Origin of the sequence: Actinoplanes lutulentus, from assembly GCF_003259845.1 — a bacterium.
Classification (GTDB): Bacteria; Actinomycetota; Actinomycetes; order Mycobacteriales; family Micromonosporaceae; genus Actinoplanes; species Actinoplanes lutulentus.
Map to the genome: position 1 here is coordinate 1 of NZ_QLMJ01000031.1, position 55,193 is coordinate 55,193.

Consider the following 55,193-nt stretch of genomic DNA (forward strand, 5'->3'; position numbering starts at 1 on the left):
AAGCCGACAGATCGGCTCGAAGACCCGAAGTCAGTAGCTCAGTGGGTCAGACCCCGGGCGGGAGGTGCTCACCACCAATCCTCTCTGTAGCTCAGCCATGTCATCGGGCTCTCATAACGTGCCGGGGCTACGGCCGCGGGGCACGAGCCGTAGTTCAGCCACGTTATCGCTGGCCCATGACATGGCTGAGCTACGGCTCGCCCCTCGGCAACGCGACGTCGCATTTCCCTGACGGCACCGCCTGCACTGACGGCACTGACCAGCAGGATCGCCGCTGTTTCGCGGGCTATTCGGCGGCGAGAGCTAGTCGGATCGCTTCGGCTACCTGGGGGATGCGGGACTCGGGTAGGCCGGCCAGGTTGATCCGGCCGCTCGGCAGGCCATAGATGCCGTGGTCCACGCGCAGCCTCTCCATCGCGTCGGCCGTCAGTGGCAGGCTGAGGAACATCCCGCGCTGCTCCGCCAGATCCGGCATGTCTAAATGGGAAGCCAGTCCCGTTCGCAAGCGCCCGAGCCGCCGGCGCATCGCCTCCAGCTCGGAACGCCAGCACGCGGTCAGCTCCGGGTCGCCGAGGATCTCTTCGACGATCATCGCGCCGTGAGCCGGCGGCTGGGAGTAACTGGTCCGAGCGAAACCCTCCAACAGGCCGCGAACGCCGGGCACTTCGCCACGGACACCCTCCAGCTCGCTACGGACACCCGGCAGATCCCCGACGACCAGGGCCGCGCCGACCCGCTCGCTATACAAGCCCCACGCCTTCGAACCGCTCACCGCGACCACCCCGAACCCCACCGCCCGCAGTAGCCGGCGCATCCCGGCGAGATCAGCGTCCAGGCCGTCGCCGAGGCCGAAATAAGCCTGGTCGATGAACGGCACCACACCACGCCGGACCAGCGCCGCGCTCAACTCGTCCCACTGCCGGATCGGCATGCTGAACCCGCTCGGGTTGTGACAGCACCCCTGGATCACCAGCGCGTCACCGGGCCGTGCGGTCTCCACCGCGGCCAGCATGTCCCGGACCGGATGCGTCGCGACCCGCAGACCCGCTGCCGCCAGGATGCCGGCGTGGTTCACATACGAGGGCGTGCCGAGATGCACTGTCCGATCCGGCCCAGTCGTGGCGAGCAGTTCGGCGATCAGGCGGAGGGCTCCGGTACCGGCCACGCTCTGCACCGCGACGGTGCGGGAGGTCAGGGCGGGGTCGCCGAGCATCAGGTCGGTCAGCAGCGCCGCGAACCGACGGTTGCCGGACGGTCCCGCGTACTCCTTGGATGTTGATCGTTGCGCTAAGCGCAACTCCGCCGCACGGACCGCGCGCATCACCGGGCTCGCGCCGCTGTCGTCGCGGTAGACGCCGACGATCAGGTCGAGGCGCTCAGGCCGCGCGTCATCGGCGCAGGCCGCCGTGAGCTGCCACAACGGGTCGGCGGTCAGCAACATGATGGGGTTTTCCTTCCAACAGCGGGAACAGGACGACGCCGGTCACGATCAGCGCCAGGCTGACGAGTGTCGATGTCGTGATCGGCTCGCCCAGCAGTGGCACGGCGGTGATCGTGGTCAGCGCCGGAGCGAGTGCGCCGAGGCAGGCGGCCATCCGCGGTCCGAGATTCCGGATCGCGATCGAGTAGCAGAGCGCGGCGATCACACCGACGCCGATGCCCTGCACGGCGACGTAAAGGAGCACGTCGTCGCCGTTGGAGGTGAGATGCGACGGCACGAGTCCGAATCCGATCAGCGCGGCAGTGACCAGCGCGGACGGCACGCAGAGCACCAGCGCGGCACCAGCCGGATCGAGCCGGGTCGATCGCAGTGCGAGCGTGTAGACGCTCCAGATCAGCCCGGCGACCAGCAGCACGACGATCCCGCCGCCGGTGCGCCACGACACCGAAGCCGCGACGCCGATCAATATCACGCCGAGCGCGGCGGCTTGCGCCCGCCGGATCCGCAGACCCAGACTTCGGTACGCGAGAACGGCCACAAAAATCGGCACGACGCCCGGGATGACGAGCCCGACCAGGGCCGCGCTGGTCAGCGAACCGCCCAGTGCGGAGACCGCGAAGTACGGCAGTCCCGCCCCGACGCAGAGCGCCGCGACGACGGCCGGCCGCTCGCGGGACAACGACCGTAGGGTTCGCGGGATCCACGGCGACAACAGGATGACGGGCGTGGTGAAGCGGATCAGCGCCACGTCCATCGTCGTGAGGCCGGACGCGCCGATGCCGCGGATGCTGAGCGCGAACCCGGCCCAGACCACCACCGTCGCCGCCATGGCAGCCAATCCCAACGGCCTTCTCATGGCTGGAACGCTATGCGGATCGCGAGGGCAGGCGATTGCTAATTCGTGCGTGAAAGACCTTGATCTTGGCAGAATCTGCTACATGAAGAGCCTCGACGCGATCGACCGGCAGATCCTGCTCGCTCTGCAGAGCGACGGCCGCCTCAGCAACCAGGAACTCGCCGACCGGGTAGGCCTGTCCCCGTCGCCCTGCCTGCGCCGGGTACGCCTGCTCGAAGAGGCCGGAGTGATCGCCGGATATCGGGCCGTGCTCGATCAGGAGGCGGTCGGCCTGGCGATCACGGCGTTCGTCCGGATCACCCTGGAGTCGCACGGCGCCGAGGTGGTCGAGCGCGTCGAGGCGGAGATCCGCGGCATCCCGGAGATCGTCGAGGCGTACCTGCTCGCCGGCGACCAGGACTACCTGCTGAAGATCACGGTGGCGTCGTTCGCGTCGTACGAGGACTTCGTCCGCACCCGTCTGCGCACCATTCCCGGCCTGGCCTCGATCCAGACGACCTTCGCCTTCGGCGTCACCAAGACGGTCTCGCCGTTGCCTGTCGGCTCCTATTAGGATCTTTCGGGTGACGTTCGAGAGGTTCGACACCGGGGTCGCGCATCCGGCCCGGCGATACAACTACTGGCTCGGTGGCAAGGACAACTTCGCCGCTGATCGCGAGTCGGGGGACCTGCTCGCCACGTCGTACCCCGCTGCCCGGATCGCCGCGCGGGCCAACCGCGCGTTCTTGCGCCGCGCCGTCGGTTATCTCGCCGCCGACGCCGGCATCCGGCAGTTCCTCGACGTCGGCACCGGGCTGCCGACCGCTGACAACACGCACGAGGTGGCGCAGCGGATCGCCCCGGAGAGCCGGATCGTCTACGCCGACAACGACCCGATGGTGATGGCGCACGCGCGGGCGCTGCTGACCAGTTCGGCCGAGGGCGAGACGCGGTACATCGAGGAGGACCTGCGCGAGCCGGAGAAGATCCTGGCCGGGCTGGAGATCCTCGACCTGTCGAAACCGGTCGGCCTGATCCTGGTCGCGGTCGTGCACTTCCTGCCGTCGCAGGAGCAGTCCGTAGCGGTCGTGCGTACGCTGCTCGACGCACTGCCCTCCGGCAGCCACCTGGTGATGTCGCTCGCGACCACCGACCTGCTCACGCCGGAGCTGAAGGCGAGCTGGGACGAGTCGCTGCGCACCGGCCGGTCGGACGTCCACCCGCGCACCCGGGCCGAGCTGCTGCAGTTCGTCGAGGGTCTGGAGCTGGTCGAGCCGGGCATCGCGGCGATCAGCGAGTGGCGCCCCGACCCGGACGACGAGGAGCAGCCGACCCCGGTGGAGGCGTCGCTATTCGGCCTCGTGGCCCGCAAGCCCTAACGGCGGGCGGTCTTCTCGCGGTACATCGCGGCGTCGGCCTCGCGTAACAACCGGTCGGGGTCGGCGGAGGTGTCGCCGGAGACGGCCACACCGATGCTGACGCCTACCGTGACCGGCTTGTCGTCGATGAGGTACGGCTCGGAGAGGGCTGTCTGGATCGCCTTGCGGACGGTTTCGTGGCCGTCCTCGGCGCTGACGCCGCCGACCAGGACCACGAACTCGTCGCCGCCGAGGCGGGCCACCGTGTCGGTGCGGCGCAGCAGCTTGGTCAGGCGCTTCGCCACCTTGATCAGGAGCTGGTCGCCGGCGGCGTGGCCGAGGGTGTCGTTGACCGCCTTGAAACCGTCCAGGTCGAGCAGCAGCACGGCGAAGCGGTACTCCGGGTCGCGGGTGGCGCGCAGGCCCGCCTGGGTGAGGCGGTCCTCCAGGAGCAGGCGGTTCGGCAGGCCGGTGAGGTGGTCGCGCAGGGCCGCGGTACGCAGCCGTTCCTCCTGCTCACGCAGCGCCGCCATGGTGACCTGGTAGTCGAGGGCCTTGCCGAGCAGCGAGCCGGAGTGGTTCATCATCTCCCGGCCGGGCGGAGTGGTCGACTGGATGCGCCCGACGGCGGCGAGCATGCCCCAGTCGCGGGCGCGGCTGCGGACCGGTGCGACCATCACGACGTCGCCGGCCTCGCCGTCGGCCGCGCCGAACAGCTCCGGCGGCGGGAACTGGGCGACCGGGACCTCGGCGTCCGGCGCGCCGACCGAGGTGCGGTACTCGCCGACCAGCTGCAACAGCGAAGAATCCCCAGGGGACCACAAGCCGAGGCATCCGGCGACGGCCGGGGTCAGGCTGAGCCACTCCACCGAACGTGGATCCTCGGCGTCAGCGCCGAGCAGCGCGATGCCGAGCTCGTACTGGATGTTCAGGGTGCTCTGCAGGTATTGCACCTCGCTGAACAGGCCGCGGGTGTGTGACTCGGCGATGGGGAAGCCCTGGCTCGGGCAGCCGCACGACTCGCGGGGGACGAAGACGGTGGGCACCCGTTCGACTTGTCCCGAAATAAAGTGGCTTAACCGGTCATAAGCCGCCGACCCCACCGCGTCGAGTGGCTGCCGGACCGTCGACAACGCCGGCTTCAGATAAGCCGCGTCCGCGATGTCGTCGAACCCCACCACCGCGATCATCCGCCCGGCCGACGACAGGCGGCTGATCAGGCCGATCGCGTTCCGGTCGGTGCCCACCACGATCGCGGTCACCGGCATGCCGGCCCGGATCAGGTCCTCCGCGACCGTCTCGCCGCCGCTCTCGTGGTTGTCGGCGCTTTCGAACAGGACCGGGTCGAGGCCGTGTTCGAGCATCGCCTCCCGATACCCCTCGTGGCGTTCCCTCAGGTCGTAATGGGCGAGGTAGCCGGCGAAGCCGATGCGGGAGTGTCCGTGTTCGATCAGGTGCGCCACGGCGTCGCGTACCCCTGATCTGTTGTCCGCGAGGACCGCGGAGCCGCAGCCGTCCTGCGCGACCTGGACCACCGGGAGCCCGGCTTGCCGGGCTTTCTCGGCGTAGGAATCGGCGACCGCTCCGGGCAGCAGGGCGAGGCCGGCCAGGTGATCCCAGGCGAGCGGGCGATCAAAATCGGGCAAGCCGCTGCGGTCCGCGCTGTGCGATCCGGGGTCCAGGGTCTGCACCGCCATCACCCGATCGCCGCCCGCGACCGCCGCCGCATTGATGCCGGCGATGATCGCGCCGTAGTAGTCACCGCCGACGAAGGGGGAGAGAATTCCGAAGGTGCGGCCTGTCACCCCGTCATGATCTCTCGAATCCGGCCCGATCAGGCCCGTTCTACGCCCCGAGATCAGGCAGCAGCTTGTCCAGGCGCACCGGCAGGTCCCGTACCCGGATGCCGGTCGCGTGCCAGATCGCGTTGACGATCGCGGCCGGGGAGCCGACGATGCCGATCTCGCCGATGCCCTTGCTGCCCATCGGGTTGATCTGGTCGTCGTGCTCGTCGAGCCACTCGGCGTCGATCTCCTCGACGTCGGCGTGCGCCGGGATGTGATATCCGGCCAGGTCGTTGTTCACCCACTGGCCGAACGCCGGGTCGAGGACACCCTCCTCGTGCAGGGCCATGCCCATCCCCATGATCATGCCGCCGAGGAACTGGCTGCGGGCGGTGCGCGGGTTCAGGATGCGTCCGGCGGCGTACATGCCGTACAGCCGGGAGACCCGGACCTCGCCGGTGACGGTGTCCACGCGTACCTCGGCGAAGTGCGCGCCGAAGGCGTGCCGTCCGGCGGTGCCCTGCTTTCCCACGAGCTCGGTGGTGTCGAAGACGGCCTCCGGGGAGGAGGACGCGACGAGGGCGCGGCAGGCGCCGGTCACCGCCCAGCCCCAGGACGCGCTGCCGGAGGAGCCGCCGGCGACCGAGGCGACCGGCAGGGTGCTGTCGCCGATCTTGATGTCGATCGCGGACGCCGGCACGCCGAGGGCGTCCGCCGCGATCTGGGCGAGGATGGTCCGGGCTCCGGTGCCGAGATCGGCGGCACCGATCGCCACCTCGAAGCGGTCCGGTGCCAGGCGCCGGACCCGGGCCGTCGACGGCTGCACCATCGTCGGGTACGTCGCCCCGGCCACCCCCGTACCGATCAGCCAGTCGCCCTCGCGGCGCCGGCCCGGCCGGTGATCGCGGCCGGACCAGCCGAAACGTTGCGCGCCGCGGCGCAGGCACTCGACGTAGTGCCGGCTGGTGAACGGCTCGCCGCTCTCCGGCTCGACGGCGGGCTCGTTGCGGATGCGCAGTTCGATCGGGTCCATGCCGAGCCTCTCGGCGAGTTCGTCGACGGCGCATTCCAGGGCCACCATGCCGGGCGCCTCGCCGGGGGCGCGCATCCAGCGCGGTGTCGGCATGTCGAGGCGGGCCAGTTGGTGGCCGGTGCGGCGGTTCGGTGCGGCGTACATGTGCCGGGTCACGACGGCGGTCTGCTCGGCGTACTCGAACAGGCGGCTGCTCTGCGAGGTCGCCTGGTGGTCGATTGCGGTCAGGGTGCCGTCGCGGTCGGCACCGAGGCGAATCCGCTGGATGGTCGGGGTGCGGTGGCCGACGATGCTGAACATCTGCTGGCGGGGCAGCACCACCTTGACCGGGCGTCCGGTCACCCGCGCGCCGAGAGCGGCGAGGACGGCGTTCGGGCGGGCGGTTCCCTTGGAGCCGAAGCCGCCGCCGATGTGTTCGGCCACGACGTGCACGTTCGCCGCCCCGAAGATCTCGCCGAGGGTCGCGGCGACGCCGGACGGATGCTGGTTGGAGTCGAAAACGGTCAGACTGTCGCCGTCCCAGCGGGCGATCGTGGCGTGCGGCTCCATCGGGTTGTTGTGCAGCGCCGGGGTCGAATAGACCTCATCAATCGCTATATAAGCCGATTTGAGGGCTTTATCCACGTCGCCCATCGCCGACTCCGCCGGGAAACTCGGGTTGACCGTCTCCGGCGTGTACAAACCTGGATGATCCTCCCGCAGCACCGTGTCCGGCTTCTCGCCCGCGGTGATCGACAGGCTCAGCGTCTGCGCCGCCCGCCGCGCCGCCTCCAGCGAATCCGCGATCACCAGCGCGACCGGCTGCCCCCGATAACTGATCTTCTCCGACTGCAGAACCGCCAGCTCAGGATCGTCAACAGCCGCCAGCGCGGGCACATTGCCGTGCCACAGAACCGCGATCGCGTCCTGCAGCGGATCGACGACCACCGCGTCCAGCGTCCCGCACGCCACCGGCGACGGCACGATCCACCCGTAAGCCAGGTCGTCCTGCGGATACTCAGCGGCGTACCGAGCGGCCCCGGTCACCTTCTGCGGTCCCTCCAGGCGCCCGAGCGGCGCACCGACAGACCCCTGCGCGGTCGCGGTCATCGTTTCTCTCCCGCCTCTGCCAGCCGGCCCAAGACCGAGGCGGTCAGATTGCGCATCAGAGCGATTTTGTACGCGTTATCGCGCAGCCCTCGTGAGTCCGCGAGCTCGGCATCAGCCGCCGCGAGAAAAGCGTCCTTCGTGGCCGGCCCGCCGAGCAGCCGCTCCTCGGCGACACGGGCACGCCACGGCTTGTGCGCCACGGCTCCCCAGCCGAGCCGGACGTCGCTGACCAGCCCGTCGGTGACGCTCAGGGCAGCCGCGACCGAGCCGACCGCGAACGCGTACGACGCCCGGTCCCGCGCCTTGCGATAGGCCGAGTTCGCGGCCGCCGGCAGCGCGGGCAGCTCCACCGCGGTGATCAGCTCGCCGTGTTCCAGGATCGTGTCCCGTTCCGGCTCGTCGCCGGGCAGACGGTGCAGCTCGGTGACCGGGATCCGCCGGCTGTTCGTCACCACGACGGCGTCCAGTGCGACCAGCGCGACCGCCATGTCGGACGGGTGGGTCGCGACGCAGGATTCGGAGGCACCAAGGATCGCCAGGTTGCGGTGGTCGCCCTCGCGGGCGGGGCAGCCGGAGCCGGGCGTGTGCTTGTTGCACGGCATGGTGGCGTCCATGAAGTATCGGCACCGGGTGCGCTGGAGCAGGTTCCCGCCGGTGGTGGCCATGTTGCGCAGCTGACCGGATGCTCCGGCGAGCAGCGCCTGGCTCAGCACCGGAAATCCGGCGCGGATCCGCGGGTCGGCGGCGAGGTCGCTGTTGCGGACCGCCGCGCCGATGCGCAGGCCGCCGTCATCCAGCGAGGTCACCTCGCCCAGCGGCAGCCGGTTCACGTCGACCAGGACGTCCGGGGTGGCGACACCCAGCTTCATCAGGTCGACCAGGTTGGTGCCACCGGCCACGAACACGGCACCCGGTTCGAGGGTGTCGTCGAGCCCGGTGGCGCTGCGATAGGTGAACGTCTTCATCGGCCGGCCGCCTGGTGAATGGCCGGGACCATGTTCGGGTACGCGCCGCAGCGGCACAGGTTGCCGCTCATCCGTTCCTTGATCTCGGAGTCGCTGAGGCGATCGCTGTCCTGGGTGACCGCGCTGGGCCAGCCCTTCTCGACCTCGTCGAGCATGCCGACCGCCGAGCAGATCTGCCCCGGAGTGCAGTACCCGCACTGGAAGCCGTCGTGGTCGAGGAAGCCCCGCTGCACCGGGTGGTCGTTGAGGCCCTCGATCGTGGTGATCTCCGCGTCCTGGTGTGCGACAGCAAGCAGCAGGCAGCTGTTGACCCGGCGGCCGTCGAGCAGGACCGTGCAGGCGCCGCACTGGCCGTGGTCACAGCCCTTCTTCGCACCGGTCAGGCCGAGGTGCTCACGCAGCGCGTCCAGCACGGTGGTGCGAAGGTCCAGGTCGAGGTCGTGATCGACCCCGTTGACGGTGAGACGCATGAGCGCCCGTTACCCACCCTCAACCGAGTCATGCTTGCCACTCTGGGTTTGCTCCAAACAATGTTTGTGACAAACTCGAATCCATGATCAACCAGGACCTCACCGGGATCAGCGGCCACCGCTTCCTCTACACCTACGCGAACGGCTGGGTGTACGAGATGTACGTCAAGAACCCCGCGACGATCGATTACCGGATCCACACCGGGCACGTCGGCGGCCGCTGGGTCCGCGATCAGCAGGTCGACCTGGTGCAGCTCGCCGACGACGTCTACAAGATCTCGTGGACCGAGCCGACCGGCACGTCGGTCGTGGTCAACGTGCTGCCGAACCTGCGCCGCCTGCACGGCACCATCTTCTTCCCGCAGTGGATCAAGCAGGATGGCAGCAAGACCGTCCTTTTCCAGAACGAGCACCTCGACACGATGCGGGCGTTCCGCGACGAGGGGCCGACGTACCCGATCTACGTGGTCCCGGAGTTCGCCGAGATCCAGCTGTTCGAGCACGTCGGCGAGGACGACGAGTCGATCATTTCGACGGCGCCGGCTGACCTGCCGGCGGACTTCCTGCAGCGGCGGAACTGAGCTTCTCGGTCAGCTTCTTCACGTCGGCGGCGGAGACGCTGCGCTTGGTGGTGTCGACGTCGACCGCGGTGCGCAGCCCGGCGACGTCCTTCTTCGCCTCGGTGAGGAGCGTGACGCGTTCGGCGTCGGTGAGCCAGGTCAGGGTCAGTTCGAGGTTGTCGCCCTCGGTCAGCTTGACGAGGCGCCGGGGCTGCGAGGTGGTGATGAACCAGGTGAGCGTGCCGTCGCTCACCGGGACGGCCTTCTCATTGTTCACGATCGTCTCCGGCCCGCGCGTCAGCGTACGGCCGACCGGGTCGAGCGTGCCGGCGAGCCGGGCCGGTGTGAGGGTGTTGTCGAAGTCGCGGTCGAAGAACTCCGGCGGCACGCTGATCCAGCGGTTCCAGTAGGTACGGTCGTCGGACTCGTGACCGTAGAGCTTCCAGAAGACACCCTCGGATTTCGCGAACGTGCGGTCGCCCAGATCGAGGAACGTGGCGGTGAGCCGGCGGACCGCGATGTGCCCGGACGTGGTGCCGTCCGCGGTGACCCGGGCGTTCAGGACGATCTGCTCGCCGTCGTCATCGGTGTACCACCCGGCGTACTGCACGGCCGGCGCGCTGATCAGCGCGCCGGAGGCCTCGCGAAGCTCGGTGGCGGCAAGGCTCGCCTGGTCGGGCGCGGCGTCCTTGGTGGCGTCGGGCCGGGTCAGCAGCACCGCGGCGCCCGCGCCGGCCAGCAGCGCCACCACGGCGACGCCGATGATCGTCTTCGATGTCGAGGCACCCACGGTCGATCAATGTATGGGGATCCGATCACGGGGTCCAGAACGGATCGCGGCCGATGAATCCCAGCAGCCTGGTCTGCGCGTCCGCGTCGTCCGGCACGGCGATCCGGGGGCCGTACTGACCCGAGGACCGCATGATCTCTTCCATCGGCTCCATGCCGCCGACCAGCAGGGCGGCGAACTCCGGATCGAGGCGATCGTCCTGGCCGGTCGCGCGGGCCAGGTCCCAGGTGTGCATGAACACGTCGGCCGTGTAGAACTGGTCGATCGCCCGGTCCAGCGGCACGTCGCCGATGTGCGGGTTGGACAGCGTCCGCTGCGGCGTCGCCGGGTCGTCGAGGATGGCCTGCACCCCGGCGACGTGGGTGTGCCAGGCGGCCGCCGGGTCGTCGTCGGTGCTCGGGCCCGGCGGGATGGTCGCCGCCGAGCCGAGCAGGCCGGGCAGCCACGTGACGAGGTGGCCGACCACGTCACGGGCGGCCCAGCCGGCGACCGGCGCGGGGGAGTCCCAGTTCTTCACCCCGTCGACGCGGGCGGTGAACTCCGCGGCGATCCGGCGGTGGCGATCGGCAGGTGTCAGTTCGGAAAGCGGCATGGCCCCACCGTACGCTTTCAACTGGTCGGTTTAAAGACTTTCGTAGACCCGCTTCCCCCGAACGTATGTCTGCGCGACCGTCGTCGACGCGATCTCGCCGGCCGGCCCATCGAACGGGTCACGGTCGAGCACGACCAGGTCGGCGACGTTGCCGGCGACCAGGCTGCCGCTGTCGTCACGGTGGTTCACATAAGCGCTCCCGGCCGTGTACGCCGCCAGGGCCGTACCCAGATCGAGGCTCTGCTCGGCCAGGAACGGCCGGTGCGACGACCCGGGATGCGCCCGGTTCACCGCCACGTGCACGGCCTCCAGGGGATTCGCCGGGCTGACCGGCCAGTCGCTGCCGGCCGCCAGAGTGGCACCGGCGCGCAGCAGATCAGCGAAGACGTACTGCCGTGCCGCTCGCGAAGCACCGAGGAACGGGATCGTCAGCTCATCCATCTGCGGCTCGTGCGCGGCCCACAGCATCTGCAGGTTCGCGGTCGCGCCCAGCTGCCGGAACCGGGGCACGTCGGCCGGGTCCATCACCTGCAGATGGGCCAGGTGCGGCCGGGTGTCCGTCCACCCGTTCGCGGCCCGGGCCGCGGCGACCGCGTTGAGAGCCTCACGGACGGCCCGGTCGCCGAGCGCGTGGAAGTGCACCTGGAAATCCAGGGCGTCGAGCGCGGTGACATATCGGGCCAGGTCGGCCGGCTCGACGAAGCTGAGCCCGCTGTTCGCGGTGGCGCAGCCGCAGGCGTCCAGGTACGGCTCGTTCATCGCGGCGGTGAAGTTCTCCGCCACGCCGTCCTGCATGATCTTCACGGTCGAGCAGGTCAGATTCCCGGTGGTGAACCGGGCGCGCCGCTCGACCAGGCCCGGGATCTGCTCGGCGCCGCGCTCCCGCTCCCACCAGAGCGCGCCGGTGACCGACGAGACCAGCGTGCCGTCGGTCGCCGCGCTGAGATAGGCGTCCGACGGGTCCGGATAGCCGTGGTTCGAGCCGAGCATGGCGTCCTGCCAGCCGGTCACCCCGAGCGAGTGCAGCATCGTCTGCGCGCGCAGCAGCCCGGCGACCAGCTCGGCGTGCGTCGCCGCCGGAAGATGCTGCCCGACCAGGCCGATCGCACCCTCCTGCAGCGCGCCGACCGGCTCACCCTCGCTGTCCCGGTTGATCACGCCGTCGGCCGGATCGGGCGTGTCCCGGGTGATGTCGGCGATCTTCAGCGCCAGGCTGTTCACCCAGGCGCCGTGATGGTCACGGTTGGTCAGATAGACGGGCCGGTCCGAAACCACCTGGTCGAGCAGCTCGGCGGTCGGCACACCACCCGGGAAGCTCTCCATCGACCAGCCGCTGCCGACGATCCACTCCTGGTCCGGGTTCGCCGCGGCGTACTCCCGGATCCGCACCAGATAATCCGCCAGCTCGGTGGTCCCGGTCAGATCGCACTGGCCCATCTCCAGGCCACCGAAAACGGCGTGCACATGCGCGTCCTGAAACCCGGGCAGCAGCAGCCGCCCACCGAGATCCACCACTTCGGTCCGGGGACCCCGCAGGTGGTCCAGGCGGTGCCCCACCTCAAGGATCCTTCCCTTGTGTACGCCCAGAGCAGTCGCCCGTGATCGCCCGGAATCGACGGTGAGGACCGGTCCTCCGACGAACAGCAGATCGGCATAGGTCATGCGGACGTCCTCTCGAAGTACGGTGATCGGCGCCGCCACTTGGCGATCCCGGCAGTGACCAGCCCGAGCGCGACGATGACGGCCGGGATGGCGAGGTTGAACCACCCGTTGTCGGCGGCGACCGCGAACGACCCGCCGAGCGTGGCGTAGTAATAGGCGAGATAGACGCCGAGGCCGAGCAGCACGGCCGCGCTGAGCAGCGGCACCACCACGGCGGTCAGCCCGGCGAGCGGGTCGGTGCGCAGCAGCCCGCGGAACCGGACCGCCGAGGCCAGGGCGGTGAGGCCGTAATAGAACGCGACCAGCGCGCCGATAGTGTTGACCGCCGCGAGGATCGCCTCGTTCAGCGTCGGGATCGCGGATTCGAGGCAGGCCACGATGCCGCCGGTGATCGCGATGACGATGGTGGCGGCGGCCGGGGTGCCGCGCCTGCTCAGCCGCGACCAGATCGGCCCGAGGGTCTTGTCCCGGCTCATCGCCAGGGTGAGCCGTGCCGTCGGGATCACGCCGGCCTGCAGCGAGGCGACCGCGGAGAACATCAGCGCGATCAGCGGCAGACTGGCCCACGGCTCGCCGACGATCTTGGCGGCGTAATAGCTGAGGCCGACCGCGCCGTTCTCGGCGAGCTCCTCGGTGGACATCACCCGCTGGAACGCGATCGCGCCGAGCACGAACAGGCCGAGCATGGTGACCAGGGCGATGTATCCGCCGCGGGCGGCGTCACCCGGGTTCCTGGTCTCCTCGGTGACGCTGAACGCGGCGTCCCAGCCCCAGTAGAAGAAGACCGCGAGCACCAGCCCCTGCGCCAGCGCGGCCGCCGAGTCGATGGCGAACGGGTTGAGCCAGCTCCACGCGAACGGCTGGTCACCGACGAACAGCCCGGCGCCGCAGCTTTGCCTGATGCGTTGACCGTTCGCGGACCCCGCATGCTGCCCAACTCCCCTCATCCTGGCGGGGCGCACGAACAGGGTGCCCGGGACTTGTCGAGATCGAATGTACGTCGTGAGTGATGAAGGCATGTGGTCGCGGCGTTCTTTCTGCCCTGTCGATTGATGAAGCCGACGTGCTACCGGAGTTGTCGAGTTAGGCGTAGATCCCACCGGTTACAAGGCAATCGCCGCGGAGCGCAGCGGAGCAGGCTAGCTCAGTGAACGGCAGCCGAACAGCGATGTCAACGCTGTTCACAACAACGTTTCACGCGGGGGTGCTTCGTGCGTACCCAAATGGGGTTTTAAAGGTTTTTAAGGCCCCGGGCCTCGGCGGCGTCCAGCAGCATGCCGATCGCCAGCTCGAACTGGTCCTCGTTGTCCACGTCGGCCAGGTGCTCGGCGACGTTGCGGATGTGCGGGAACTTGTCGGCGGGGACCACCAGGTACTCGCGGCTCCAGGCCAGGCCGTCGCGCTCCATGATCTCGGCGCCGACCTGGCGGGACGCCGCCGCGAACGCGGTCCAGGCGAGCACCGTGTCGACGATCGTGCGGTAGACGCTCGCGGCCTCACGACCCCGCAGCCCGGCCTGCTCCAGAGCGCCGATCACCAGGTCGGCGGCGCGGAACTCGGCCTCGCGGCCCAGCGTCCGGTTGGCGATCAGCAGCGCCACCCGCGGATGCGCCTCATAGGACCGGCGGGTGGCACGACACAACGACAACACCCGGGTACGCCAATCCGGCTCGTCGAAGTCGACCTGGTCGAGCGCCTCGTCGAGCAGGTGCGCGCCGGCCGCGAGCAGCAGATCGTCCTTGTCGCGGAAGTGCCGCAGCACGGCGGTGGGCGCGACGCCGAGCGCCGTGCCCAGGCGGCGGAACGTCAGAGCGTCCGCGCCCTCCGCCTCGGCGATCTCCAGAGCCACCTTCACGATCTCGGCTTGACTCAGTGATCCCCGTACCCTGCGCTCCGCCATCCGCTCAGTCTCGCAGCCCGCGGTTCAGCGCAGCAGGGGCGGCAGGGTGCGCTGAAGATCGGCGGTCTGCTGCTCCCAGGCGTGGGCCAGCGCCAGCAGGCCGTGATCGTCGTGGTTGCGGCCGATGATCTGCAGGCCGATCGGGAGGCCGGTAGTGCTGAACCCAGCCGGCACGGCCAGGACCGGGGCGTTGATCAGGGTGCCGATCGCGGTGACCTCCATCCAGCGGTGGTAGCTGGACATCGCGGTGCCGCTGATCGTTTCCGGCCAGTGCACTGTCGCGTCGAACGGCATGGTCTGCGCGGTCGGCAGGACCGCGTAGTCGTAGGTCTCGAAGAGCTTCAGGAAACCCCGGTACAGGTCGCTGCGTCGTGCGGAGGCTGCCATGACGTCGGTGGCGGTGAGTTTCGCCAGGCCCTGGAGCTCGAAGATCGCCTCGGGTTTGAGCGGGCCTTTCAGCTCTTTCACCATGCTGCCGGCCAGCCAATGGCGTAACGGCAACCAGGTCGGCCAGAGGGCGTCGTTGCCGATGCCGGGGAGTTCGTCGAAGGTGTCGACGGTCATCCCCATCGCGGCGAAGTTCCTCAGCGCCGCGGTGGTGACCGTGAGGACTTCGGGTTCCATCGGCAGGTAGCCGCCGAGGTCGCCGAACCACGCGACCTTGCCGCTTTTCGGCCTTTCCTGCGTTTCATGGAGAGATAGCGGCATCCGGTCGTCGTAACCGGCCATCGTGGTCAGCAGCAGGCCCAGGTCGGTGGCGTCGCGGGCGATCGGGCCCTCGACACCACCCTGCGAGAGGAACTGCTCGCCGCCGGCCGCCGGCACCCGGCCGAACGAGGGCCGCAGCCCGTACACGTTGTTCCAGCCCGGCGGGTTGCGCAGCGAACCCATGAAGTCACTGCCGTCAGCGACCGGCAGCATCCGGGTCGCCACCGCGACGGCCGCGCCGCCACTGCTGCCGCCGGCTGATCTGGATTGGTCATAGGCGTTCAGCGTGGTGCCGAAGACATCGTTGTAGGTGTGCGAGCCGAGCCCGAGCTGCGGCACGTTCGTCTTACCGATGAAGATCGCCCCGGCCGCCCGGATCCGCTCCACGAAGATCTCGTCCGCGGTCGCCGGCGCTGCGGGCATGATCAGCCCATAGGTGGACTTGAGGCCGGCCACGTCGGCGAGATCCTTCACCGCGTGCGGGAAGCCGTGCATCCAGCCGTGGTCCTGGTTCCCGGCCCGGTCCTTCGCCGCGGCCTCGGCCAGCAGCTCAGACCGCGGGCGGAGCATGACGATCGCGTTGACGTGCGGATTCACCTCCTCGATGTGATCGAGATAGGCGGCCATCACCTCGACACAACTGACGGCCCGATCCCGGATCGCAGCCGACAGCTCGGCGGCGGTCCACTGCACGATGCGATCCACGTCGGGCTCCTCCGCGTCCGTTTCCGGTCAGGTTACGGGCCCTTTGTCAGCCACTCGGTGAAGGTGGTGGTGCCTCGGGGGCCTGGGGCCGTGGGGAGCAGGGCTCCGGTTCGCATGGCCTTGCCGGCGGCGCCCGGCAGCGGGATGCCCAGGACCAGCTTGCGGGGGCCGTGGGCCTTCGACACGCGGCGGGCCATCGCGGACATCTCCAGGACGTCCGGGCCGGCGATGTCCGGGGCCAGGCCGCGCGCGGGACCCTCGGCGAGGCTTAGCAGCTCGGCCGCCACCTCCGCGGCCGCGACCGGCTGGGTGCGCATCCGGGGGACCACCGCGAGCGGGCCGCCGAGGTTGGTCAGCTGCTGGCCGGCGAACTCGAAGAACTGGGTCGCGCGCAGCACCGTCGCCGGCACGCCGCTGGACAGCGCCAGCTCTTCCTGACGGAGTTTGCCCTGGTAGTAGCCGAAGTCCACCCGGTCGACGCCGACGATCGACAACACCACGTGATGCGCGACCCCGGCGCGTTTCTCACCCTCATTGAGGGTACGCGTGACCTGCTCGAAGAATCGGACCGAGACGTCCCGCTTCAACGTGACCACGTTTGTCACGTCGATGACGGCGTCCACGCCGCGCAGCGCGTCGTCCAGGCCCGCGCCGGTGGTCAGGTCGACACCGTTCGAGCGGGAAATGATCACGACGTGGTGACCGGCGGCGCGCGCCTGCTCCACGACCAGGCGGCCCATCAAGCCGGTTCCTCCGGCGACTGCGAAGCGCATCTCGTCTGCCCCGATCCTCTCTGGCGTACGGTTTCGTGGACTGGACTGGTTACGCCCGCCTGATGTGACAGCGGGTGATCTACGCAACAGGGGATCTTGTGGAACTCGCCTCGCTGGCGTACGCGAAGTACCTGCAACCGTTCACCGGCGAGCTGGAGATGGGTGAGGACTACAGCGAAGTCCACCTCGACGGCGTCGAGCTCGACGCGGCGCAGGCCGGCGGGGTCCGGCTCTCCGAGAGCGCGATGAGCTCGGTCACCCTCGCCGGGGGCAACTTCGATCGGGTACGCCTTGACGACGTCTGGATCTCGCGCTGCCGCTGGATCGGCGGCAGCTGGGCCGAGACGTCGCTGTTGAACGTGTTCCTGCTGGACAGCGTGCTCGCCGGGGTTCAGGCGTACGGGTCGCAGTGGCGGCGGGTGGTGATCCGGGACTGCAAGATCGACAGCTTGAATCTGCGCGGGGCGCGGCTGCAGGACGTCGAGTTCCGGGACTGCGACCTGACCGAGGTGGACTTCAGCGATGCCACGCTGATCGGGGTGACGTTTCCGGGGTCGGCGATCCGGCGGGCGCGGTTTCACAAGGCGACAGTGAAGAAGCTGGATCTCCGGGGTGCCCGGGAGCTGGACGTGGCGCTGGGCTGGGACTCGCTGAAAGGCGCGGTCATCGCTGAGCACCAGCTCGCCGAGGCGGCTCCGGCCCTGGCCGCGACGCTCGGCATCGTCGTCCGCTGAGGTCGGGGCCGTCGGTCGCGTCGGGTGCCCGGAAAGTTCAACGAAGCGGCTCGAATCACAATTATTGCGGTTCGCCGGATGAGATCCAGTTCGTCCGAGTAGCGTCTCACGGCTGTGCCTGTCGACCGTACCCAAAGAATCTCTCGCCGGCGCCTGGGGTTGCTCCTGGGCGCTGTCGTCGTGGTGCTCGTCGCGGTCAACGTGGCAAACAAGTACGGCCCGGCGGGCACCGGCCTCGTCGCCGGTCCACTGGTCGCGCTCGGGCTGCTGCTGCTCGGCCGCCGTGCCGGCCTGACCTGGCACGACCTGGGCCTTTCCCGGCGGACCCTGACGCGCGGCTCCAAGTACGCGGTGGGCGCGATCCTGGCGGTGGCCGTCGTCTACGGGATCGCCGCGGCGGTGCCGGCGACCCGGCCGGCGTTCCAGGACGGGCGGTACGACCTTCAGCTGAGTGCCGTCCTGCAGACCGCGTTCCTGGTGATTCCTTTCGGAACCGTGCTGCTGGAAGAGGTCGCTTTCCGCGGAGTGCTGCACGGGCTGGTCAACCGGCATCGCGGCGCCGTGTGGGCCAGTGTCGTGTCATCGGTGCTGTTCGGGCTCTGGCACATCCTGCCGTCGCTGCGGCTGGCCGAGGCGAACCAGGCCGTCGGCGCGGCGGTGGGCAGCGGGATGGGCGGGCAGATCCTGGCCGTGGCCGGGGCGGTCGGGTTCACCGCGCTGGCCGGGCTTCTGTTGTGTGAGCTGCGGCGGCGCAGTGGGAGTCTGCTCGCGGCGGCGGCTCTGCACTGGGCCACCAACGGGATGGGGCTGCTCGTCGGGGCGGCGCTTGCCACGGTGCAATTCAGCTGAGTTCGGGGGTCGTTTACGCGTACCCTCGCAAGGTTTTTGATGGTGTGATGATCTTATGACTCTGGTGACATCGGGTGAGATCACGGCAGCGGACGAGGCGTTTCTGGAGCGGGCGATCGCGCTCGCGTGGGACGCGCGTAACGGGGGCAATCACCCGTTTGGATCGCTGCTGGTGACCGCGGATGGTGCGGTGCTGGAGGCGCTGAACAGTGTCGTGACCGGTTCTGATCCGACGGGGCATGCCGAGACGAACCTGGTGCGTCTCGCCGGTGGGCTTTCCGCTGATGTTCGCGCCAGCAGCGTGCTCTACACGAGCACCGAGCCATGTGCGATGTGTGCGGGAGCGATCTACTGGTCGGGGATCGGGCGGGTGGTGTTCGCGCTGTCCGAAGCTGATCTGGCCGCGATGGTCGACGAGGAGGACGGTGTGCCGCCGCTGAGGCTGCCGTCGCGCGAGGTTTTCGGGCGGGGTGGGCGGCCGATCGTGGTGGACGGGCCGGCGCCGCTGCCGAGTGCGGCCGCGGTGCATCACGGGTTCTGGGATTAGGCTTCTTTTTCAGTATTCGCTGGTTGTCGACGTGTGGGCCGGGACCAGGTCGAGGAATTCGCGCAGGGCGCGGCTCGGCGGGATCGTCGCCGGGCGGGCCAGGGCGAGGGTCCACGGTGTGGCGGGCGGGTCCAGGTCGACCGGGACGACGCGGGCGGTTGCCTCGGCGCGCAGCGGTGGGACGAGGGCGATGCCGAGGCCGGCTTCGACGAAACGCGGCACGGTCGTCAGGTCGGTGACCTCGACGACGATCGTCCGGGTGAGGCCGGCCCGGCGGAAGTCGTTGTCGGAGCGGACCCGGTTGCAGTAACCGGCCGGCAGGTCGACGAACTCCTCGTCCTGCAGCGACGCGGGATCGACGCTCGTTGACCCCGCGAGATGATGGAATTCGGACACGAGTAGTCGTGGATGGAACGTCGCCAGCGGTGTCAGGTCGATGCCGTCGATGCCGAGGGTGTCCACGCCGACGAAGGCCACGTCGAGACGGTGGTCGCGGAGTTTGTCCAGGAGGCCGGAGCTTCCTTCGGCTGCCACGGTCATGGTCAGGCGTACCCCGGAATGGCGCTTGCGAAAGTCTCCGGCCAGGCCCGGCAGATCGACGGCCGTCAGGCCGGAGAGGGTGCCGACGCGGAGGTTGCCGCGCAGTCCCAGGCTGACGCCACCGACTGCCGCGCGTGCCGTTTCCAGCTGGTCGAGGGCGTTTTTCGCCTCCGGCAGCAGCGCGCGGCCGGCCTCGGTGAGCGCGACCCGGGTGGAGCTGCGGTCGAACAGTGCGGCGCCGAGGTCGCGTTCGAGCGCACGGATGCTCGCGGAGACCGTGGACTGGACGGCGTGGGTGCGCTGCGCCGCCCGGGTGAAGCTGAGCTCCTCGGCGACCGCGACGAAGAATTCCAGCTGTCGCTGCTCCATGAGCAGGAACTATAGCCAACTGCGATGACAGGTATGAACAGCATTCGTTGGACACGATGAGTCTCGGGCTTCAGGCTGTTGAGCGTGAAGATTCTGCTGACCGGGTCGACCGGTTACATCGGTTCTGCTGTCCGTGCCGCGCTGCTTGCCAAGGGGCATGCGGTGACCGCTTTGGTGAGGTCTTCCTCTTCCTCTCCTGAGGGGGAGGTTGTCGGGGACATGGGGGATTCCGGGTTGGTGCGCTCGCTGGCCGCCACCCATCAAGCGGTGATCAACGTGGCGGCTCCGGGTGCTGAGGTGGAGGCGTCCTTCGCGGACGCGGTGCTCGACGCCGGACCGGAAGTGTTCATCCGGACCGGTGGCGTGTGGGTGCACGGCGCCGGTGATGCGATCACCGAGGAGACGCCGCTGGACGCGCCGGCGCTGGTCGCCTGGCGGGAGAAGGTCGACCAGCGTGCCCTGGCCGCGCCGGGGATTCGGTCGGTGCTGATCGAGCCGGGGATCGTTTACGGCCACGGCGGGGGGATTGCTCGTCTTGTCGTGGGTGCTTCGCGGACCGATGAAGGACTGACGCTGATCGGCGACGGGACGCAGCACTGGGCGACGGTGCACGTTGATGATCTGGCTGAGCTTTATGTGCTGGCGCTGGAGAAGGCGCCGGCCGGGTCGACGTTCATCGGGGTGAGCGGTGTGAACCCGACGGTGCGGGAGCTGGGCGAGGCGGCCAGCTCGCGGCTGGGCCTCGGCGGGCGAGTGGTGGCGGAGGACCCGGCCGCGACGGTGGCGCGGCTGGGCGATTTTGGGGCGGCGCTGCTGGTGTCGCAGCAGGCCACGGGGGAGAAGGCACGCCGGGTGCTGGGCTGGGCGCCGTCGCGGGCGTCGCTGGTGGAGGAGATCGCCGCGGGCGGCTACTGATCCTGCGGGTCGGGCAGTTTGATCCTGCGGGTCGGGCAGTTGTTTCGAAAAGGTTGAGTTGTGTGTCGTGGAGATTGCAGGATATCGATGGGAGCGCTCCCGAATCCCCGATCCCCGCTCCCGGAGGAGTCCTTGTGTTCCAGCGCAGAGGAAGGAAACGCCTGGCCGCGGCGGTTGCCGCCGTGGCTCTGGCGTTGACCGGTGGTCAAGCTTTTCCGGCGGCTGCTCCGGCTGCTCCGGCGGCGGCTTCGGCGGCTTTGCAGGCGACGGCTTTTGAGGCGGCGGCTGCGCCGGGCAGTGACTGGCTGCATGTTGACGGGAATCAGATCGTCGACGCGGCGGGGAACCCGGTGTGGCTGACCGGGGTGAACTGGTTCGGCTTCAACGCGTCGGAGCGTGTCTTCCACGGGCTCTGGTCGGCGAACATCACCGAGATCACCCGGTCGATGGCTCAGCGCGGCATCAACATCGTGCGGGTGCCGATCTCCACTCAGCTGCTGCTGGAGTGGAAAGCCGGCACGTTCGGCACGGTCAACGTCAACACGTACGCGAACCCGGAACTGACCGGCAAGAACAGTCTCCAGATCTTCGACTACTGGCTCGCGCTCTGCGAGCAGTACGGGATCAAGGTCCTGCTGGACGTGCACAGCGCCGAGGCCGACAACTCCGGGCACATCCACCCGGTCTGGTACAAGGGCACGATCACGCCGGAGCTGTACTACCAGGCGTGGGAGTGGGTCACGGCCCGATACAAGGCCAACGACACGATCGTCGCGATGGACCTGAAGAACGAGCCGCACGGGACTCCCGGCACCACGCCGCGCGCCAAGTGGGACAACTCCACCGACGTCGACAACTGGAAGTACACGGCCGAGACCGCGGCGAAGCGGATCCTCGCCATCAACCCCGAGGTTCTCGTGCTGGTCGAGGGGCAGGAGGTCTACCCCCGTGAGGGCGAGACCTGGAGCTCACCGAACACCGACCCCGACCTGTCGCCGAACTACTACTACAACTGGTGGGGTGGCAACCTGCGCGGCGTCCGCGACTACCCGATCAACCTGGGCGCCAACCAGGACCAGCTCGTCTACTCGCCGCATGACTACGGGCCGCTCGTGTTCAACCAGCCCTGGTTCGACAAGCCGTTCGACAAGACCTCGCTGACCAACGACGTGTGGCGGCCGAACTGGCTCTACATCCACGAGAACGACACGGCGCCGCTGCTGATCGGCGAGTGGGGCGGGCGGCTCGGCCAGGACGAGCGGCAGGACCGCTGGATGACCGCGCTGCGCGACCTGATCGTCGAGCACCGGCTGCACCAGACGTTCTGGGTGCTCAACCCGAACTCCGGCGACACCGGCGGCCTGCTGCTCGACGACTGGAAGACGTGGGACGAGCAGAAGTACGCGCTGCTCAAGCCGGCCCTCTGGCAGCAGAGCGGCAAGTTTGTCAGCCTCGACCACGAGGTGGCGCTCGGCGGTGCGGGCAGCACGACCGGGATCAGCCTGAGTGCCGCCTACGGTTCGGCGGACACCGTCGCGCCCAGCGTCCCCGGGCAGCCGGCGTCGTCGTCGATCACCTCAACCGGGGTCACGCTGACCTGGGCCGCGTCCACCGACAACGTGGGCGTGACCTCGTACGACGTGCTGCGCGGCGGTTCAGTCGTCGCGACGGTCTCCGGCACGACCTACAACGCGACCGGGCTGACGGCGAACACGGCGTACTCGTTCACCGTGCGAGCCCGGGACGCGGCCGGCAACGTCTCCGCGGCGTCCACGGCGCGCAGCGTCACCACGGCGGCCAGCGGAGGAGGCGGGGGCGATGGCGGCTGCACCGCCACGTACCGGACGACCAGCTCCTGGTCCGGTGGATTCCAGGCCGAGGTGACGGTACGCAACACGGGCACCGCCGCCGGGACAAGCTGGGTGGTGAACTGGACGTATCCGAGCGGAACCACGGTGGCCTCGCTGTGGAACGGCGTGCAGGGCACGCCGGCGGTGACGGTCCGCAACGCCGACCACAACGGCGCGCTGGCGGGCGGGGCGTCCGCGGCGTTCGGCCTGGTCGGCACGGGCACGGCAGCAACACCAGCGACGGTGAGCTGCACTTTGTCATAACGCTGAGCGGCTCCCATGGGGGCGGCCGGGGGCGACGGCTGCACGGGTAAGGCCGCGCACGGGGGGTGAGCGCAGGTAGAACATTTGCGCCGGGCGGTGAACACACGCAGCACGCTTGTGCGTGCGCTCACCGCCCTTCGCCTCCGGTTGGGTGGTGCTGGTCAGGTGATCGGTGGGGCGAAGGACTTCAACGAGCCCAGGATCAGGTCCAGCCCCAGCTCGAAGGCCCTGTCGGCCCGAGGCCGGCCCTCGCCTGCCGCCTCTATCGCTTTCACCAGGACCGGGGTTCTGGCGTTTGCCGGGTCCCACACCTGATCCGGGGCGGCGATGTCCAGCGCTGACCCGATCACAAAACTGTCCAGCACCGTGATCACATCGAGCAGCTGTGCCGTCGGGACTCCGGCCTCGCTCAACACCGTGGCTATGTCGTCGTACATGTGGACCACGTCCGGTGACGAGACCGTGTGGGCAGTCAGCATCGGGATCAGCCGGGGATGGCGGCCGAAGGCGTCCCGGTACTGCCGCAGCAGCGCACGCAGCGTGTCCATCCAGAAACCCGACGCGAGCAGCGCCGGGTCCTCGGTGAAGATCAGCGCTCGCATCGCTTCGATGATCTCGGTTTTGCCGGCCAGGTGGTTGTAGATCGAGGACGGGCGGACGGCCAGGGCGGCGGCTACCTCGCCGATCGTGAACTCGCCCTTTTTGTCCACCAAGGCCAGGGCTGCGGCGGCGATCTTTTCCACGGAGAGCTTCGGGGTGGCTGGTCTGCCCATCGAGAGTCTCCTCTTGCCGATCCACGGGATAGGACACCATACTAAAACGAATGGCGTTCGTTTAAGGTCGGAGTCATGAGGATGAAGCCCAGCGGCGTGACGGCAAAAGCCGACCCCGACTTGGACCGGCGCAAAGACTGGCTTACCCTCGTCCCGTTCCTGCGCACCCGGCGCCCGGACACTTATGCGGGGTTGGCATGAACAGCATGAACAACAGTGATGACAACGTTGATGTGGTTGTGGTCGGCGCAGGCGTCACCGGCCTGACCGCCGCGGTACGGCTGCACGAAGCCGGCCGGAAAGTCGTCGTCCTGGAGGCCCGCGACCGGGTCGGCGGCCGGCTCTGGACCGAGACCGTCGACGGCGTACGCCTCGAGGTCGGCGGCCAGTGGGTCTCCCCGGACCAGACCGCGTTGCTCGGGATGCTCGACGAACTCGGGCTGGACACCTACGCCCGGCACCGTGAGGGCGAGTCGATCTACATCGGGCGCGACGGGGTGCGGCGCACGTTCCTCGGCGAGGCGTTCCCGGTCAGTGACGCGACGTCGGCCGAGATGGAGCGGCTCACCAAGGAGCTCGACCGGCTGGCCGCGGAGATGGATCCGCTGTCGCCGTGGGAGCACCCGGACGCCGAGCGGCTGGACCGGATGTCGTTCGCGGCGTGGCTCGCCGAGCAGACCGAGGACGAGGAGGCCCGCGACAACATCGGGCTCTACATCGGCCCGGCGATGCTGACGAAGCCCACGCACGCGTTCTCCGCGCTGTCGGCCGTGCTGATGGCGGCGAGTGCCGGTGGTTTCAGCCACCTGGTCGACGCCGACTTCATCCTGGACCGCCGCGTCGTCGGTGGGTTGCAGCAGGTGCCGTTGCGGTTGTTCGAGCGCATCCCGGATCTGGTGCGCCTGTCGACGCCGGTCAGCCGGATCGACTGGTCCGACGACGGTGCGACAGTGCACGCCGGCGGCGAGTCCTGGCAGGCGCGGCACGTCGTGATGGCGGTGCCGCCGACCCTGGTCAACCGGGTGCAGTTCAGCCCCGCACTCCCGCCGGTGCACGCTCAGATGCGCCAGCACCAGTCCTTCGGACTGGTCATCAAACTGCACATCACGTACGCGACGCCGTTCTGGCGCGCTCAAGGCCTTTCGGGTACGGCATTCAGCCCGTACGCGGTCGTCCATGAGGCCTACGACAACAGCAACGAGGACCTGCCGAGCGAGACCCGGGGGACCCTGGTCGGCTTCGTTTCCGACGAGAAGGCGGACGCTCTGCTCGGGTTGAGCGCGAGTGCGCGCCGGGACAAGGTGCTCGCCTCGCTGGCCGGGTATTACGGCACTGAGGCGCTGTCGCCGGTGGCGTATTACGAGAGCCCGTGGATGGCGGACGAGTGGACGGCCGGCGCTTACGCGACGAGCTTCGACATCGGGTCGCTGACGCGGTACGGGAAGCACCTGCGGCAGGACGTCGGCCCGGTCTCGTTCGCCAGCAGTGACATCGCCGGGCTGGGATTCCAGCACGTGGACGGGGCGATCCGGATGGGTTCGTCGATGTCCGAGCGCTTGCTGAGTTCCTGAAATCCGCCGGCTGGGGTGCTGTGCACCCCAGCCGATCACGGTCAGGCGCCCCAGCCGGCCTGGACGCCGCCGATGCGCTCGGCGACGATCTTCTCGGCGTACCCACTGCGCTTGTAGGCCGCGTGCGGGTCCGGGTCGAGGCCCTGCTCGGCGCGGATCTCGGCGAGCAGCGGCCGGACGTCGGAGCTGAATGCGTCCATGAACACGGCGTTCGCGGCCAGGACGTCACCCTGGGCCTGTGCGGCGGCGAGGGCGTCCCCGTCGACGATCAGCGCTTTCGCCGTCGCCTCCTGGATGTTCGTCACCGAGCGGATGATCGCCGGGATCTTCGCCTCGATGTTGTGGCACTGGTCGAGCATGAACGTGATGCCGGACGCCGGGTCGAGCGCGCCGCCGCGGACGATCTCGTACATGATGCGGAACAGCTGGAATGGGTCGGCGGCGCCGGCCATCAGGTCGTCGTCGGCGTAGAACCGCGAGTTGAAGTCGAACGCGCCGAGCTTCGCCTGGCGCAGCAGGAACGCCACGATGAACTCGATGTTCGTGCCCGGCGCGTGGTGGCCGGTATCGATCACCACCTGCGCTTTCGGGCCGAGTTCGAGCGTGTGCGCGTACGCGGTGCCCCAGTCCGGCACGTCGGTGGTGTAGAAAGCCGGCTCGAACAGCTTGTATTCGAGCAGGATCCGCTGGTCGTCGCCGAGCCGGTCGTACACCTCACGCAGCGCCGCGGCGAGCCGGTCCTGGCGGGAGCGGATGTCGTCCTGGCCCGGGTAGTTGGTGCCGTCGGAGAACCACAGCTTCAGGTCCTGCGAGCCGGTCGCGTCCATGACGTCGACGCAGGCCAGGAGGTGGTCGGTGGCCTTCCGGCGCACCCGGGGGTCGGGATTGGTGACGCTGCCGAGCTTGTAGTCGTCGTCCTGGAAGACGTTCGAGTTCACCACGCCGAGCGTGACACCCAGATCCTGTGCGTACGCGGCCAGCTTGCCGAAGTCGTCAACCGCGTCCCACGGGTAGTGCAGCGAGACGGTCGGGGCCACGCCAGTGAAACGATGCACCGTGGCGGCGTCGGCAATCTTTTCGTACGGGTCACGGGGCACACCGGCTTGCGAGAACACCTTGAAACGGGTGCCGGAGTTCGCATAAGCCCAGGAAGGGGTCTCAATCCGCTGGGCTCGCAGCGCGGCGCGCACGTCGGGCATGGTGGTCTCCTCGATCGGCCTGCATGAAACGTTTCATACAGAAAGCTAGCGCCGCTCGTTCGCCCGGTCAAGCGCGGGTCGTTCGGTTACGGGACCACGGTGACCGGCCAGTGGCCGTAGCGCACCAGCTTGACCGCGAGTGAGCCGGCGATCCGGTGCAGCATCTTGGTCGAGCGGCCGACGATGACGGCGTCCGCCTGCAGCTCCTTGGCTACCGCGATGAGTTCGGCGAACGGCTCGCCGGTGCGGACCAGTAGCTCCACCTCGATGCCCAGCTCCGGCCGGAGCTGGGCCAGGGTCGCCCGCAGCTCCTGCTCGATCTCCCCCTGGGCGTCGATGATCGCCGCGTTGCCGCCGCTGTCCGCGAGTGGCAGCAGCGGCGACGGCAGCGACCGCACGAAGACGGCGACCAGCTTGCTGCGCTGCCGCAGCGCCACCCCGACCGCGTACGCGGCAGCACGCTGTGACGACGGCGAACCGTCGACGCCGACCAGGATTGCGCTCACGGGGCTCACGGCGGCGATCATACGGCAACACAGTGATGCCATAGCATGAGGTGATGGCGGAGCTCACGCGACGAACCAGCGGGGTACGGCACGGTGGCCGCAGTGCTCAGGTGGTGGATCGGGTACGGGCCGCGGTGCTGGCCGAGATCACCCGGCTCGGGTTCGCCGGCATCACGATCGACGGGGTGGCGAAGGCTGCCGGCGTCAACCGGACCACGATCTATCGCCGCTGGCCGACGAAGGCCGAGCTGCTCGGGGCGGTCGCCGAGCCGATACTCGCGGAGCTCGGCACCGACCCGGCGACCGGGTCGTTCCGTGGTGACCTGCTCGTGCTGATGCGGCGGCTGCGGGACAGCGCTGCCCGCCCCGAGGGCAGGCTGCTCAGCGATGCCATCCGATCCAGTGCGGCCGAGCTGCAGGACCTTGTCACGCGTGCTTCCGTGCGTACGCTCGGGCCTTTTGAACGGGCCGCTGAGCGTGCCGTCGCCAGGGGCGAGATCGGCGACGCCGCGCGAGCGGCGGTCGCGGCCCACCTGGCGTTCTCCGGGTTGGTCATGTGGGAGCAGGTGCGGGGCGCGCCGGCCGGCGACGCGGACTGCGTGCTGATCCTGGAAACGGTGCTGGGCCCGGCCTGAGGAAGGCCGGGCCCAGCGAACGTCAGTCCAAAAATCAGACCGTGAAGCCGCGGTGGCGGCGGAACAGCTTCTTCAGCATGAAGACGGACTGCGCGATGGTGGCGATGTACAGAATCGGCCAGCCGAGCGAGAGGATCGCGGACTGGATGCCGACGCTCTGCTGGGTCCAGGCGTAGATCGCGCCGCCCATCACGGCGATCAGGACGACCGCCGGCATGATGTACGCCGAACCCTTGCCCTTCTCGGCGTTCGCCTGAGCGGCCCAGTTGTCGTTTTCGGTCTGGGCGAAGAACTGGGTCCACGCCGAGAGGAAGTGGCCCATCCGGATCCACATGTAGAGCTCGGCCGGCAGCGCGAAGAAGGCGTAGAGCAGGTCGGACGCGCTCTTGTCCTTCATCGCCAGGGCGAGACGCAGATTCAGCAGCATCGCGATGACCGGCGGGATCAGCCAGATCGGGTTGAAGACGAAGGCGTCGATCGAGAGCGCCGCCACCAGCAGCAGCAGGAAGCCCAGCCGGCTGGCGAGGTTGAAGATCATCGCGATGTTCTCGTACCACCGCAGCCGCAGGTTCGGGTGCGTCGGCTGGCCCTTGTTGTCACCGCGCTGGCCGGGCCAGAACAGGTCGATGGCGCCGAAGTTCCACTTGACCTGCTGACCGTGCAGGGCGCGCAGGTTCGTCATCGGGCCGACGTAGGCACGGGCGCTGGAGCTGATCTTCGTGCTGTACCCGGCGTCCTTGATCTGCAGGGACAGCTTGCTGTCCTCGACCTCGCTGTCGCGGACCCACGGCGCCTGCTGGTGGTGGCTGACCATCACCTGTTCCAGCGCGCGCAGCCGGAAGAGGCTGCACTGACCGCCCAGCACCGCCATGTTGCGGCCGCGCAGCAGGTTGTCCATGTTGAACGCCGCGAACTGCGCCCGCTGGCCGGCGATCAGGAACCGCGCCATGAGGCCCTTGTACTTACTCTTGTCGATGCTGTAGATCGCGCTGAGCCCGCCGATGCGCGGGTCGTCGGTCATCTCCAGTTCGAGGCGCTCGACGACATCGCGTTCGAGGGTGGTGTCGCCGTCCACACCGAGGATGAAGTCGTAGCCACGGGACAGGAAGTAGCCGTAGTTGAGGGCGCCGACCTTCTTGTCCGGGTTGACGCCCATGTCATGGACATAGACCGTCGTCTCAAATTCCTGACCCTTGACCGTACGCGTATGCGGCCCCTCGAACCGGCGGGCGATCTCCGGGGTGTCGTCGTCGGTGTTGTTGATGATGACGTGGATGACATCCGGCAGGCGGGTCTGTCCGAGGATGCTGTTTAGGACGTCGGCGATCGAGTCCTGCTCGTTGTAACAGGGGATGATGCAGCTGATCGTGGCGTTGCGGGAGCTGGCCGCCGCCGAGGCGATCTCGCCGGACAGCGTCTCGACACTCTCCAGCGCGTTGAGCTGCGGCAGAGCGGGCGGCAGAGCCAGCGGACCGGCTTTGGAGCTGCGGGGGAGCAGGATCTGACGATCCGTGGCCCTCCGCAGGCCGGGACTGTTCTCGGTCATCCGGTGGCACCATCCTTGATCAGCGGCAGAGTCAGGGTGTCGAGCGCGGTGGAGCGGTAGTAGCTGTTCGACTTCGGCGCGGTCTCGACGAGAAGGTCGAGCTGGACCGTCAGCGTGAGCGCCGTTGCCCCGTCCGTCGCCGCCGGCACCGTGACCACCGTGTTATAGGGGTACGGCGGGGTGACCTCGAACTTGCCGCTGTCCTTCACGACCTGGGCGCGCAGGGTTCCGTCGTCCTGCGTCACCAGGAACGTGCTCAGGTACATGCGATGTTTGCTGTCGGTGTCCTCGATGTGCGCGGCCACGTTGATCGTCTTGACCGAACTCGCGGTGTAGAGCTTCGCGTTGTCCGAGGTCCAATACGTCAGCTGGACCGTGAAATCGCCCTGCTTGACGGTGTGCGTCGCCGTGCCGGTGTCGAGCGGCCCGCTGGCGCGGGTCGCCTTGCTGGCGGTGACCTTCACCGTCGGCGAGGCCGACGCCGACGGGCTCGGCTCGTCGGCAGTGGTTCCGCCGAGCAGCGGTTTGCTGCTGCTGGTGATCTCCTGAAGAGTGCCGCAGCCACTGAGGCCGGCTAGGAGCATGGCGGCGGTCATGCCCATTGCCATACTTCGGGGGAGGTGCACTGGGGTTCCTTCGCGTCGGAGTCGGGCGGGAACTTCGGGGGGTCGTGATCAATGTCGGCGATGGCCCCAGCCACTTGAGGATTCGGCCGCTCCCCGGTTTACGGGGTGTCCTGAAACATTCATGGAGTTGTATCGTTCGCTGTGACCGAGAGTGAATCGCCGGCGACGACTGAGCCCGGCGGCAGCCTGCGCAACGAGCTGTACTGGATCATCCCGGGCTCCATCGCCACCCTTGGCCTCGCGCTCTTCCTGCTGCTCAACCGCCGGTGGGGCGCGGACGCGGCAGCGGTTCTGGCGATACCCGTGTCCATCGTCGGTGCCGTCGTGCCCGTCCTCATCCAGAGGGACGTCTTCAAGAGGCAGGTGCCGAAGGGGCCGAGCCGTAAATGGCGTCTGGTCGCCGGTTTCACCACGATCCTGCTCATCGCCACCGCCGTCACCTGGTGGATCCGCCGCGAGGGCGACCCCTTCGACTACATGTCCGGCGAAGTGCGGATCGGCTACGTGGCGTACGAATACAAGGGCTGGCACGCCGAGGACCCGGACGGCGGTGGCCCGGCCGGCTTCGACGTCGACCTGGCCCGGCACCTGGAGGGGAGCTTCCCGGAATCACGCTTCGACTGGGTGGACCTCGGCACACTCGACAACCGGATCGCCGCGTTGCAGGGCGGGTGGTACCTGCCCGACAACAAAGCCGAGCAGGAACCGGTCAAGCTGGTCATCGCCAACTTCTCGATCTCGCAGCCGCGCCGGGAAGAGATCGACTTCGCGGGGCCGTACTTCGTCGACACGCAGGCGTTCCTCAGCCGGGACGCCGCCGGAAGCATCACCGAGATCCCGCGCGGCCGGGTCTGTGCCGTAACCGGGTCACGCAGCGCCGAGAAGCTGGCCCAGATCGGCTGGAAACCGGTTCTTCAGCTCTCCCTCGCGGCGTGCGTCAGCGAATTCCGGTCAGGCAGGGTCGACGCGGTCTCCGACGACCGTTCGCTGATCGCCGGGTACGCGACGGACCTCGGCCTCGAGCCGCCGCGCCGGCTGAACTACGGGTCCGAGAGATACGGCGTCGGCATCCCGAACAACATGCCGAGACTCTGCGCCGAGCTCAGCCGGTTGATCAATGAATTCCTGGAGTACAGCTGGTCGAACTCCTTCAAGGAGAACCTGAACGAGATCGGGCTGCAGGAGAAGGATTACGTCCGTCCCCCGTCGGCGGATCCGTGCGAGCCCGCGGCGCCCTGGTACAAGGACTGAGTCACCGTCTGCTCGGGGTGGAAGCGGACGACACGGCCCGCATCGCCGAACTCGACGCGGGCAGTGCCCGACAGTTGGAGTGTGCTGCCCGTGCCGAAACCGGGGAACAACAGCGCCGCCTCGTCGCTGACCGCGAGATTGCCGAGGCTGTTGAACAGGTTGTTACCCGGGAAGTCCGGCCACCACAGGTCGCCGTCCTCGACACCGACGAATCCGGCCGGCCCGCCGCGATGGGACGCGTCCGCGCCGCGCTCCGGGTGCATCGTCCCGAGCAGGAACGTGTCCGCGGCCCGGACCACCGCGATGTCCGCGGCCTCCAGGGCGGTGCCGCGGCGTACGTCACCGCCCGCGTCCGGGGTGACCTGTTGCTGGTGGATGTGCTGCGGGCAGTTGCCGAACGCCTGCTCGACGTCGATCAGCAGCAGGCCTCCGGCGGCGGCCGTCAGCTCGCCGTTGATGCGTACGCGGCGCCGCCGGGCGAAGTCGACAGCCGTCGTGCCGACCTTCTGACCGGCGCTGATGCCGTGCAGCGGATCACCCGGCCGGATCCGGGTGTGCACGGCGAGTTCGGTGCCGGAACGCACGTCGAGGAATCCCGGCGGCCCGGTCAGCGCGGACGTCCACAGCCGGCCGGTCGCGTCGCGGCCGGTCACGGCCATGAAGGTCTGCCCGGCGAGGAACCGGGCCACACCGGCGGACAGTTCGGCGGGTTCCAGCATGGGCGCGAGCCGGGCAGCCTCGTGCCGGACGCCGGCCTGCCGCTGCAGGGCGATCTCACCGGCGTGGAAGCCGGCGTCAGCGCGCTGGGAGGTCGTACTCATCGTTGCGCTCCTCGGTCGTCACCGGTCGGGAACCAGTGAACGCCGAGCGCTGCCGATTTATTCTCCGTTCTTGACAGCGACGCCGCCGTACATGAAGACGGCGGCGTCGGCGACGCCCTGGTCGGCCTCGGTGGGATGCCAGCGGTGCACCGCGACCACGCCCGGCTCGACCAGGTCGAAACCGGAGAACAGCGCCTGCACCGCGGCATGGGTACGGGCCACGACCGGCACGCCGTTCTGGTTGTACGTCTTGACGGTGCCCTCGCCGGCCTTGTCGTTCTCGGTGGTCACCACGGACAGCACCAGCGCGCTGCCGGACGGCATCGGCGCCATCAGTTTCCCGATGATCGCGCGGACCTGGTCGTCGTCGATCACGTGCTGCAGCACTGCGATCAGGGTGACGGCGACCGGCTTCGTCAGGTCGAAGCCCTTCGCCACCGCGTCGTCGCCGAGGATGGTCTCCGGTTCGCGGAGATCGGCGTCCAGGTAGGAGATGGTCCCGGTGCCGGCCGGCGTCAGCAGAGCGCGCGCGTGGGTCAGCACCAGCGGATCGTTGTCCACGTAGACGATCGTCGCCTCCGGCGCCACCGACTGCACCACCTCGTGCAGGTTGGGGGAGGTGGGCAGGCCGGTGCCGAGGTCGAGGAACTGCCGGATCCCTCGCTCTGCCAGGTAGGTGACCGCCTTGGCCATGAATCGCCGGTTCGCCCTCATCGAGATCGGCAGCAACGGCGTGTGCTTCAGCGCCGCTTCGGCCGCTCGCCGGTCGGCCTCGAAGTTGTCCTTGCCGCCGAGCAGGTAGTCGTAGATGCGGGCCGAGTGCGGACGGTCGGTCTCAAGATCGCCGGGCGGCATGGGGACTCCTCGGAAACGAACAGCGGGGCCTCAACCTGACATACCAGGCAGACTTCCCGCTACCCCGTGATGAGGACACGTTGATCTTTGGGACGGAACGGACCGTCGGCTCGTGTCTTGAGTGATCAAGGTCGACAATGTGTGCCATGACTGACGATGTACGTGATCGGATCCTTAGGCTGCTGCACGCCGGGCCTGCCACCGTGGCGGGATTGTCCGGGCGGCTCGAGCTGCCGGGCGGGGTCGTCAGCTACCACCTGAAGATGCTCGAACAGGTCGGCCTCGTCCGGGTCGGCGGTTCCCGGGTGGAGCGCGGGGTGTCGATCGCGCGCTATGTGAGCACTGCTGCTGCCGCGGCGCCGCCGCTGCGGGTTCCGGTGCCACTGCCGGGCCTGACCTGGACCGGAACGGGCCGTTTCCCGGTTCCGGTCTGGACAGTGGACGCAAGTGGAACCCCGATCGCCGCGGAGGGCGCGTCGGGCTCGGCGGATGTCGCCGGCGATCTTGGTGTGCCGGTCGCTCAGGGTGTGGTGCAGGCTCACAGCGCACCGGCCGGGGCAGAAGGTGCGTCCGGTTCGGCGGGTCCCGCTCGCTCTGAAGGCGCGCTTTCAGCGTCCGCGTCCGTGCTGGTCGCCGAAACACCGCCGTCCCGGTCGCCGCACTCCCCGGCCCAGGCTTCTTCGGCGACGGCTCCGGCTCAGCGCGTCTCGCCCGAGGATTCACCGCGCCCCGATTACGGCCCGCGCCTCGCTGAGATCCGGCGGATCCCGATGGATGACGCGACGTTCTACGAGTTCGCTACCCGGCTCGAAGCCCTGACGCGCGAGTTCGCCGCCCGGGCCACTGCTGACGCGCCGGCGGCCGAACTGGCGATCGCGCTGTATCGGCCGCCGGGCGAGGCCGCCGCCGGCAACGGTTCCTGACGCGTCAGCGGGCGGTGCGTTCGGTTTCTTTCTGGTAGTCGATGGCGTCGGGGGCGCCGCCGAACTCGTCGGCCATCTCGCCTGCCACGGCGTCGGGGGAGCCGTGCGGGGACTCGGCGGCCATGGTGGCGTCGGCTTCGGCGAGGCGGCGGTGGCCTGTGGTCAGGACGGCCACGCCCAGCAGGACCGCCGCGGCGCCGACCAGGAACGGGACGTGGATGTTCCAGTGGTCGACCATCTTGCCGGCCGCGAACGGGGCGAGGCCGCCGCCGATGAAGCGGACGAAGCCGTACGCGGCGGAGGCGACCGGGCGCTCGACCGGGGCGACCAGCATGACCGCCTGGGTGGTGAGGGTGTTGTTGATGCCGGCCACGATGCCGGACGCGATCACGCAGGCGATGACCGCCCAGCGGACGTCGGCGAACAGGCCGATCAGCAGGATCAGCACGGCGAACGTGGTGAGGGCGCCGTACAGCGAGGGCGCGGTGCCGAACCTGCGCTGCAGCCAGGGCGCGCCGGTGATGGAGAAGAAGGCCAGCAGCAGACCCCAGGCGAAGAAGACGAAGCCGAGCTGAATCGCGCTCAATTCCATCGGGTACGGCGCGTAACCGAGCATCGTGAAGAAGCCCCAGTTGTAGAGCAGCGCCGTGATGCCCATCGTGAGCAGGCTCCGGTGCCGCAGCGCCTTGATCGGGGCGAGCAGCGGGGTGGGCTGCGCGGACTTCGGCGTCGGCTCGACCAGCACAACCGTTGCGATCAGGGCGATCGCCATCAGCACCGATACGCCGAAGAACGGGCCGCGCCAGCTGATGTCGCCGAGCAGGCCGCCGATCAGCGGGCCGGCGGCGATGCCGAGGCCGAGCGCGGCCTCGTAGAGCACGATCGCGCCGGCGAATCCGCCGGTCGCCGACGCGACGATGACGGCGAGCGAGGTGGCGATGAACATGGCGTTGCCGAGTCCCCAGCCGGCCCGGAACCCGACGATGCCGTTGATCGAGCCGGAGAGGCCGGCGAGCGCGGCGAAAACCACGATCAGGGCGAGGCCGCTGATCAGGGTGGCCTTCGCGCCGATCCGGCTGGCGACCCAGCCGGTGAACAGCATCGCCACCGCGGTGACCAGCAGATAACTGGTGAAGAGCAGACTTACCTGGCTGGGTGTGGCGTCCAGCTTCTCGGAGAGCGCGGGAAGGATCGGATCGACGAGGCCGATGCCCATGAAGCTGACGACACAGGCGAATGCGACCGCGTACACGGCTCGTGGTTGTTTGAAGAGCGTGTTGCCGCTCACCGGGCACCTCCGCGAAGGCAAGAAAAGGATCGGGCAGGTGCAACGTTAGATGCATAATGGCGTTATGGAAAATCCAGAGGGTACGAGTCGTGGCTCACAGTTGCTGCCCGTGCTCGGTCAGCTGGTGCGTTTCCTGCGACAGCTCGACAGTCCGGACAATCCGAGCGCGGTCTCCCTCGCCGTGCTGCGCCGCCTCGCGAACGACGGTCCCGGCCGGGTGACCGATCTGGCCCGGCTCGAGCGTGCCTCTCAGCCCGGCATGACCCAGCTGGTCGGCCGGATGGAGAAGAGCGGGCTGGTCCAGCGGGCGCCCGACCCGGCCGACGGCCGTGGTGTGCTCGTGGAGATCACTCAGGAGGGGCGCGACGTGATCGCCCGGACGCACGCCCACTACGTGGCGACGCTCGACGAGCTCTTCGGTCATCTGGGGGCCGAGGACAGTGCGGCCATCGTGCGCGCGATTCCCGCCCTGGAAAGACTTGCGCGGGCCGCCGAGGCGAGTCAGGACTGAGTACCGGGTATTGCCGCCATGTTTCGACATTGTTTTGCCTCGCATATGCGTACCCAAGAAGGCCTTTGACTGTGAATTTGCGGTCTTACAGGGAGTGTCCTCTGTGGATATGGTGATCACCGCCTGAGTTACGGGGGGTAACCATCATGCGACGCCTCGGAGCCCCCTGCCCTTCATGGAAGGACACAACCTTGTCTGAAACGCCGCTGTGGTTGCAGGGCCGGACGGCCGTCGTGGAAGCCGCCGACCCGAGCGAGTTCCGGCACGGCACCCCCGATTACCACCTGTCGCACGTCGTGATGCCGGAGCAGCGCAGCACCGACCACGCGCCCGGCTCGCTGGAGGCGATCGTCGAGTCGATCGTGCAGGTCTTCGAGATGGAGGTCTCGCACAAGAAGGACCCGGCGACGTGGGTCTCGATGGTCACCGAGCATTTCCGCACGAACATCAACGGTGGTCCGTGGGCGTCCGCGCAGGACATCGCCGACCAGGGCTCCTACAACGTCCTCATCGGAAACTCGCCGTTCTACGCGGTGGGCAAGGAGTCGTTCGACAGCCAGCACGACATCTTCCACGGCGCGTTTCCGAACGGGTTCTACTGGGAGGTTCTGCAGGTGCTCAGCCCGCCGCCGGTGGTGACGTTCAAATGGCGGCACTGGGGTGCTTTCGACGGGGAGTACCACGGCTATCAGCCGAATGGGAAGACCATCGAGATGTTCGGGATGAGCATCGCCAAGGTGGACGATGACCTGAAGTTGCTGGAGGTCGAGCACTATTACGACCCGAACCAGTTCCTCAGCACTTTGACCGGTGGTTGCCCGATCGCGCACTGATCACTCTTGTGGGCGGCGGCCCCGGCAGAACGTGGCCGATCGCCGCCGCCCTCGGTCGTGATCCCCGGCGAATCTCTCCTCCAAAACCTAGCGGACTCGGTTTTTGGCGGGCATGCTTGCGGGACCTTCGGCACGCCTGGAGTTCCCATGAACGAGACCGTTTGCACCCGGTTGCGGGTTGAGCACGCGCCGGCCGGTGCGACCCCGTTGATCGAGGCCGCCCGGCCCCGGTTGTCCTGGTGGCTGCCGGATGGCGCCGTTGGTCAGCAGGCCTTTCAGTGGTCCGCCGGGGATTGGGAGTCGCCGTGGATCGTCTCGCCGGAGAGTGTGCTCGTGCCGTGGACCGGGCCGGTTCCCTCGGCGGGGGAGCGGATCGCCTGGCGGGTCCGGGTCCGCACCGATCTCGGCGTCAGTGACTGGTCGGCGCCGGCTTCCTGGGAGCGCGCCACCCCGCCTGATGCCTGGGAAGCCGTGTGGATCGAGCCGCACGAACCCGAGATCGCCGAGGCCGGTGAGCGTCCCGCGCAGGTTCTGCGGCGGGCTTTCACCCTTGACGGCCCGATTGTGAAGGCTCGGCTGCGGTTCACCGCGCACGGGATCGTGGAATTCTTCTGCAACGGTGTGCGGGTTGGTGACGACGAGCTGACGCCCGGGTTCACCGCTTATCGCAAGCGCCTGCAAGTCTGTGAATACGACGTGACCAGCCTTCTTGGCGAGGGGCGCAATGTCCTTGAGGCGGTGCTGTCCGACGGGTGGTTTCGGGGGCGGCACGGCTTTACGCGTACTCCTGATGGGTTTGGGACACGGACGGCCTTGCTCGCCGAACTCAGGGTGAGTGACGCCGTGATCGGAACCGGACTCGGGTGGGAGTCGCGGCCGGCCTGGTTCACCGCCGACCTGATGGATGGACAGCGCGAGGACCTGCGTGCGGCGCACGCTCGGCGATCCGGCGGCGGCTGGTCGCCGGTCACGCTTGCCGAGGGCCATGGGTACGCCGACCGAGCCCGCCTGGTAATCCCCAACGCCCCACCCGTCCGGCGGATCCGCGAGATCGTCCCGACGTCGGTGACCGCGTTGCCCGGCGGTGCGCACGTCGTCGACCTCGGCGAGAACGTCAACGGCTGGACCCGCCTGATCAATCTCGGTCCTGACGGCACCACGATCACGCTGACCCACGGCGAGTCCCTGGCAGCCGACGGTTCGGTCACGACTGACCATCTCCGGGCACCGGACTTCGCGACCGGCGGATGGAAGCCGGCCGGGCAGGTCGACCAGGTGATCTCGGCCGGTGTGCCCGGTGACGTGTTCGAGCCACGGCACACCACCCACGGATTTCGATATGTGCAGGTGGACGGGCATCCCGGCCCGCTGGATGTGGATGACGTGCGCGGGATCGTCGTGCATACCGACCTCGCCGAGATCGGCGCGTTCGCCTGCTCCGACGACCGGCTGAACCGGCTGCACGAGATCGCGGTACGCAGCTTCCTCGGCAACGCTTGCGACATCCCGACCGACTGCCCGCAGCGGGAACGGTCCGGTTTCTCCGGCGATTGGCAGATCTTTCAGCCGTCGGCGGCGTTCACGCACGATGTCGCCGCGTTCAGCACGAAGTGGCTGCGTGACCTGGCCGCTGATCAGTGGGACGACGGGACGATCACGAACGTCTCGCCGGATCCGGGTGGCGGCGGTCCGATGCGGGCGACGAACGGATCGGCCGGCTGGGGCGACGCGATCACGCTGGTGCCGTGGCAGTTGTTCCAGGCGTACGGAGATCGCGGGGTGCTCGCCGAGTTCTATCCGGCGATGCGCGCGTGGGTGGACCGGTGTGCGCTGGCGGCGGCGTCGCGGCGCCATCCGTCCCGGGAAGCCGACTCCGCCGAGCCGAAGCCGCACGAGGAGTTCCTGTTCGACACGGGTTTTCACTTCGGGGAGTGGCTGGAGCCCGGAGTCGAGCCGCACCTGGATTTCGGGGCTGACCAGGGGATAGTGGCAACGGCATATCTGCATCTGTCGGCGCGCCGGTTGGCCGAGATGGAAGGCCTCATCGACAAAGACGAGACCTATCGCGTCCTCGCCGACAAGACCCGCGAGGCCTGGCAGATCGAATACCTGCTGCCCGACGGCAGTCTGACCATCCCCACCCAGGCCAACTACGTGCGAGCCCTCGCCTTCGACCTGATCCCACCAGCACAGCGCGAAGCCGTCGCCGGCCACCTCGCCGCCCTGATCGAAAGCGCCGGCAACCACCTCGGCACCGGCTTCCTGACCACCGGCCTGCTGCTACCGACCCTGGCCGACAACGGTCACCCCGACCTGGCGTGGAAACTGCTCCTGTCGACCGGTGTGCCGTCCTGGCTGGAGATGGTCGACCGCGGCGCCACCACCGTCTGGGAACGCTGGGACGGCGCCGGGATGTCGCTCAACCACTACAGCAAGGGCGCGGTCATCTCGTTCCTGCACACGCACGTGGCCGGGCTGCGCCCGCTGGAGCCCGGTTACCGGCGGTTCCTGGTCCAGCCGGTGCCCGGACCGTCGCTGAGCTGGGCGTCCGCGCGGCACGAGTCGCCGTACGGGCTGATCCGCGTCGCGTGGAACCACGCCGAGGTCACGGTCACCGTGCCGCCCGGAACCAGCGCCGAGGTACGCCTGCCCGGTGGCGTCACGGCGCTCGGGCCCGGAACTCATCACGTGCCTGTGCGCTAGCGTTTCGGCCATGTCCAGGCGTACCCAAGGCAGTTATAGCGTGGGGGTCGCCCGGCGTGAGGCGATCCTGGAGGCCGCGACCGGATATTTCGCCAAGGGCGGTTATCACCGGACCGCGATGTCGCGGATCGCCGCCGACGTGGGCCTCACCGAGGGCGGGTTGCTGCACCACTTCCCGTCGAAGAAACACCTGCTTCTGGCCGTCGTCGAGCGCCGGATCCTGACCACCGCCCGGTGGCTGGACGAGACGCCGGCCGACGCGACCGGCCGCGACGTGCTGCGCCGGCTCGCCGGGGTGACCGAGCGCGAGCTCGCCGAACCCGGGCTGATCGAGCTGTTCGTGATCGTGTCGGCCGAGGCCGCGGACACGTCCAGCCCGGCGCACGCGCTGTTCGCCGAACGCTACGACACCGCGATCAACGGGCTCGCCGGGCTGCTGCGACGGGCGGTCGAGAGCGGTGAGTTCCGCGCGGACGTGGACTGCACGGCCGTCGCCCGGGAGTGCATCGCGGTCAGTGACGGGCTTCAACTGCAGTGGGTGCTCAGCGGCGGCGAACTCGATCTGGTCGCCGCGGCGCGGACGCATCTGGACCGGCTCGCCCGGACGATAACGGCGGACGGCGCCGGCCTCTGACGACCCATGAACTCCTGGTGACCTCGGCCGTTTGGGCTGTCATCGACGATAGCGAGGGTTTAGGGTGGTGCGCCGGGGTCAGGCACGGGTGTCCCGTTCCGGTGCGATGCCATCAGACCGAACTTTCCGCTCCACGCGGCGTAATCCGTCGACCGGGCGGCTGGAGAAGATAAATGGCGATTTTTGACGAATTAGCGGGAACTTTGGGCGGGCCGGTCGGGGACAAACCGCCGCTCGTCCTTCTGCACGGGCTCACGTTCGACCGCCGGCAGTGGGCGCCGCTGCTGGCCGAGCTGCCCGGCCGCCGCGTCCTCACGCTCGACCTGCCCGGCCACGGCCAGTCACCGAGCCAGTCCACCTATCGGATGACGGCCGTCGCCGACCTCGTCCAGCGCGCCATCCTCGCCGCCGGGCTCGAGTCGCCGATCATTGTCGGTCACTCCGTCGGAGCCGTGATCGCCACGACCTTCGCCGCCCGGCACCCCGCGCGCGGCGTCGTGAACCTCGACCAGCCACTGCTGCCCGGCGATTTCGGCACTCTGGTCCGGCAGTCCGAGCCCGAGTTGCGCAGCCCCGCCTGGCGGACGATCTGGGACAAACTGCTCGACGGCATGGGCATCGACTCCCTGCCGACCGCCGCCTGGGCGCTCGTCGAACGTACCTCACGCCCCCGCGCTGACCTGCTCCTCGGTTACTGGGAGGAGATCCTGCGCGGCACCGACGCCGAGATCGAGGAGGAGCGCCGCAAGGACCTGACGGCCCTCGCGGACCGCGAGATCGGTTACAGCTGGGTGACCACCTCACCGCCCCAGCTTGGGTACGCGGAATGGCTCCGGAGTTCCCTGCCGAAACTGGAGATCACCGTGCTGGAGGGTGGGCATTTTCCGCATCTCGCGTACCCGAAGCAGGTGGGTCTCATCCTGTCGTGATGGTGGCTCCGGTGAGGGTGATGTACCACGCGGAGTCGGTGAAATCGGGTCCGGTCTCCGGGCCGATGTAGGCGTCGATGTGCTTTGCGCCGCCGAGCCCGGGCGTGAACTCGTCGGAGATCCGCCACGCGGCGTCCTGGAGCGTGGCGCAGACGTCGGCGTCCGGGGCTGAGCCGTCGTCCTGGGCGCCGCATCCGGTGATCGTGAACGCGGTGCCCTGCGGCAGGACGCTCGGGTCGGCGGCGGACGAGACGAACGGGGTCAGTGCTCCGCCGTCGCTGGTCCGTGGGGTGGAGTCGAGCCAGTACCCGATGTCGTAGGACCAGTTCAGGTACTGGCCGGACGTGGTCTGTCCGGTGCCCTCGTCCTCGACGGCCTGGACGAAGTCGGCGGGGTAGGTGCCGAGGTCGTCGGTGCCGTTGACGCAGTCGAGGACGGTGCAGCCGGTCACTGCGGTCGGGTCGCCGTCGTGAAAGCGTTCGACGGCGGTGTAGTAGACGGTGATCTCCCAGTCTTCACTGGTTTCTATGGTCGTTTTCTTCGAGGTGGTGGTGGTGCTGGTCATGCTCGGTGTCTCAGAGGCCTCCACGCTCCGGCCCTCGCCCGCGGTTTCGCCGCAGCCGGCCAGCGCTGCGACGATCACCAGGGTCAGAAGGATGCGCACCTGGTCAGCATCGCAAGCGACTTATCCAGAAATATGCTGATTCAGGGAAGCACGACGCAGCGCCGGCAGCGGGCCTCGTAGGTGTACGTGCCGTCGTCCGGCAGCGCCGTCGACGGCGCCAGCTCCCGGATGAACGGTTTGCCGCTCTCCAGAACCTGCGTGTGCGTGGCGTCCAGCGAACGGCACACGTCACACACCGCCCGTCGATAGATCACCTTTTCCGGGGCGAGTTCGAACAGTGCGCGTACCGGGGCGAACAGCTGACCCCGGTGATCCAGGTCGATCCCGGCGACGACCACCTTGACGCCGGACCGCACCGCGACACCCAGCACCGCGATGTCGTCGACAGTGAACATGTGGATCTCGTCGACACCGATCACCTCGACGTCACCCTCGGCCGCGCCGGCCAGGCTGTTCACCTTGACGGTCTGCAGGCTGCCACCGGAACGCGAGGTGACAGCGGTGTCCCGCCCGTGCCGCGCCGACTGGTAGATGCGGTGCGGGATGCCGGCATGCTGAAGCGGCGACAGCAGGCTGATCATCTCCAGCGACTTGCCGCCCTTCATCGGGCCGACGATCAACGTGAGATCCATGGCGAAGACCGTGCCACAGCCGCTCCAGCCCCGTCGTGGCGGCCCCACCAGCTATGACGCCGGCCCGCCTCGAACCAGTAGGCTCGGGCGGTGTTCTCACCCCGGGGTCCGTCGCTGCGTGAGCTGTGTGTCCAGGCGTTGTCGTCGGTCGAGCGTGGCTACGACCTTCTGGCCCCGAAATTCGACCACACCCCCTTTCGTACGCCTTCGTCGCTGCTCGACGCGACCGCAGCTCACCTGAGCGGCCTGGGCCCGTTCGGCCGAGGGCTGGACGTCTGCTGCGGCACCGGCGCCGGGCTGTCGGTTCTGCGGGGACTGTGTCCGGAAGGGATCACCGGCGTCGACTTCAGCGCCGGCATGCTCGCGCAGGCGGGGGAGGCCTGCCCGGAGGCGACGCTGGTGCGGGCCGACGCCCGGGCGCTGCCGTTCGACGGCGAGTTCGACCTGGCGGTGAGCTTTGGGGCGCTCGGCCATTTCCTGCCGTCCGAGCGGCCGGCGCTCTTCGCGGGGGTGCACCGGGCGCTGCGGCCCGGCGGCCTGTTCGCGCTGCCCCTCGGCTCGCCGCCGCCGATAACTTCGCCCTGGCACTGGGCGACTCTCGGCTTCGACACCGCGATGCGCGTCCGCAACGCGGTGATCCGCCCACCGTTCGTCATGTACTACCGCACCACCCCGGTCGCGGCTGTCAGGCACGACCTGACCGCCGCCGGCTTCACCGTGTCGGTGGCGGAGCTGCCGGATCCTCGTTGCTCCCTGCTGCTCGCCCGGAAGCCTTCCTGAGCGCGGTCACGTACCGGTCGGTCACGAACTCCTGAAACCGGCGGGTGAGTGGCCCGCCGGCCCGTGCGAGCAGCGTCGCCGGCCGGCTGAAGGCCCGGATCCGTACGCGCACGTCGCCGGCTTCGGTCAGCTCGATCAGGAACGCTTCCTCGCCGCGCTCGGGATGGCCGGGAAGTGTCCCGTAGGCGAAGCCGCGGCGGTCGCCGGTCTCGACGGTGTAGACGACGCGGCACGGGATCGTCAGAAACCCGGCGCGCAGTGTCACGACCACGCCGGTGGCGGCTCTCGCGGCGGTGCTGCGGACGCCGAGACCGGTCCCGCGGTGCATCTGCCAGCTGAACAGCGCCTCGGCCGCCCGCTCGAACACCGCGCGGCCGCTGCCGATCACGACATCACGCTCCACGTGGCCGTACCCCGGCGGCATCTGGTCGTCGCGGGTGGCCCCGACCTCCGGATAGGTGAGGCCGGCATCGCTCGCATCATCCCGCCGCATAGAGATCAGCGTAGTAGGGCCGCAGGTCCCTTGCGCGCCTCGCGAACCATGGGGGTGCGGGGAGGGCGGTGGTGGCTGATTCTCATCGAAGTGGGTGGTGGGCCCTACCGGGTGCTGCGACGAGCGTGCCGGGTGGCTGCTGAGCTCCGGTTGCCGGAGATCGGCACTGACGCCCTGCTGATCGGGCTGGTCGAGGGGTATGCGCCGTTGCGTCAGGTGCCAGGGCTGGCGCGGATGCGGCCGGTTGATCCGGAGGGCGGGCCCGGGCGGGTGGGCGGGACCTTCTCGATTCCGGTGCAGGCTGAGCTTGAGGTGGAGCGGACTCTGCGGGAGGTGCACTGGGCGGAGTTCGGGTTCGGGCGTACCGAAGCGCCTCGATGGACCGGGCAGGTGCGTGACGCGCTGCGGTTCGCGGTGGCGATCGCGCTTGCGCGAGAGGCGCCGTGGCTGGGTTCGGATCATCTGCTGGAGGCGATCTTCGAGGATGCGGGGAGTGCGGCTCGGCGGCTTGCCCGGTGGCAGCGGGTCGATCTCGAGCGGATGACGGCTGTCGCGGGGCAGTTGTGGCCGTCGTTCGATGGGGAGCCGCCCCGGCGGTTGCTCGCGGTGATGATGCGTGACCTCGGCGTGCTGGCCGATCCGGGGGAGCGCGGCGCGGGGGAGGCCGCGTCGTCGCCGGGGATGCGGATCCGGTTGCTCGGCGCGGTCCTGCGGTTGGCTGCTCAGGCCAGTCCGGCGCTGTTTCTTCTGGAGGGTGAGGCGGTTGCCGAGACGGTTCGGCTGGGGCATGACCGGACCACGCTGGTTCACCTGGTTCTGGCGGTGCTCTCGCTGGAGGAGCAGATGGCGGCCACCGGGCTTCGGGCGGCCGGTGACCATGGCGGGTTTCTGCTGCGGCCGTTCGTGCTGGATCGCGAGCTGGTGGCGGTGACGGTCGCCGCGATGTCGCAGGAGGGTGAGCTGGTGACGCGGCGGCGAGGGCGGCGCTGGCGCACCAATCCGCGGAACCCGCCGTGGACTGTCGCGGCCGCGAGGGCCGCTGACGCGGCGCGGGGCGCGCGCGATGCCGGCGGGGCCGAGCTTCTGCACGCGGTTCTGACCGACCCGGACGACACCGGCCGCCGGTTGCTGCGTGAGCACGGCGCCGATCCCGCCGAGGTGGAGGACGTCCTGCGGGAACGCGTCAGGCGGCCGCCCTCGCCGGGCAGCCGCCTGAAGTGAGCAGGAGCGGTCAGCGCTTCTTCTTGCCGCCTCGTTCTTCCTTGTAGGTGGCGCCGCCGTCGGACTCTGAGGTCAGCGGGCGTGCGCCGCCCTCCGGCGGGCCGGCCAGGGACTGCTCGCCGGCTGCCAGGTGCGGGAACTTCTCGTCGAAGGCGGGGCGCTCGGAGCGGATCCGGGGCATGTGGTCGAAGTTGCGCAGCGGCGGCGGGGTGGTGGTGGCCCACTCCAGGGAGTTGCCGTGGCCCCACGGGTCGTTCGCGGTGACCACGACGCCCATCTTGTAGGACTTCCACACGTTGTAGATGAACGGCAGCGTGGCGATGCCGAGGATGAAGGAGCCGATCGAGGAGAACGTGTTCAGGAACGTGAAGCCGTCGGTCGGCAGGTAGTCGGCGTACCGGCGGGGCATGCCCTTGGTGCCGAGCCAGTGCTGGACCAGGAACGTGCTGTGGAAGCCGATCATGGTGAGCCAGAAGTGCACCTTGGCGAGGCGTTCGTCCAGGTAGCGGCCGTACATCTTGGGGAACCAGAAGTAGATGCCGGAGAACACGGCGAATACGATCGTGCCGAAGAGCACGTAGTGGAAGTGCGCGATCACGAAGTACGAGTCGGAGACGTGGAAGTCGATCGGCGGGGCCGCCAGCAGCACGCCGGAGAGACCGCCGAACAGGAACGTGACCATGAAGCCGACCGCCCACAGCATGGGCGACTCGAAGCTGATCTGGCCTCGCCACATGGTGCCGATCCAGACGAAGAACTTCATGCCCGTCGGTACGGCGATCATGAAGCTCAGGAAGCTGAAGAACGGCAGCAGCACCTGGCCGGTGGCGAACATGTGGTGCGCCCACACGCTCATCGACAGCGCGCCGATCAGCAGGGTGGCGGCGACCAGGCCCTTGTAGCCGAAGACCGGCTTGCGGCTGAAGACCGGGATGACCTCGGTGATGATGCCGAAGAACGGCAGCGCGATGATGTACACCTCGGGGTGGCCGAAGAACCAGAACAGATGCTGCCAGAGCATCGGCCCGCCGGTCGCCGAGTCGAAGACGTGCGCGCCGAGCACCCGGTCGGCCGCCAGGGCGAACAGCGCGGCCGCCAGGAACGGGAAGACCATCACCGCGAGCAGTGCCGTGACCAGCATGTTCCAGCACATGATCGGCATCCGGAACATCGTCATGCCGGGCGCCCGCAGGGTCAGGATCGTGGTGATCAGGTTGACCGAGCCGAGGATCGTGCCCAGACCCGAGATCGCCAGGCCGACGACCCAGGCGTTACCGCCGATGCCGGGCGAGTGCAGCGAGTCGCTCAGCGGCGAGTACGCGAACCAGCCGAAGTCGGCCGCGCCACCCGGCGTGATGAAGCCGCTCATCGCGGTCAGCGTGCCGAACAGGTACAGCCAGTACGCGAACGCGTTCAGCCGCGGGAACGCCACGTCCGGCGCGCCGATCTGGATCGGTACGACGTAGTTGCCGTACGCGAACACGATCGGCGTCGCGAAGAACAGCAGCATCGCCGTGCCGTGCATGGTGAACAGCTGGTTGAACTGCTCCGGCGAGAGGATCTGCATACCCGGCCGGGCCAGTTCCGCACGCATCAGCAGCGCCATCAGGCCGCCGACCATGTAGAAGATCACCGAAGTGATCATGTACATGATGCCGATCTGCTTCGCGTCCGTGGTGCGAATGATCCGGGCGAGGGCCGAGCCCTTCACCTGACGGCGTACCGCTCGGGGTCGTGTAACGGTCGGCCGTGGGGCGACGGTGGTCATGCAAGCTCCTCAGCTTGGCACACGAAGATCTCTAGCTCACCCCCTGTTATAGGCTTCTCTCGCCGCATTTCGGGCTGGATCGCCGCATCCAGACCATTTCCCAGTCCCCGGTGGTAGTGCTAGTAGCCATGCTGGAGGAGAAGGATCGCCGCGCACTCGCGGAGATCGAGCAGCGGCTGATCACCGGCGACCCGGCTTTTGCCCGCCGGATGCGCGCCCGGCGGGCCCCGCGCGGCCGCCCGTTCCCGATCGTGCCGCTGCTGCTGGTGACCGTGTTCCTGGCGCTGCCGTTCGTCGGGCTGTTTCTCGGACCGACCGCGGCGCTGATCGTGGCCGACCTGGCCGCGGTGACGGTCGTCGTGGTGCTGGTGTTACGCCACCGCAGAGGAGAGAACCGCAGCTGAGGACAGCCAGTCGGCAACGGTCCGGACCTCGGCCTGGGCCGGGAAAACCCGTTCGGTCAGCACCGCGTGCACCTCGGGGTCGTTGTCGAGGCAGCCGTCGGCCAGCACGGTGAGCTGGTAATCCAGGTCGGCGGCCTGCCGCAGCGTGGACAGGACCACGCCGCTGGTGGCGATGCCGGTCAGCACCAGGTGCTCGATGCGCTGGGCGCGCAGCAGCATGTCCAGGTCGCTTCCGGCGAACGCGGACACCCGCCGCTTGGTGACGACGATGTCGCCGGGCTCCGGGGCGACCTCGGGGTGCACGTCGTTCGCGGCCGCCGGGATGTCACGGCCGCGAAGCCCGCCGAACATCCGGTTGCGCGGGTCCACCTCGGGCGCTCCCGGCCGGAAACCCACCACCGGGTAGATCACCGGCAGGCCGGCCGCGCGGGCCCCGGCGATCACGGTACGCAGCCGGGGCAGGTAATCCGGGTCCGGGTAACGGGCCACCACGGCCAGCTGGACGTCCATCACGAGCAGAGCGGAGTTGGTCATTCGGATCCCATCTTGATCACTGGAGCCCAGTTCGCCAGGAACTGGAGCGCGGCTGCCGAGGGTGAACCCGGCTCGGTGGTTCCCGCGGAAAGGCAGAGGCCCGGGTGGGTGGGCAGGGTCATCGACTCGAAGTCGACGGTCAGCGGCCCGGCCACCGGATGATGGAAGTGCTTCACACCGGTGCGTCTGTGCCGTACGTCGTACGCGCTCCAAAGATCGTGGAAAGCGGGACTGGCCGCAGCGAGCTCGGCCACCAGGGAGGCCAGCCGCTCGTCGGTGGGCCGGCGGCCGGAGGCGGTGCGCAGCACGGCAACGGCATCGTGCGTGAGCAGCTCCCACTCGGGGAAGAACGCCGGCGCGAACGGGTCGAGGAAGAGGAACCGCGCCTGGTTGACGGGCTGAGCCGGGCTGTCGAAGAGCGGTGCGAACAGGGCTCGGCCCAGCGGGTTGGCGGCCACGATGTCGAGGCGGCGGTTCCAGACGTACGCCGGTGTGCTGGTCATCGTGTCGAGCAGGCGCCGCAGACCGGGCCGCACCGTGCTTGCCGGATCCGGTGCCGCGGGGGTCTGTACCAGGTCGAACAGGTGCTCGCGCTCGGCGTCGTTGAGCTGCAGCGCCCGGCAGACGGCCTCGAGGACCTCGGTGGAGTAACCGCGCGCGTTGCCGCGTTCCAGGCGCGTGTAGTACTCGACGCTGATCCCGGCCAGCTGCGCGACCTCCTCGCGGCGCAGGCCGGCGACCCGGCGGTCACCGTGCCGGGGCAGGCCGGCCTGCTCGGGGGAGATCCGCGCGCGGCGGGACAGCAGGAAATCCCGGATCTCGTCTCGGACAGTCACGGGCCCGACGATAGGCCGCGGTGGTCATTCCTGGGAGGAACTGTCACTGCCCGTCAGGTTCGGTACGCGGACACGGTGGCTTGAAGGTCAGCAGCGGTGCGCGCCAACTCGGCAGCGGTCTTGCGGGTGTCCGACGCGCCGGAGGTGACCTGCTGAGCGGCCTGAGCGACCCCCGCGATGTTGTCGGCGATCGCGTGCGAGCCCTCGGCGGCCTGACCCACACTGCGGGCGATCTCGGCAGTCGTGGCGGTCTGCTCCTCCACCGCGGCGGCGATCGTCGTGGCGTAGTCGTTGATCGTGGCGATGACCTGGGCGATCTGCCCGATGGCGTGGACCGCGCCGTCCGACTCGGCCTGGATCGCCGCGACCTGGGCGGTGATCTCGCTGGTGGCGCGGGCGGTCTCCTGAGCCAGGTCCTTGACCTCGGCGGCGACCACGGCGAAGCCCTTGCCCATCTCGCCGGCCCGGGCGGCTTCGATGGTGGCGTTCAGGGCGAGCAGGTTCGTCTGCTCGGCGATCGAGGTGATCAGCGCGACGACCGTGTTGATCTGGGTCGACGCCTCGCCGAGCCGGGCCACGCTGGAATTGGTGGTCTCGGCGGTGCGGGCCGCTTCGGCGGCGACGCCGGCCGCCTCGTTCGCACTGTTCGCGATCTCCCGGATCGACACGCCCATCTCCTCGGCGCCGGCCGACACCGCCTGTACGCCGTCGGACACCCGCCCGGCCGACGCGGAGACCGTGCTGACCTGCGCGGACGTCTCCTCGGCAGAGACCGACAGCTCGGACGAGACGGTGGAGAGCTTTTCGGAGGCGGAGGCGAGAACGTCGGCGCTGTCGCGTACCCGGCCGACCATCTGGTCCATCGCCTCGGCGGTGTGGTTCAGGGCGTCGGCCATCTGGCCCACCTCGTCGTTGCCGGTGACGTCGGCGCGGGCGGTCAGGTCGCCGTCGCGGATCCGGTGCAGCACGGTCACGCAGCGCGACAGCGGGCGTACGATCATCCGGCTCGTCGCCACGGCCAGAGCCACGCCGACCAGCGCGCTGAGGCTCAGCATGATCGCGACCCGCCACTTGGTGGACTGGTAGAGGCTCTCCGCGCTGTTCTCCTGGTCGGCGGTGCCGGCCACGGTCAGGTCGGCCAGGGTGGTGAGCTGGGTGCGTACCTCGGTCATCAGCGGGGTGATCTGCTCGGTGCGTACCGCGTTGACCTGGGCCCGGGTGCCGGTCGCGGCCAGCGGCAGCAGGGTGTTCTCCAGAACGTCGCGATAGCCCGACCAGGCGGTACGGAACGCCGTGAGAGCACCGGCGGCTGCGGCGTCGATCGGGTACCCGTCGTAGGTGTCCGCGAACTCGTCGACATCGTCCTCGGCGGCGGCCAGGGCCTCGGTCGCGGTGGTGCGGGCGGCGGCGTCGGTGGCGAGCAGGTCGTCGGTGACCGCCAGCCAGCTGCGGTTCACCGCGCTGCGCAGGTTGCCGATCGTCTCCAGTTCCAGGCTGTGCTGATAACCGGCCTTCACCTGATCGTTGGTCTCGCCGAGGCTGTCCATCGCGAACAGGCCATCGGCGACGCCGAGCAGCGCGACGACCAGCACCGCGAACATGATCTTCGTGCCGACGCGCCGATCGGTCAGCCAGCGAGAACTCCGTCCGGTCACGGTCTCACGTTCGCACTGTGGGGCGAGCTTGTTCAGGTCAACGGGCGAAATCGGCCCCGGGAGCCCGGGGTGCCGGGGCTTTGGGCGTACGAAATCGGTCTTGATCTTTTGAAAGGGGTGACCGGTCATGCCGGGTGTCAGGCCGCGTTGGCGCTGATCCAGCCGTATAGGACAGCGGCCAGGACGAGCAGGAGCAGGAAGGCGAAGCGCATCAGCGCGAAGAACGCACCGTTCGCCTTCTTCCGCGCGCCGGCCAGGTCGGTGCCCTTTGCTTTCTTGTATCCGGCGCGGGCGCCCTTGTTGCCGTCGATCAGGCGAGCCAGGCGCATTCCGATGAAGAGCGCGATGGCTGCACCGAGGATGAATCCGCCCATCCCAACCTCCCCGGGGACTCGATCATCAGCGTTGCGCCTAGTCATCACGGGTGTCAATGCACCGTTGGGGTTCGTGTCGCCAAGCAGACATACGATGCGGCCGTGTCTGTGCTGAAGTCCTTGATCTGCGGGCTGACCCTTGCGGCCCTGCTTGCCAGCGCCGGTTCCTGGCTGGGGTGGCGGTTCGCCGGCGACCTGCCGACCGATGTGGAGATGCGTTCCGTCGTGGCGCCGCTCGGCGTGGAGGGTGAACTCTGGCGTGACGACGCCATCGCGACCTGGGCTGACGAGCGCGCCACGCCGATGCCCTGGATCTTCGGCACCGAGGACGCGTTCGGCCCGGGTTTCGTCATATTCGAAACCACGGAGGCCGTCACGGATCTGGGACCGCTCTTCACCCACGTGCGGGAGGACGGCTGGCGGGTCGGGGGTGATCACACAGCGGTAAAGGAGGACTTGCGGCTGAGCGCGGTCGTCGAGGGCGACGGCCTCGTCCGCGTCCGGATCGAGCGGGCCGCCCCGATGGCGGCGATCGTCCTGTCGATCCTTGGCTGGCTGGCCGGCGCCGTGATCGGTGGCCTGTTGGGCCGCCGGAGACTGAGCCTGAAGCCGACCGTGTTCGCCGCCGCGGGGGTGCTGTTCCTGCTCCCCAACACGATCGTCGCCACGGCCGGCCTCATCGCTGACCAGATCGCCCTCAACAGCACGGTCGGTTTCCCGATCATCTGGAACGGACTCCTGAACTTCGGGCTGTGCGGCTGTTATCTGATCGGGATCTGCCTGATGGTCGGCGTCTTCTTCATCGACTGGCGACTGCCGGGTCCCGCTGCGCCGGCGCCCCTGCCTCCTTCTGGCCCGGAATCCCCTTCCGCTTAGCGCCGGGGTTCAGACGAACTTGGGTGCTACGTCGCCGATCGCCTGGTCGAGGATTTCCAGGCCGAGATCCAGCTCCGCGGTCGTCGACGTCAGCGCCGGCGCGATCCGGAACACCCCGCCCATCCCGGGCAGCTGCACCACGTTCATGTGCAGGCCCAGCTCCAGGCAGCGCTGCGTGACTGCCGCGCCCATCTCGTCCGCCGGTCGCTTGCTCTGGCGATCGAGCACCAGCTCCAGCCCCACGAGCAGACCCCGGCCGCGCACGTCCCCGACCACGGTGTGCCGGTCCGCGATCTCAGTCAAACCCTTCCTTGTGTACGCGCCCAGCACTGCTGCCTGCTTGTCGAGGTGGTCGGCCTCCAGCACGTCGAGGACGGTGTTACCGACCGCCGCCACGAGAGGGTCGGAGACGTGGGTGGTGAAGAAGAGGTAACCCCGCTCGTGCGCGGTCTGCTCGATCTCCGGGCTCGTCACCACCGCGGCCAGCGGGAGGCCGGCGCCGAGCGTCTTGGAGAGCGTCAGGATGTCCGGCACCACGTCGTCGCGCTGGAAGGCGTACCAGTCGCCGGTGCGGCACAGGCCGGTCTGCGCCTCGTCGAGGATCAGCAGGCCGCCGCGTTCGTGCACCTTGTCGCGCAGCGCCGCGAGGTAGCCCGGCGGCAGGTCGATCACCCCGCCGGAGCTGAGGATCGGTTCGACGATGCAGGCGGCGAGGCTGCCCACCGACTGGGCGTCGAACAGCTCGAACGAGAACTCCAGCTGCCGCCGCCAGTCGAGCTCACCGTCGGGCGTGGTGAAGTCCGGCCGATAGGCGTTGGGAGTGGGGATGGCGAAGTTCCCGGGGGCCGCAGGACCGTACCCTTTGCGCCCCGAGCTGTAGGTGGCACTTGCCGCCGCCTGCGTCATGCCGTGCCAGGATCGGCCGAACGAGATGACCTCGTGGCGTCCGGTGACGAGTTTCGCCATCCGGATCGCCGCTTCGTTCGACTCGGCGCCGGTGGTGAGCAGCAGGACCTTGCTGAGCGGCTCGGGCAGCGACTCGGCGAGCCGCCGGGCCAGCTCGACCACCGGGCGGCTGAGCATGCCGCTGAACAGGTGATCGAGGGTGGCGGCCTGCCGCTGGATCGTGGCGACGACCGCCGGATGCGAGTGCCCGAGGATGGCGCTCATCTGCCCCGACGTGAAGTCGAGCAGACGGCGGCCGCCGGCGGTGTAGACGAAGCTGCCCTCGGCACGCTCGATGATCTCTGGGACGAATCGTCCCGCCCCGATGTAGCGGACCAGGTGACGCTCGGCGTCGGACCAGAAGTTGTCAGCCATGCCGTCGACGCTAAGTTTTGTATGAGCGTTACGTCCATCTCACATTTCTCAAGGCTCTGTTAAGCAAACCCGTACAGTCCCGGGGCATGGCCCTCAACCCGTGGCGGCTGCGCCTGCTGGCCGACCTGGCGACGTACGGCACGGTCCGAGCCGTCGCGCAGCGCGGCAACCTGAGCCCGTCCGCGGTGTCCCAGCAGCTGGCGACGCTGGAGCGGGAGACGCGTACCGCGCTGATCGAACGCACCGGCCGCCGCGTCCGCCTGACTGCCGCCGGGGTGCTGCTGGCCGGCCGGGCCCGGGAGATCCTGGCCGCCATGGACGCCGCCGAGGCCGAACTGCGCGGCCTGGCCGACGAACCGGCCGGAACCGTCACGGTCGCCGCGTTCCAGAGCGCGGTCCACGCCCTGGCCGAACCGGCGGTCGCTCATCTGGCGGCCCGCCATCCGGACGTCACCGTGGTCCTGCTGGAGCTGGAACCGCACGAGAGCATGCCGGCCCTGCGCCGCGGCGACGTCGACCTCATCATCACGACCGCGGACTTCGCCGGCGCCGAACTCGACCCGGCGATCGACCTGGTCCCGCTGGGCGAGGACGCGATCGTGCTGGTCCTGCCCCCGGAACACCCTCTGGCCGGCGCCGAGGCGGTCACCCTGGAGTCCTGCGCCGACCAGCGCTGGAGCTTCGATGTGGCCGGGTCGTACATGTCCGAGCTGGCCACGAGACTGTGCCGGGAGGCGGGATTCGAGCCCACGGTGATCTGCCGTTTCAACAACTACATGCTGGCGTTGCAGCACGTGGAGAACGGCCGCTCGATAGCGATGCTCCCGAAACTGGCGGTGGATCCGCGTTACCGGGTGGCGACCAGGCCCTTGAGCCCGTCGCTGACCCGCCGGATCACCGCCGCGGTCCGCCGCCCGTCCACCCCACGCCCCGAGGTGACCGCGGTGCTTACCGCTCTGCGTACCCGCGAGGCCTGACCGCCACAGCCGTTGCCGCGTGCTCTAGCTGCGATCTTGGCAAGCTCCGCCCGCTTTCGGCCCGAGCTTGCCGAGATCTGCCAGGGGTGAGCTCGACGAAGCTCTGCTCCGCGTGTCGAGTCGGGTGCGATCCCCACCCCGACTCGACTCCGATGTGTCCGATGAAATCCCGAGTCACCGACCGCGGATCTTGGAGTCGTCGCGGCGAGCCGTAGCTCAGACGTGTAATCCGGGCCTCAGAACAGGTCTGGACTACGGCTCAGGCCGGCGAGCCGTAGCCCAGACCTGTTATCCGGGTGCGAAAACGTATCTGAGCTACGGCTCGCCCGCGACAACCCCGCCACCAAGCAAGCGGCATCGGCCGGCCAGCCTGCACCGGGACCACGAGCAGCAGGACGATGGTCGCGGCTAGGAACGGTCCCCACCCGACAAAAGCCACATCCCGTAAAGAAGAGGAAGGCAACAACGCCAGGCACGCCACCGACACTGCCAGCGGATCCGTAGCCGCCCGACGATCGACGACAGCGGCCCGGCCGGGCGGTGCTGGAACCAGCGGGCCGCCAGCAGCGTCGTCGGCAGGAACACCACGATCATCGTGAAGGCCACCGCCTGGTCGGAAACCGGCCCCTAACCATGGATAGAGAAGCGGCCTCTACTGTGAGGCCACCATGTGGATCCTGCCCGCCCTGATCGCCGCCGCACAGATCGTCTACTGGCCGGTTCTGCCGCTGCTGCGCGACGATCCGGTGCCCGCCGGAGGCGCTGCCGTGGTCGTCGCCGCGACCCTGGTCACCGCCGCCGGGCTGGGTCTCCGCAGGCAACGGCCGCTGCACGCCCTCGGCGTCGTGGTCGCCGGGATCACCGTCGGGACCCTTGCCGCGCCGGACGGGCAGTACCTGTACGTCGACGGTGACGCGGTCCTGATCATCGCGGTCGCCGACATGATCGCGCTGTTCAGCGTCGCCGTCCGCGAACCGGCCCGGACCACGCTGCTGGCCGTCGCCGGCCTGGCGATCTGGCAGTCGGTGGTCACCTGGGAGGGGCCGTTCGGGTCGATCGTCATGGCCGGTGTCTACGCCGTCGTCGCCGCGTTCGGCCGGGTTCGCGGCAGGTGGAACTCCGACCGTGCCGCGGCCGTTCTCCGCCTCGAAGCCGCCCGCCAGGCACACCGCGAGGCCGCCGACGCCGAGCGGCGCCGCCTCGCCCGCGAACTCCACGACGTCACCGCCCACCACCTCACCTCCGTGGTGGTCAACGCGCAGGCCGCGCAGCTGCTCGGCGATCAGCGTCCGGAACTGCGGGACGAGGCGTTGCGCTTCGCCGCGCGCACCGGCCGGGACACCCTCGGCGCGCTGCGCCGCCTCGTCACGATCATGCCGGCGGGCTCGGAGGTCGACGAGACCGTGCCGACGCTGTCCGAATTAGCCCAGGACTTCAGCACGCTCGGCCAGCAGCTCACGCTCAGCCTCCCGGACGGCGAGCCTCCGGCCGACATCGCCGAGGCGATGCATGGCATCGCGCGCGAGGCGCTCACCAACACCCTGCGTTACGCGCCCGGCGGTTCGGTCACCCTTCATTTCGGGTACGCCGAAAGCGGCGCTGAACTGGTCGTCGAGGACCGTGGCCCAGGTGCGGAGTCGACCGGGGCAACCGGGCTCGGCGGTGGACGCGGAGTAACCGGGATGCGGGAACGGGCGGCGGCGCTGGGCGGAACTTTGCGGGCCGGTCCGCGTACCCAAGGGGGTTGGGAAGTGAGAGCGCATGTGCCGCGCGGCGTTCCCGGCGCCGCAGGCCGCCGGTTCCGGAGATTGGCGGCCAGTCGCGGCGTGCTCGACGCGGGGTTGATTCTGCTGGTCCTGCTGCTGCCGCTCGGCGGCCTGGCCTCGGAGGTGCTGCCGGCGACGGTCTGGTGGCTGGTGCTGGCCGCGATGATCGCGCACGCGGCGCCGCTCTGGTGGCGGCGGCGTTTTCCCTGGCAGGTGCTCGGTGCGGTGATCGCGACGGCGTGGCTCGGCCCGCTGCTGTACTTCACCGGTGTCGTGCCGCAGGACCTCGGATGGCTGTTTTTGTTCAGCGCGGGCGCGGAGCTGGTCGCGGTGCACGCCGCTGGTGATCACGGTGGGCGGCCCGGTTTGACCTGGATCGCGCCGGCGGTGACCGTGCTCTCGGTGCTGGCGCTCGCCACGATGATGGGAGCCGGCTCAGGAGGTTTTGTCGCGATGGTGCTGCTCACCGGGGTGTTCACGGTGCTGGTCAGTGTGGTGCTGGGGCCGCTGATGTTCGCGTCCTGGTGGTCCGGTGTCGCTACCCGTCGCCGCCGGGAGCTGCGCCGGCACCGGGAGGAAGGCGGGGTGGCGCTGG

The 55,193-nt window shown here is 68.9% G+C and carries 54 protein-coding genes (1 of these 54 running past the window's edge); 23 read left to right on the forward strand and 31 right to left on the reverse strand.

Going from position 1 to position 55,193, the window contains the following annotated elements:
- Window positions 1-286 precede the first annotated feature (286 nt).
- A complete protein-coding gene (locus tag B0I29_RS43305) occupies window positions 287-1,441 on the reverse strand; it encodes an aminotransferase class I/II-fold pyridoxal phosphate-dependent enzyme (protein WP_111655013.1) in 1,155 nt (384 codons plus the stop codon).
- Window positions 1,389-2,297, reverse strand: a complete 909-nt coding sequence (locus B0I29_RS43310) for a DMT family transporter (protein ID WP_220091593.1) — start codon at window positions 2,295-2,297, stop codon at window positions 1,389-1,391. The genes B0I29_RS43305 and B0I29_RS43310 overlap by 53 nt, the downstream gene beginning before the upstream one ends.
- Window positions 2,298-2,379: 82 nt before the next feature.
- On the opposite strand from B0I29_RS43310, the gene B0I29_RS43315 reads away from it, so the two are divergent.
- Both B0I29_RS43315 and B0I29_RS43320 read left to right on the forward strand, forming a co-directional pair.
- Window positions 2,380-2,850: an Lrp/AsnC family transcriptional regulator gene (locus B0I29_RS43315; RefSeq protein ID WP_111655015.1), complete on the forward strand. Its 471-nt coding sequence runs from the start codon at window positions 2,380-2,382 to the stop codon at window positions 2,848-2,850.
- A gap of 10 nt (window positions 2,851-2,860) precedes the next feature.
- On the forward strand, window positions 2,861-3,655 hold the full coding sequence (locus tag B0I29_RS43320) for an SAM-dependent methyltransferase (RefSeq protein WP_111655016.1): 795 nt from the start codon (window positions 2,861-2,863) through the stop codon (window positions 3,653-3,655).
- Here B0I29_RS43320 and B0I29_RS43325 read toward each other — a convergent pair.
- The 4 genes from B0I29_RS43325 to B0I29_RS43340 are packed head-to-tail and all read right to left on the reverse strand — an operon-like array spanning window position 3,652 to window position 8,975.
- On the reverse strand, window positions 3,652-5,439 hold the full coding sequence (locus B0I29_RS43325; protein WP_111655017.1) for a substrate-binding and GGDEF domain-containing protein: 1,788 nt from the start codon (window positions 5,437-5,439) through the stop codon (window positions 3,652-3,654). The genes B0I29_RS43320 and B0I29_RS43325 overlap by 4 nt on opposite strands.
- A gap of 40 nt (window positions 5,440-5,479) precedes the next feature.
- The gene (locus B0I29_RS43330; protein ID WP_111655018.1) at window positions 5,480-7,540 is read right to left on the reverse strand and encodes a xanthine dehydrogenase family protein molybdopterin-binding subunit; all 2,061 of its coding nucleotides are present in this window, start codon (window positions 7,538-7,540) and stop codon (window positions 5,480-5,482) included.
- Complete coding sequence (locus tag B0I29_RS43335; protein WP_111655019.1) at window positions 7,537-8,505, reverse strand: FAD binding domain-containing protein; 969 nt, start codon at window positions 8,503-8,505, stop codon at window positions 7,537-7,539. The genes B0I29_RS43330 and B0I29_RS43335 overlap by 4 nt, the downstream gene beginning before the upstream one ends.
- On the reverse strand, window positions 8,502-8,975 hold the full coding sequence (locus B0I29_RS43340) for a 2Fe-2S iron-sulfur cluster-binding protein (protein ID WP_111655020.1): 474 nt from the start codon (window positions 8,973-8,975) through the stop codon (window positions 8,502-8,504). Before B0I29_RS43340 ends, B0I29_RS43335 begins: the two co-directional genes overlap by 4 nt.
- Window positions 8,976-9,058: 83 nt before the next feature.
- On the opposite strand from B0I29_RS43340, the gene B0I29_RS43345 reads away from it, so the two are divergent.
- The gene (locus B0I29_RS43345) at window positions 9,059-9,556 is read left to right on the forward strand and encodes a phenolic acid decarboxylase (protein WP_111655021.1); all 498 of its coding nucleotides are present in this window, start codon (window positions 9,059-9,061) and stop codon (window positions 9,554-9,556) included.
- Here B0I29_RS43345 and B0I29_RS43350 read toward each other — a convergent pair.
- The 7 genes from B0I29_RS43350 to B0I29_RS43380 all read right to left on the reverse strand — a co-directional run bounded on the left by B0I29_RS43350 (window position 9,501) and on the right by B0I29_RS43380 (window position 16,665).
- The gene (locus B0I29_RS43350; protein ID WP_111655022.1) at window positions 9,501-10,325 is read right to left on the reverse strand and encodes a hypothetical protein; all 825 of its coding nucleotides are present in this window, start codon (window positions 10,323-10,325) and stop codon (window positions 9,501-9,503) included. The two genes, B0I29_RS43345 and B0I29_RS43350, sit on opposite strands and share 56 nt — an antisense overlap.
- 25 nt (window positions 10,326-10,350) lie before the next feature.
- Window positions 10,351-10,917 (reverse strand): TIGR03086 family metal-binding protein, encoded by a 567-nt coding sequence (locus B0I29_RS43355; RefSeq protein WP_111655023.1) that lies wholly within the window; start codon window positions 10,915-10,917, stop codon window positions 10,351-10,353.
- Between the two features lie 30 nt (window positions 10,918-10,947).
- On the reverse strand, window positions 10,948-12,579 hold the full coding sequence (locus B0I29_RS43360) for an amidohydrolase (protein ID WP_111655024.1): 1,632 nt from the start codon (window positions 12,577-12,579) through the stop codon (window positions 10,948-10,950).
- Complete coding sequence (locus B0I29_RS43365) at window positions 12,576-13,526, reverse strand: APC family permease (protein WP_220091594.1); 951 nt, start codon at window positions 13,524-13,526, stop codon at window positions 12,576-12,578. Before B0I29_RS43365 ends, B0I29_RS43360 begins: the two co-directional genes overlap by 4 nt.
- 284 nt (window positions 13,527-13,810) lie before the next feature.
- A complete protein-coding gene (locus B0I29_RS43370) occupies window positions 13,811-14,479 on the reverse strand; it encodes a TetR/AcrR family transcriptional regulator (RefSeq protein ID WP_111655026.1) in 669 nt (222 codons plus the stop codon).
- Window positions 14,480-14,503: 24 nt separating this feature from the next.
- The gene (locus B0I29_RS43375; RefSeq protein WP_111655027.1) at window positions 14,504-15,892 is read right to left on the reverse strand and encodes an amidase; all 1,389 of its coding nucleotides are present in this window, start codon (window positions 15,890-15,892) and stop codon (window positions 14,504-14,506) included.
- A 32-nt stretch (window positions 15,893-15,924) separates the two neighbouring features.
- The gene (locus B0I29_RS43380) at window positions 15,925-16,665 is read right to left on the reverse strand and encodes an SDR family oxidoreductase (RefSeq protein WP_111655028.1); all 741 of its coding nucleotides are present in this window, start codon (window positions 16,663-16,665) and stop codon (window positions 15,925-15,927) included.
- 74 nt (window positions 16,666-16,739) lie between these two features.
- Here B0I29_RS43380 and B0I29_RS43385 point away from each other — a divergent pair, with 74 nt between their 5' ends.
- The 3 genes from B0I29_RS43385 (at window position 16,740) to B0I29_RS43395 (ending at window position 18,795) form a co-directional block, all read left to right on the forward strand.
- Window positions 16,740-17,399, forward strand: coding sequence for a pentapeptide repeat-containing protein (locus B0I29_RS43385; protein WP_146617096.1), 660 nt, complete (start codon window positions 16,740-16,742; stop codon window positions 17,397-17,399).
- Between the two features lie 114 nt (window positions 17,400-17,513).
- Window positions 17,514-18,248: a CPBP family intramembrane glutamic endopeptidase gene (locus B0I29_RS43390; protein WP_111655030.1), complete on the forward strand. Its 735-nt coding sequence runs from the start codon at window positions 17,514-17,516 to the stop codon at window positions 18,246-18,248.
- A 55-nt stretch (window positions 18,249-18,303) separates the two neighbouring features.
- On the forward strand, window positions 18,304-18,795 hold the full coding sequence (locus B0I29_RS43395; protein ID WP_111655031.1) for a nucleoside deaminase: 492 nt from the start codon (window positions 18,304-18,306) through the stop codon (window positions 18,793-18,795).
- Window positions 18,796-18,804: 9 nt separating this feature from the next.
- On the opposite strand, the gene B0I29_RS43400 is transcribed toward B0I29_RS43395, so the two are convergent.
- Window positions 18,805-19,704 (reverse strand): LysR family transcriptional regulator, encoded by a 900-nt coding sequence (locus B0I29_RS43400; protein WP_111655032.1) that lies wholly within the window; start codon window positions 19,702-19,704, stop codon window positions 18,805-18,807.
- Between the two features lie 84 nt (window positions 19,705-19,788).
- Here B0I29_RS43400 and B0I29_RS43405 point away from each other — a divergent pair, with 84 nt between their 5' ends.
- Together B0I29_RS43405 and B0I29_RS43410 are read left to right on the forward strand one after the other, a co-directional pair.
- Complete coding sequence (locus B0I29_RS43405; protein WP_111655033.1) at window positions 19,789-20,619, forward strand: NAD-dependent epimerase/dehydratase family protein; 831 nt, start codon at window positions 19,789-19,791, stop codon at window positions 20,617-20,619.
- Window positions 20,620-20,753: 134 nt separating this feature from the next.
- Window positions 20,754-22,733 carry a cellulase family glycosylhydrolase gene (locus tag B0I29_RS43410; RefSeq protein WP_111655034.1) on the forward strand — a complete coding sequence of 660 codons (1,980 nt, stop codon included), beginning with the start codon at window positions 20,754-20,756 and terminating at the stop codon, window positions 22,731-22,733.
- 161 nt (window positions 22,734-22,894) lie between these two features.
- Here the strand turns inward: B0I29_RS43410 and B0I29_RS43415 are convergent, their stop codons facing one another.
- Window positions 22,895-23,506, reverse strand: a complete 612-nt coding sequence (locus B0I29_RS43415) for a TetR/AcrR family transcriptional regulator (protein WP_111655035.1) — start codon at window positions 23,504-23,506, stop codon at window positions 22,895-22,897.
- A gap of 206 nt (window positions 23,507-23,712) precedes the next feature.
- Between B0I29_RS43415 and B0I29_RS43420 the strand changes: the two genes are divergently transcribed.
- Window positions 23,713-25,077, forward strand: coding sequence for a flavin monoamine oxidase family protein (locus B0I29_RS43420; protein ID WP_111655036.1), 1,365 nt, complete (start codon window positions 23,713-23,715; stop codon window positions 25,075-25,077).
- A 41-nt stretch (window positions 25,078-25,118) separates the two neighbouring features.
- Here B0I29_RS43420 and rhaI read toward each other — a convergent pair whose 3' ends face one another.
- Together rhaI and B0I29_RS43430 are read right to left on the reverse strand one after the other, a co-directional pair.
- A complete protein-coding gene (gene rhaI, locus B0I29_RS43425; protein WP_111655037.1) occupies window positions 25,119-26,276 on the reverse strand; it encodes an L-rhamnose isomerase in 1,158 nt (385 codons plus the stop codon).
- An 86-nt stretch (window positions 26,277-26,362) separates the two neighbouring features.
- Complete coding sequence (locus B0I29_RS43430; protein WP_245973197.1) at window positions 26,363-26,791, reverse strand: universal stress protein; 429 nt, start codon at window positions 26,789-26,791, stop codon at window positions 26,363-26,365.
- Window positions 26,792-26,835: 44 nt separating this feature from the next.
- Between B0I29_RS43430 and B0I29_RS43435 the strand changes: the two genes are divergently transcribed.
- Complete coding sequence (locus B0I29_RS43435; protein ID WP_111655039.1) at window positions 26,836-27,417, forward strand: TetR/AcrR family transcriptional regulator; 582 nt, start codon at window positions 26,836-26,838, stop codon at window positions 27,415-27,417.
- A 34-nt stretch (window positions 27,418-27,451) separates the two neighbouring features.
- Here B0I29_RS43435 and B0I29_RS43440 read toward each other — a convergent pair whose 3' ends face one another.
- Both B0I29_RS43440 and B0I29_RS43445 read right to left on the reverse strand, forming a co-directional pair.
- Window positions 27,452-28,963, reverse strand: coding sequence for a glycosyltransferase family 2 protein (locus tag B0I29_RS43440; protein ID WP_111655040.1), 1,512 nt, complete (start codon window positions 28,961-28,963; stop codon window positions 27,452-27,454).
- On the reverse strand, window positions 28,960-29,559 hold the full coding sequence (locus B0I29_RS43445; RefSeq protein ID WP_111655076.1) for a hypothetical protein: 600 nt from the start codon (window positions 29,557-29,559) through the stop codon (window positions 28,960-28,962). The genes B0I29_RS43440 and B0I29_RS43445 overlap by 4 nt, the downstream gene beginning before the upstream one ends.
- Window positions 29,560-29,730: 171 nt before the next feature.
- Here B0I29_RS43445 and B0I29_RS43450 point away from each other — a divergent pair, with 171 nt between their 5' ends.
- Window positions 29,731-30,840: a transporter substrate-binding domain-containing protein gene (locus tag B0I29_RS43450; protein ID WP_111655041.1), complete on the forward strand. Its 1,110-nt coding sequence runs from the start codon at window positions 29,731-29,733 to the stop codon at window positions 30,838-30,840.
- Here B0I29_RS43450 and B0I29_RS43455 read toward each other — a convergent pair.
- Window positions 30,780-31,661 (reverse strand): pyridoxamine 5'-phosphate oxidase family protein, encoded by an 882-nt coding sequence (locus B0I29_RS43455; RefSeq protein WP_111655042.1) that lies wholly within the window; start codon window positions 31,659-31,661, stop codon window positions 30,780-30,782. The genes B0I29_RS43450 and B0I29_RS43455 overlap by 61 nt on opposite strands.
- A 57-nt stretch (window positions 31,662-31,718) precedes the next feature.
- Entirely contained in the window at window positions 31,719-32,516 is a 798-nt protein-coding gene (locus tag B0I29_RS43460) for an SAM-dependent methyltransferase (protein WP_111655043.1), read from the reverse strand.
- Between the two features lie 146 nt (window positions 32,517-32,662).
- Between B0I29_RS43460 and B0I29_RS43465 the strand changes: the two genes are divergently transcribed.
- The gene (locus B0I29_RS43465) at window positions 32,663-33,439 is read left to right on the forward strand and encodes a winged helix-turn-helix domain-containing protein (protein WP_181558278.1); all 777 of its coding nucleotides are present in this window, start codon (window positions 32,663-32,665) and stop codon (window positions 33,437-33,439) included.
- 4 nt (window positions 33,440-33,443) lie between these two features.
- Here the strand turns inward: B0I29_RS43465 and B0I29_RS43470 are convergent, their stop codons facing one another.
- Window positions 33,444-34,727, reverse strand: coding sequence for an MFS transporter (locus B0I29_RS43470; RefSeq protein WP_111655045.1), 1,284 nt, complete (start codon window positions 34,725-34,727; stop codon window positions 33,444-33,446).
- A gap of 64 nt (window positions 34,728-34,791) precedes the next feature.
- Between B0I29_RS43470 and B0I29_RS43475 the strand changes: the two genes are divergently transcribed.
- The 5 genes from B0I29_RS43475 (at window position 34,792) to B0I29_RS43495 (ending at window position 40,337) form a co-directional block, all read left to right on the forward strand.
- Window positions 34,792-35,238 carry a MarR family winged helix-turn-helix transcriptional regulator gene (locus tag B0I29_RS43475; RefSeq protein WP_111655046.1) on the forward strand — a complete coding sequence of 149 codons (447 nt, stop codon included), beginning with the start codon at window positions 34,792-34,794 and terminating at the stop codon, window positions 35,236-35,238.
- Window positions 35,239-35,429: 191 nt separating this feature from the next.
- Complete coding sequence (locus tag B0I29_RS43480) at window positions 35,430-36,071, forward strand: ester cyclase (RefSeq protein WP_111655047.1); 642 nt, start codon at window positions 35,430-35,432, stop codon at window positions 36,069-36,071.
- Between the two features lie 147 nt (window positions 36,072-36,218).
- Entirely contained in the window at window positions 36,219-38,774 is a 2,556-nt protein-coding gene (locus tag B0I29_RS43485) for a family 78 glycoside hydrolase catalytic domain (RefSeq protein WP_111655048.1), read from the forward strand.
- A gap of 10 nt (window positions 38,775-38,784) precedes the next feature.
- A complete protein-coding gene (locus tag B0I29_RS43490) occupies window positions 38,785-39,408 on the forward strand; it encodes a TetR/AcrR family transcriptional regulator (protein ID WP_111655049.1) in 624 nt (207 codons plus the stop codon).
- 173 nt (window positions 39,409-39,581) lie between these two features.
- Window positions 39,582-40,337 carry an alpha/beta fold hydrolase gene (locus tag B0I29_RS43495; protein WP_111655050.1) on the forward strand — a complete coding sequence of 252 codons (756 nt, stop codon included), beginning with the start codon at window positions 39,582-39,584 and terminating at the stop codon, window positions 40,335-40,337.
- On the opposite strand, the gene B0I29_RS43500 is transcribed toward B0I29_RS43495, so the two are convergent.
- Both B0I29_RS43500 and B0I29_RS43505 read right to left on the reverse strand, forming a co-directional pair.
- On the reverse strand, window positions 40,324-41,001 hold the full coding sequence (locus B0I29_RS43500) for an RlpA-like double-psi beta-barrel domain-containing protein (protein WP_111655051.1): 678 nt from the start codon (window positions 40,999-41,001) through the stop codon (window positions 40,324-40,326). The genes B0I29_RS43495 and B0I29_RS43500 overlap by 14 nt on opposite strands.
- A gap of 41 nt (window positions 41,002-41,042) precedes the next feature.
- A complete protein-coding gene (locus tag B0I29_RS43505; protein WP_181558283.1) occupies window positions 41,043-41,594 on the reverse strand; it encodes a thymidine kinase in 552 nt (183 codons plus the stop codon).
- A 90-nt stretch (window positions 41,595-41,684) separates the two neighbouring features.
- Here B0I29_RS43505 and B0I29_RS43510 point away from each other — a divergent pair, with 90 nt between their 5' ends.
- The gene (locus B0I29_RS43510; RefSeq protein ID WP_111655053.1) at window positions 41,685-42,374 is read left to right on the forward strand and encodes a class I SAM-dependent DNA methyltransferase; all 690 of its coding nucleotides are present in this window, start codon (window positions 41,685-41,687) and stop codon (window positions 42,372-42,374) included.
- On the opposite strand, the gene B0I29_RS43515 is transcribed toward B0I29_RS43510, so the two are convergent.
- Entirely contained in the window at window positions 42,307-42,867 is a 561-nt protein-coding gene (locus B0I29_RS43515) for a DUF1990 domain-containing protein (protein ID WP_111655054.1), read from the reverse strand. The genes B0I29_RS43510 and B0I29_RS43515 overlap by 68 nt on opposite strands.
- A 132-nt stretch (window positions 42,868-42,999) precedes the next feature.
- Between B0I29_RS43515 and B0I29_RS43520 the strand changes: the two genes are divergently transcribed.
- Window positions 43,000-44,088, forward strand: a complete 1,089-nt coding sequence (locus B0I29_RS43520; RefSeq protein WP_181558285.1) for a Clp protease N-terminal domain-containing protein — start codon at window positions 43,000-43,002, stop codon at window positions 44,086-44,088.
- A gap of 10 nt (window positions 44,089-44,098) precedes the next feature.
- Here the strand turns inward: B0I29_RS43520 and ctaD are convergent, their stop codons facing one another.
- Entirely contained in the window at window positions 44,099-45,856 is a 1,758-nt protein-coding gene (ctaD, locus tag B0I29_RS43525) for an aa3-type cytochrome oxidase subunit I (RefSeq protein WP_111655056.1), read from the reverse strand.
- Between the two features lie 110 nt (window positions 45,857-45,966).
- Between ctaD and B0I29_RS43530 the strand changes: the two genes are divergently transcribed.
- Window positions 45,967-46,260 (forward strand): DUF3040 domain-containing protein, encoded by a 294-nt coding sequence (locus B0I29_RS43530; RefSeq protein ID WP_146617097.1) that lies wholly within the window; start codon window positions 45,967-45,969, stop codon window positions 46,258-46,260.
- Here B0I29_RS43530 and B0I29_RS43535 read toward each other — a convergent pair.
- The 4 genes from B0I29_RS43535 to B0I29_RS43550 all read right to left on the reverse strand — a co-directional run bounded on the left by B0I29_RS43535 (window position 46,228) and on the right by B0I29_RS43550 (window position 49,659).
- Window positions 46,228-46,794 (reverse strand): cysteine hydrolase family protein, encoded by a 567-nt coding sequence (locus B0I29_RS43535; RefSeq protein WP_111655058.1) that lies wholly within the window; start codon window positions 46,792-46,794, stop codon window positions 46,228-46,230. The genes B0I29_RS43530 and B0I29_RS43535 overlap by 33 nt on opposite strands.
- Entirely contained in the window at window positions 46,791-47,630 is an 840-nt protein-coding gene (locus B0I29_RS43540) for a helix-turn-helix domain-containing protein (protein WP_111655059.1), read from the reverse strand. The genes B0I29_RS43535 and B0I29_RS43540 overlap by 4 nt, the downstream gene beginning before the upstream one ends.
- A gap of 53 nt (window positions 47,631-47,683) precedes the next feature.
- Window positions 47,684-49,285, reverse strand: a complete 1,602-nt coding sequence (locus B0I29_RS43545; protein ID WP_245973198.1) for a methyl-accepting chemotaxis protein — start codon at window positions 49,283-49,285, stop codon at window positions 47,684-47,686.
- Between the two features lie 137 nt (window positions 49,286-49,422).
- Entirely contained in the window at window positions 49,423-49,659 is a 237-nt protein-coding gene (locus tag B0I29_RS43550) for a hypothetical protein (RefSeq protein WP_111655061.1), read from the reverse strand.
- Between the two features lie 102 nt (window positions 49,660-49,761).
- Between B0I29_RS43550 and B0I29_RS43555 the strand changes: the two genes are divergently transcribed.
- Window positions 49,762-50,535 (forward strand): hypothetical protein, encoded by a 774-nt coding sequence (locus B0I29_RS43555; RefSeq protein WP_146617098.1) that lies wholly within the window; start codon window positions 49,762-49,764, stop codon window positions 50,533-50,535.
- Window positions 50,536-50,544: 9 nt separating this feature from the next.
- Here the strand turns inward: B0I29_RS43555 and B0I29_RS43560 are convergent, their stop codons facing one another.
- Window positions 50,545-51,855 (reverse strand): aspartate aminotransferase family protein, encoded by a 1,311-nt coding sequence (locus B0I29_RS43560; protein ID WP_111655063.1) that lies wholly within the window; start codon window positions 51,853-51,855, stop codon window positions 50,545-50,547.
- An 86-nt stretch (window positions 51,856-51,941) separates the two neighbouring features.
- On the opposite strand from B0I29_RS43560, the gene B0I29_RS43565 reads away from it, so the two are divergent.
- Entirely contained in the window at window positions 51,942-52,832 is an 891-nt protein-coding gene (locus B0I29_RS43565) for a LysR family transcriptional regulator (protein ID WP_111655064.1), read from the forward strand.
- Window positions 52,833-53,500: 668 nt separating this feature from the next.
- Window positions 53,501-55,193 carry the 5' portion of a sensor histidine kinase gene (locus B0I29_RS43570; RefSeq protein ID WP_111655065.1) on the forward strand. 236 nt of this gene lie beyond the right edge of the window, so 1,693 of the gene's 1,929 nt are visible here — the first part of the coding sequence; its start codon is at window positions 53,501-53,503; its stop codon lies beyond the right edge, outside the window.

Bases quoted from the DNA above. Each gene is read 5' to 3' on its own strand.
- B0I29_RS43330 (WP_111655018.1), bottom strand. From the start codon at position 7,540: ATGACCGCGACCGCGCAGGGGTCTGTCGGTGCGCCGCTCGGGCGCCTG.
- B0I29_RS43495 (WP_111655050.1), top strand. From the start codon at position 39,582: ATGGCGATTTTTGACGAATTAGCGGGAACTTTGGGCGGGCCGGTCGGG.
- B0I29_RS43465 (WP_181558278.1), top strand. From the start codon at position 32,663: ATGACTGACGATGTACGTGATCGGATCCTTAGGCTGCTGCACGCCGGG.
- ctaD (WP_111655056.1), bottom strand. From the start codon at position 45,856: ATGACCACCGTCGCCCCACGGCCGACCGTTACACGACCCCGAGCGGTA.
- B0I29_RS43515 (WP_111655054.1), bottom strand. From the start codon at position 42,867: ATGCGGCGGGATGATGCGAGCGATGCCGGCCTCACCTATCCGGAGGTC.
- B0I29_RS43445 (WP_111655076.1), bottom strand. From the start codon at position 29,559: ATGACCGCCGCCATGCTCCTAGCCGGCCTCAGTGGCTGCGGCACTCTT.
- B0I29_RS43395 (WP_111655031.1), top strand. From the start codon at position 18,304: ATGACTCTGGTGACATCGGGTGAGATCACGGCAGCGGACGAGGCGTTT.
- B0I29_RS43560 (WP_111655063.1), bottom strand. From the start codon at position 51,855: ATGGCTGACAACTTCTGGTCCGACGCCGAGCGTCACCTGGTCCGCTAC.
- B0I29_RS43380 (WP_111655028.1), bottom strand. From the start codon at position 16,665: ATGCGCTTCGCAGTCGCCGGAGGAACCGGCTTGATGGGCCGCCTGGTC.
- B0I29_RS43435 (WP_111655039.1), top strand. From the start codon at position 26,836: ATGGCGGAGCTCACGCGACGAACCAGCGGGGTACGGCACGGTGGCCGC.
- B0I29_RS43535 (WP_111655058.1), bottom strand. From the start codon at position 46,794: ATGACCAACTCCGCTCTGCTCGTGATGGACGTCCAGCTGGCCGTGGTG.
- B0I29_RS43455 (WP_111655042.1), bottom strand. From the start codon at position 31,661: ATGAGTACGACCTCCCAGCGCGCTGACGCCGGCTTCCACGCCGGTGAG.
- B0I29_RS43365 (WP_220091594.1), bottom strand. From the start codon at position 13,526: ATGAGGGGAGTTGGGCAGCATGCGGGGTCCGCGAACGGTCAACGCATC.
- B0I29_RS43565 (WP_111655064.1), top strand. From the start codon at position 51,942: ATGGCCCTCAACCCGTGGCGGCTGCGCCTGCTGGCCGACCTGGCGACG.
- B0I29_RS43490 (WP_111655049.1), top strand. From the start codon at position 38,785: ATGTCCAGGCGTACCCAAGGCAGTTATAGCGTGGGGGTCGCCCGGCGT.
- B0I29_RS43310 (WP_220091593.1), bottom strand. From the start codon at position 2,297: ATGAGAAGGCCGTTGGGATTGGCTGCCATGGCGGCGACGGTGGTGGTC.
- B0I29_RS43420 (WP_111655036.1), top strand. From the start codon at position 23,713: ATGAACAACAGTGATGACAACGTTGATGTGGTTGTGGTCGGCGCAGGC.
- B0I29_RS43360 (WP_111655024.1), bottom strand. From the start codon at position 12,579: ATGACCTATGCCGATCTGCTGTTCGTCGGAGGACCGGTCCTCACCGTC.
- B0I29_RS43315 (WP_111655015.1), top strand. From the start codon at position 2,380: ATGAAGAGCCTCGACGCGATCGACCGGCAGATCCTGCTCGCTCTGCAG.
- B0I29_RS43460 (WP_111655043.1), bottom strand. From the start codon at position 32,516: ATGCCGCCCGGCGATCTTGAGACCGACCGTCCGCACTCGGCCCGCATC.
- B0I29_RS43345 (WP_111655021.1), top strand. From the start codon at position 9,059: ATGATCAACCAGGACCTCACCGGGATCAGCGGCCACCGCTTCCTCTAC.
- B0I29_RS43400 (WP_111655032.1), bottom strand. From the start codon at position 19,704: ATGGAGCAGCGACAGCTGGAATTCTTCGTCGCGGTCGCCGAGGAGCTC.
- B0I29_RS43340 (WP_111655020.1), bottom strand. From the start codon at position 8,975: ATGCGTCTCACCGTCAACGGGGTCGATCACGACCTCGACCTGGACCTT.
- B0I29_RS43485 (WP_111655048.1), top strand. From the start codon at position 36,219: ATGAACGAGACCGTTTGCACCCGGTTGCGGGTTGAGCACGCGCCGGCC.
- B0I29_RS43475 (WP_111655046.1), top strand. From the start codon at position 34,792: ATGGAAAATCCAGAGGGTACGAGTCGTGGCTCACAGTTGCTGCCCGTG.
- B0I29_RS43305 (WP_111655013.1), bottom strand. From the start codon at position 1,441: ATGTTGCTGACCGCCGACCCGTTGTGGCAGCTCACGGCGGCCTGCGCC.
- B0I29_RS43505 (WP_181558283.1), bottom strand. From the start codon at position 41,594: ATGGATCTCACGTTGATCGTCGGCCCGATGAAGGGCGGCAAGTCGCTG.
- B0I29_RS43550 (WP_111655061.1), bottom strand. From the start codon at position 49,659: ATGGGCGGATTCATCCTCGGTGCAGCCATCGCGCTCTTCATCGGAATG.
- B0I29_RS43355 (WP_111655023.1), bottom strand. From the start codon at position 10,917: ATGCCGCTTTCCGAACTGACACCTGCCGATCGCCACCGCCGGATCGCC.
- B0I29_RS43370 (WP_111655026.1), bottom strand. From the start codon at position 14,479: ATGGCGGAGCGCAGGGTACGGGGATCACTGAGTCAAGCCGAGATCGTG.
- B0I29_RS43440 (WP_111655040.1), bottom strand. From the start codon at position 28,963: ATGACCGAGAACAGTCCCGGCCTGCGGAGGGCCACGGATCGTCAGATC.
- B0I29_RS43415 (WP_111655035.1), bottom strand. From the start codon at position 23,506: ATGGGCAGACCAGCCACCCCGAAGCTCTCCGTGGAAAAGATCGCCGCC.
- rhaI (WP_111655037.1), bottom strand. From the start codon at position 26,276: ATGCCCGACGTGCGCGCCGCGCTGCGAGCCCAGCGGATTGAGACCCCT.
- B0I29_RS43335 (WP_111655019.1), bottom strand. From the start codon at position 8,505: ATGAAGACGTTCACCTATCGCAGCGCCACCGGGCTCGACGACACCCTC.